The organism is Amycolatopsis sp. 505 (assembly GCF_031625235.1).
Lineage (GTDB): Bacteria > Actinomycetota > Actinomycetes > Mycobacteriales > Pseudonocardiaceae > Amycolatopsis.
On the sequence record NZ_JACKQP010000007.1, the window covers coordinates 229305 to 285667 of the forward strand.

Annotated in this window: 53 protein-coding genes (2 of these 53 cut by a window edge); 26 read left to right on the forward strand and 27 right to left on the reverse strand. The window is 72.4% G+C overall.

Annotated elements, in window-relative coordinates; genetic code table 11:
* A protein-coding gene (locus H5965_RS25965) for a ketoacyl-ACP synthase III (RefSeq protein ID WP_310972858.1) crosses the window boundary here: on the forward strand, positions 1 to 901 show its 3' portion. Its footprint begins 50 nt before the window's first position; 901 of the gene's 951 nt are visible here — the last part of the coding sequence; its start codon lies off the left edge, out of view; the stop codon is at positions 899 to 901.
* A 39-nt stretch (positions 902 to 940) separates the two neighbouring features.
* Here the strand turns inward: H5965_RS25965 and H5965_RS25970 are convergent, their stop codons facing one another.
* Positions 941 to 1489 (reverse strand): dihydrofolate reductase family protein, encoded by a 549-nt coding sequence (locus H5965_RS25970; RefSeq protein WP_310972859.1) that lies wholly within the window; start codon positions 1487 to 1489, stop codon positions 941 to 943.
* Between the two features lie 77 nt (positions 1490 to 1566).
* Complete coding sequence (gene ptsP / locus H5965_RS25975) at positions 1567 to 3138, reverse strand: phosphoenolpyruvate--protein phosphotransferase (RefSeq protein WP_310972860.1); 1572 nt, start codon at positions 3136 to 3138, stop codon at positions 1567 to 1569.
* A 103-nt stretch (positions 3139 to 3241) separates the two neighbouring features.
* Here ptsP and H5965_RS25980 point away from each other — a divergent pair, with 103 nt between their 5' ends.
* From H5965_RS25980 to H5965_RS26000, 5 genes are read left to right on the forward strand one after another with little or no spacing between them, the layout of a single operon-like run.
* Positions 3242 to 4003, forward strand: coding sequence for a DeoR/GlpR family DNA-binding transcription regulator (locus tag H5965_RS25980; protein ID WP_310972861.1), 762 nt, complete (start codon positions 3242 to 3244; stop codon positions 4001 to 4003).
* A complete protein-coding gene (gene pfkB / locus H5965_RS25985) occupies positions 4000 to 4944 on the forward strand; it encodes a 1-phosphofructokinase (RefSeq protein WP_310972862.1) in 945 nt (314 codons plus the stop codon). The genes H5965_RS25980 and pfkB overlap by 4 nt, the downstream gene beginning before the upstream one ends.
* On the forward strand, positions 4941 to 5399 hold the full coding sequence (locus H5965_RS25990) for a fructose PTS transporter subunit IIA (protein ID WP_310972863.1): 459 nt from the start codon (positions 4941 to 4943) through the stop codon (positions 5397 to 5399). Before pfkB ends, H5965_RS25990 begins: the two co-directional genes overlap by 4 nt.
* Positions 5396 to 6847 carry a fructose-specific PTS transporter subunit EIIC gene (locus H5965_RS25995; protein WP_310972864.1) on the forward strand — a complete coding sequence of 484 codons (1452 nt, stop codon included), beginning with the start codon at positions 5396 to 5398 and terminating at the stop codon, positions 6845 to 6847. Before H5965_RS25990 ends, H5965_RS25995 begins: the two co-directional genes overlap by 4 nt.
* An 11-nt stretch (positions 6848 to 6858) precedes the next feature.
* A complete protein-coding gene (locus H5965_RS26000; protein ID WP_310972865.1) occupies positions 6859 to 7137 on the forward strand; it encodes an HPr family phosphocarrier protein in 279 nt (92 codons plus the stop codon).
* 47 nt (positions 7138 to 7184) lie between these two features.
* Here H5965_RS26000 and H5965_RS26005 read toward each other — a convergent pair whose 3' ends face one another.
* Complete coding sequence (locus tag H5965_RS26005; protein WP_310972866.1) at positions 7185 to 7739, reverse strand: helix-turn-helix domain-containing protein; 555 nt, start codon at positions 7737 to 7739, stop codon at positions 7185 to 7187.
* Between the two features lie 79 nt (positions 7740 to 7818).
* Here H5965_RS26005 and H5965_RS26010 point away from each other — a divergent pair, with 79 nt between their 5' ends.
* From H5965_RS26010 to H5965_RS26020, 3 genes are all read left to right on the forward strand, one after another.
* On the forward strand, positions 7819 to 8688 hold the full coding sequence (locus H5965_RS26010; RefSeq protein WP_310972867.1) for an NAD(P)H-binding protein: 870 nt from the start codon (positions 7819 to 7821) through the stop codon (positions 8686 to 8688).
* A gap of 108 nt (positions 8689 to 8796) precedes the next feature.
* Entirely contained in the window at positions 8797 to 9168 is a 372-nt protein-coding gene (locus H5965_RS26015; RefSeq protein ID WP_310972868.1) for an effector-associated constant component EACC1, read from the forward strand.
* A 1-nt stretch (position 9169) separates the two neighbouring features.
* Entirely contained in the window at positions 9170 to 11710 is a 2541-nt protein-coding gene (locus tag H5965_RS26020) for a caspase, EACC1-associated type (protein WP_310972869.1), read from the forward strand.
* 9 nt (positions 11711 to 11719) lie between these two features.
* Here the strand turns inward: H5965_RS26020 and H5965_RS26025 are convergent, their stop codons facing one another.
* Together H5965_RS26025 and H5965_RS26030 are read right to left on the reverse strand one after the other, a co-directional pair.
* On the reverse strand, positions 11720 to 12232 hold the full coding sequence (locus tag H5965_RS26025; protein ID WP_310972870.1) for a VOC family protein: 513 nt from the start codon (positions 12230 to 12232) through the stop codon (positions 11720 to 11722).
* 240 nt (positions 12233 to 12472) lie between these two features.
* Positions 12473 to 12895 carry a MarR family transcriptional regulator gene (locus tag H5965_RS26030; RefSeq protein ID WP_310972871.1) on the reverse strand — a complete coding sequence of 141 codons (423 nt, stop codon included), beginning with the start codon at positions 12893 to 12895 and terminating at the stop codon, positions 12473 to 12475.
* Between the two features lie 87 nt (positions 12896 to 12982).
* Between H5965_RS26030 and H5965_RS26035 the strand changes: the two genes are divergently transcribed.
* The 4 genes from H5965_RS26035 (at position 12983) to H5965_RS26050 (ending at position 16264) form a co-directional block, all read left to right on the forward strand.
* Positions 12983 to 13771, forward strand: coding sequence for an alpha/beta hydrolase (locus H5965_RS26035; RefSeq protein WP_310972872.1), 789 nt, complete (start codon positions 12983 to 12985; stop codon positions 13769 to 13771).
* 428 nt (positions 13772 to 14199) lie between these two features.
* Positions 14200 to 14877, forward strand: a complete 678-nt coding sequence (locus H5965_RS26040; protein WP_310972873.1) for a sensor histidine kinase — start codon at positions 14200 to 14202, stop codon at positions 14875 to 14877.
* A 3-nt stretch (positions 14878 to 14880) separates the two neighbouring features.
* Positions 14881 to 15531 (forward strand): response regulator transcription factor, encoded by a 651-nt coding sequence (locus H5965_RS26045; RefSeq protein WP_310972874.1) that lies wholly within the window; start codon positions 14881 to 14883, stop codon positions 15529 to 15531.
* A gap of 106 nt (positions 15532 to 15637) precedes the next feature.
* On the forward strand, positions 15638 to 16264 hold the full coding sequence (locus tag H5965_RS26050; RefSeq protein ID WP_310972875.1) for a response regulator transcription factor: 627 nt from the start codon (positions 15638 to 15640) through the stop codon (positions 16262 to 16264).
* Between the two features lie 63 nt (positions 16265 to 16327).
* Here H5965_RS26050 and H5965_RS26055 read toward each other — a convergent pair whose 3' ends face one another.
* The 11 genes from H5965_RS26055 to H5965_RS26105 form a co-directional block, all read right to left on the reverse strand.
* Positions 16328 to 17656, reverse strand: a complete 1329-nt coding sequence (locus H5965_RS26055) for a hypothetical protein (protein WP_310972876.1) — start codon at positions 17654 to 17656, stop codon at positions 16328 to 16330.
* 101 nt (positions 17657 to 17757) lie between these two features.
* Complete coding sequence (locus H5965_RS26060) at positions 17758 to 21828, reverse strand: VWA domain-containing protein (protein WP_310972877.1); 4071 nt, start codon at positions 21826 to 21828, stop codon at positions 17758 to 17760.
* A gap of 30 nt (positions 21829 to 21858) precedes the next feature.
* Complete coding sequence (locus H5965_RS26065) at positions 21859 to 22836, reverse strand: zinc ribbon domain-containing protein (RefSeq protein WP_310972878.1); 978 nt, start codon at positions 22834 to 22836, stop codon at positions 21859 to 21861.
* 5 nt (positions 22837 to 22841) lie between these two features.
* The gene (locus H5965_RS26070; protein ID WP_310972879.1) at positions 22842 to 23381 is read right to left on the reverse strand and encodes a phage tail protein; all 540 of its coding nucleotides are present in this window, start codon (positions 23379 to 23381) and stop codon (positions 22842 to 22844) included.
* A gap of 484 nt (positions 23382 to 23865) precedes the next feature.
* A complete protein-coding gene (locus H5965_RS26075; protein WP_310972880.1) occupies positions 23866 to 25827 on the reverse strand; it encodes a putative baseplate assembly protein in 1962 nt (653 codons plus the stop codon).
* On the reverse strand, positions 25827 to 26237 hold the full coding sequence (locus tag H5965_RS26080; RefSeq protein WP_310972881.1) for a GPW/gp25 family protein: 411 nt from the start codon (positions 26235 to 26237) through the stop codon (positions 25827 to 25829). Before H5965_RS26080 ends, H5965_RS26075 begins: the two co-directional genes overlap by 1 nt.
* 1 nt (position 26238) lies before the next feature.
* The gene (locus H5965_RS26085) at positions 26239 to 26520 is read right to left on the reverse strand and encodes a PAAR domain-containing protein (protein ID WP_310972882.1); all 282 of its coding nucleotides are present in this window, start codon (positions 26518 to 26520) and stop codon (positions 26239 to 26241) included.
* Between the two features lie 13 nt (positions 26521 to 26533).
* A complete protein-coding gene (locus H5965_RS26090; RefSeq protein WP_310972883.1) occupies positions 26534 to 28357 on the reverse strand; it encodes a VgrG-related protein in 1824 nt (607 codons plus the stop codon).
* Entirely contained in the window at positions 28350 to 29117 is a 768-nt protein-coding gene (locus H5965_RS26095; protein WP_043785963.1) for a LysM peptidoglycan-binding domain-containing protein, read from the reverse strand. Before H5965_RS26095 ends, H5965_RS26090 begins: the two co-directional genes overlap by 8 nt.
* Positions 29118 to 29120: 3 nt before the next feature.
* Positions 29121 to 29567 (reverse strand): phage tail protein, encoded by a 447-nt coding sequence (locus tag H5965_RS26100; RefSeq protein ID WP_003098522.1) that lies wholly within the window; start codon positions 29565 to 29567, stop codon positions 29121 to 29123.
* Positions 29568 to 29580: 13 nt separating this feature from the next.
* Positions 29581 to 30702, reverse strand: coding sequence for a hypothetical protein (locus H5965_RS26105; protein WP_310972884.1), 1122 nt, complete (start codon positions 30700 to 30702; stop codon positions 29581 to 29583).
* A 1069-nt stretch (positions 30703 to 31771) separates the two neighbouring features.
* On the opposite strand from H5965_RS26105, the gene H5965_RS26110 reads away from it, so the two are divergent.
* Positions 31772 to 32401 carry a hypothetical protein gene (locus tag H5965_RS26110; protein ID WP_310972885.1) on the forward strand — a complete coding sequence of 210 codons (630 nt, stop codon included), beginning with the start codon at positions 31772 to 31774 and terminating at the stop codon, positions 32399 to 32401.
* Positions 32402 to 32575: 174 nt separating this feature from the next.
* On the opposite strand, the gene H5965_RS26115 is transcribed toward H5965_RS26110, so the two are convergent.
* From H5965_RS26115 to H5965_RS26130, 4 genes are read right to left on the reverse strand one after another with little or no spacing between them, the layout of a single operon-like run.
* Complete coding sequence (locus H5965_RS26115; RefSeq protein ID WP_003098516.1) at positions 32576 to 32734, reverse strand: DUF6760 family protein; 159 nt, start codon at positions 32732 to 32734, stop codon at positions 32576 to 32578.
* Positions 32731 to 33171 carry a hypothetical protein gene (locus tag H5965_RS26120; protein WP_310972886.1) on the reverse strand — a complete coding sequence of 147 codons (441 nt, stop codon included), beginning with the start codon at positions 33169 to 33171 and terminating at the stop codon, positions 32731 to 32733. Before H5965_RS26120 ends, H5965_RS26115 begins: the two co-directional genes overlap by 4 nt.
* A gap of 4 nt (positions 33172 to 33175) precedes the next feature.
* Positions 33176 to 33619, reverse strand: a complete 444-nt coding sequence (locus H5965_RS26125) for a phage tail protein (protein ID WP_043785975.1) — start codon at positions 33617 to 33619, stop codon at positions 33176 to 33178.
* A gap of 15 nt (positions 33620 to 33634) precedes the next feature.
* Positions 33635 to 35188 carry a phage tail sheath subtilisin-like domain-containing protein gene (locus H5965_RS26130; RefSeq protein ID WP_310972887.1) on the reverse strand — a complete coding sequence of 518 codons (1554 nt, stop codon included), beginning with the start codon at positions 35186 to 35188 and terminating at the stop codon, positions 33635 to 33637.
* Positions 35189 to 35379: 191 nt separating this feature from the next.
* Between H5965_RS26130 and H5965_RS26135 the strand changes: the two genes are divergently transcribed.
* Positions 35380 to 38805: a hypothetical protein gene (locus H5965_RS26135; RefSeq protein WP_310972888.1), complete on the forward strand. Its 3426-nt coding sequence runs from the start codon at positions 35380 to 35382 to the stop codon at positions 38803 to 38805.
* Positions 38806 to 38974: 169 nt separating this feature from the next.
* Here H5965_RS26135 and H5965_RS26140 read toward each other — a convergent pair whose 3' ends face one another.
* From H5965_RS26140 to H5965_RS26150, 3 genes are all read right to left on the reverse strand, one after another.
* On the reverse strand, positions 38975 to 39664 hold the full coding sequence (locus H5965_RS26140) for a DUF4157 domain-containing protein (RefSeq protein WP_310972889.1): 690 nt from the start codon (positions 39662 to 39664) through the stop codon (positions 38975 to 38977).
* Positions 39665 to 39764: 100 nt separating this feature from the next.
* The gene (locus H5965_RS26145) at positions 39765 to 41753 is read right to left on the reverse strand and encodes an ATP-binding protein (RefSeq protein WP_310972890.1); all 1989 of its coding nucleotides are present in this window, start codon (positions 41751 to 41753) and stop codon (positions 39765 to 39767) included.
* Positions 41750 to 42409 carry a DUF4255 domain-containing protein gene (locus H5965_RS26150; protein WP_310972891.1) on the reverse strand — a complete coding sequence of 220 codons (660 nt, stop codon included), beginning with the start codon at positions 42407 to 42409 and terminating at the stop codon, positions 41750 to 41752. The genes H5965_RS26145 and H5965_RS26150 overlap by 4 nt, the downstream gene beginning before the upstream one ends.
* 118 nt (positions 42410 to 42527) lie before the next feature.
* On the opposite strand from H5965_RS26150, the gene H5965_RS26155 reads away from it, so the two are divergent.
* The 3 genes from H5965_RS26155 (at position 42528) to H5965_RS26165 (ending at position 44434) form a co-directional block, all read left to right on the forward strand.
* Positions 42528 to 42875 carry a GNAT family N-acetyltransferase gene (locus tag H5965_RS26155; RefSeq protein ID WP_310972892.1) on the forward strand — a complete coding sequence of 116 codons (348 nt, stop codon included), beginning with the start codon at positions 42528 to 42530 and terminating at the stop codon, positions 42873 to 42875.
* A gap of 75 nt (positions 42876 to 42950) precedes the next feature.
* Positions 42951 to 43511, forward strand: a complete 561-nt coding sequence (locus H5965_RS26160) for a hypothetical protein (RefSeq protein ID WP_310972893.1) — start codon at positions 42951 to 42953, stop codon at positions 43509 to 43511.
* A gap of 8 nt (positions 43512 to 43519) precedes the next feature.
* Positions 43520 to 44434, forward strand: a complete 915-nt coding sequence (locus H5965_RS26165; RefSeq protein WP_310972894.1) for a hypothetical protein — start codon at positions 43520 to 43522, stop codon at positions 44432 to 44434.
* A gap of 60 nt (positions 44435 to 44494) precedes the next feature.
* Here the strand turns inward: H5965_RS26165 and H5965_RS26170 are convergent, their stop codons facing one another.
* Positions 44495 to 45337 carry a hypothetical protein gene (locus H5965_RS26170; RefSeq protein ID WP_310972895.1) on the reverse strand — a complete coding sequence of 281 codons (843 nt, stop codon included), beginning with the start codon at positions 45335 to 45337 and terminating at the stop codon, positions 44495 to 44497.
* A 593-nt stretch (positions 45338 to 45930) separates the two neighbouring features.
* On the opposite strand from H5965_RS26170, the gene H5965_RS26175 reads away from it, so the two are divergent.
* Positions 45931 to 47418, forward strand: coding sequence for a right-handed parallel beta-helix repeat-containing protein (locus tag H5965_RS26175; protein WP_310972896.1), 1488 nt, complete (start codon positions 45931 to 45933; stop codon positions 47416 to 47418).
* A 7-nt stretch (positions 47419 to 47425) separates the two neighbouring features.
* Here the strand turns inward: H5965_RS26175 and H5965_RS26180 are convergent, their stop codons facing one another.
* Together H5965_RS26180 and H5965_RS26185 are read right to left on the reverse strand one after the other, a co-directional pair.
* Entirely contained in the window at positions 47426 to 47920 is a 495-nt protein-coding gene (locus tag H5965_RS26180; protein WP_310972897.1) for a hypothetical protein, read from the reverse strand.
* A gap of 16 nt (positions 47921 to 47936) precedes the next feature.
* Positions 47937 to 49352 (reverse strand): amidohydrolase family protein, encoded by a 1416-nt coding sequence (locus tag H5965_RS26185; RefSeq protein ID WP_310972898.1) that lies wholly within the window; start codon positions 49350 to 49352, stop codon positions 47937 to 47939.
* A gap of 130 nt (positions 49353 to 49482) precedes the next feature.
* Between H5965_RS26185 and H5965_RS26190 the strand changes: the two genes are divergently transcribed.
* The 5 genes from H5965_RS26190 to H5965_RS26210 all read left to right on the forward strand — a co-directional run bounded on the left by H5965_RS26190 (position 49483) and on the right by H5965_RS26210 (position 54119).
* Entirely contained in the window at positions 49483 to 50289 is an 807-nt protein-coding gene (locus H5965_RS26190) for an IclR family transcriptional regulator C-terminal domain-containing protein (RefSeq protein WP_310972899.1), read from the forward strand.
* A 70-nt stretch (positions 50290 to 50359) separates the two neighbouring features.
* Positions 50360 to 51517, forward strand: coding sequence for a CaiB/BaiF CoA-transferase family protein (locus H5965_RS26195; protein ID WP_310972900.1), 1158 nt, complete (start codon positions 50360 to 50362; stop codon positions 51515 to 51517).
* The gene (locus tag H5965_RS26200; RefSeq protein WP_310972901.1) at positions 51510 to 52304 is read left to right on the forward strand and encodes a citryl-CoA lyase; all 795 of its coding nucleotides are present in this window, start codon (positions 51510 to 51512) and stop codon (positions 52302 to 52304) included. Before H5965_RS26195 ends, H5965_RS26200 begins: the two co-directional genes overlap by 8 nt.
* A gap of 11 nt (positions 52305 to 52315) precedes the next feature.
* On the forward strand, positions 52316 to 53176 hold the full coding sequence (locus tag H5965_RS26205) for a dioxygenase (RefSeq protein WP_310972902.1): 861 nt from the start codon (positions 52316 to 52318) through the stop codon (positions 53174 to 53176).
* Between the two features lie 7 nt (positions 53177 to 53183).
* Positions 53184 to 54119 (forward strand): zinc-binding dehydrogenase, encoded by a 936-nt coding sequence (locus H5965_RS26210; protein WP_310972903.1) that lies wholly within the window; start codon positions 53184 to 53186, stop codon positions 54117 to 54119.
* A gap of 28 nt (positions 54120 to 54147) precedes the next feature.
* Here H5965_RS26210 and H5965_RS26215 read toward each other — a convergent pair whose 3' ends face one another.
* Positions 54148 to 54303, reverse strand: coding sequence for a hypothetical protein (locus H5965_RS26215; protein ID WP_310972904.1), 156 nt, complete (start codon positions 54301 to 54303; stop codon positions 54148 to 54150).
* Between the two features lie 174 nt (positions 54304 to 54477).
* Between H5965_RS26215 and H5965_RS26220 the strand changes: the two genes are divergently transcribed.
* Both H5965_RS26220 and H5965_RS26225 read left to right on the forward strand, forming a co-directional pair.
* Positions 54478 to 55623 carry a hypothetical protein gene (locus H5965_RS26220; RefSeq protein ID WP_310972905.1) on the forward strand — a complete coding sequence of 382 codons (1146 nt, stop codon included), beginning with the start codon at positions 54478 to 54480 and terminating at the stop codon, positions 55621 to 55623.
* Positions 55620 to 56363, forward strand: partial view of a substrate-binding domain-containing protein gene (locus H5965_RS26225; protein WP_310972906.1) — the 5' portion only. Its footprint extends 687 nt past the window's final position; 744 of the gene's 1431 nt are visible here — the first part of the coding sequence; it begins with the start codon at positions 55620 to 55622; its stop codon lies beyond the right edge, outside the window. The genes H5965_RS26220 and H5965_RS26225 overlap by 4 nt, the downstream gene beginning before the upstream one ends.

Consider the following 56363-nt stretch of genomic DNA (forward strand, 5'->3'; position numbering starts at 1 on the left):
GCCGCCGGAGATCGTCACCAACGCCGAACTGACGGCGACGCTGGACACCTCGGACGAGTGGATCGTCGGCCGCACCGGGATCCGGACCCGCCGCCGCCTGGCCGCGGACCGCACGACCTCGGACATGTGCGCGGCCGCCGCCCGCCCGGCGCTCATGGCGGCCGGCGTCTCCGCCCGCGACGTCGATGCGGTCATCGTCGGGACGTACACCTCCGACCAGCCGTTGCCCTCGACGGCGCTCATCGTCAAGGAGCTGCTGGGCGCCGACCGGGCCCTCGCCCTCGACGTCACCCAGGCGGCGTGCGCCAACGGGGTCCAGGCCCTGTTCCTGGCCGCGCACCTGCTGCAGACCTCGGCGGCCCGCACGGTCCTGGTGGTGGCGGCGGACTGCGCGTCCCGCGTGACGGACCCGGCGGACCGCACGACGAGGGTGTTCTTCGGCGACGCGGCGGGAGCGGCGGTCCTCACCCGGGCCGCCCCGGGCGCCGGCCTGCTGGGCTGGGACTTCGGCGCGGAACTGTCCTACGACGTGGAGATCCCGGCGCCCGGCGCCTACCTGAAGATGAACGGCCGGGCGGTGTGGGACACGGCGACGCGCTGCCTGCCGGACAGCATCCTGCGCGCGCTGGACGACGCGCACGTGCCGGTGGACGAGGTCACGCACTTCTTCCTGCACCAGGCGAACCTGAACATCCTGAAGGCGGCGCTGGACAAGCTGGGCGTGTCCCGGTCCCGTGCCCCGATCACGGTGGACAGCCTGGGCAACACGGGATCGGCGGGGGTGTTCACGGCCCTGCACGCCCGGTTCGCCACGGGCGAGGTGCGTCCGGGCGACACGTACGTGGTGTCGTCCATCGGCGCCGGCTTCCAGTGGGGCACGTTGTGCTTCCGCCACGGCTGAGCTGAGGGTGGCTCCGGCTCCGCGCCGGAGCCACCCGCGTCACCGGACCCGGTAGCGCAGGTGGAGCACATCCTGGTCTTCGAGGCGCCGGACGAGCTCGAGTTCCGCCTTGGTGCCGTCGAACAACCGCCGTCCCTCGCCGAGGAGCACCGGGACGACGTGGAGTTCCAGCTCGTCCAGCAAACCCGCGGCCAGCAACGCCTGCGCGGCCCCCGCGCCGTGCACCATCACCGCGCGATCGCCCGCCGCGGTGCGGGCTTCCTCCGCCGCGGCGGTGACGTCGGTGAAGAACCGCGCGCTGCCCGGTGGGGTGTCGGCGGGATCGATGTGGTGGGTCAGCACGTGGATCGGCACCCCGTCGTGGTGGTCGCCGCCCCACCGGCCGGCCAGCTCGAAGGTCCGGCGGCCGGAGATGAGCGCGCCGGTCGCCAGGGCCTCCCGGTAGATCTGCGCGCTGGCGCCGTCCCCGTGCCGGTGGTCCAGCCAGTCGAACAGCCGGCCACCACCGCGCCCCAGCTCCTGACCGGGCCGATCATCCGGCCCGGCCACGAAGCCGTCGAGGGACATGGTCATGTAGAGGCGGATCATCGGGAACTCCTCGGGTCGGTTGCACTACCGACGCGTCGAACGAGCCCCGTCCGGATCGACAGCCCTCCGACCTTGAGCTAAACCGCCGCAGCTTCGGCCCGGCAAGTCTCGAGGTCCACCTCGCGCAACGCCGCGCCCACGCCCGCCAGGGCCACCGCGTTCATCGACAGCGACGTCACGCCCAGCCCCACCAGTACCGGCGCCAGCGTCGGGTCCGCCGCCGCTTCGCCGCACACCCCGACCGGTTTGCCCGCCTCCGCTCCGGCCCGCGCGACCATTCCCACCAGGCGCAGCAACGCCGGCTGGTGCGGGTCGTTCAACGCCGCCACCGCGCCCAGCTGGCGGTCCGCCGCGAACACGTACTGGGCCAGGTCGTTCGTTCCCAGCGAGACGAAGTCGACCTCCGCGAGAATCTCCTGCGCGCACAACGCCGCCGCCGGGATCTCGATCATCACGCCCACCCGGGTGATCCCCGCCGCGCGGGCGCGCGTGGCGAACCACGCCGCCTCCGCCGCCGTGGCCACCATCGGGGCCATCACCGACAGTTCCACCCCTGTGTCCCCGGCCGCCGCCGCGATCGCTGACAGCTGGCGGTCCAGCAGGTCCGGGCGGTCGAAGGCCACGCGCAGGCCGCGGACACCCAATGCCGGGTTGGGTTCCTCGCCCATCGGCAGGAACGCCAGCGGCTTGTCGGACCCCGCGTCCAGCGTGCGGACGACGACCGGCTGGCCCGCGAACGGGGCCAGCACCGCCGCGTACGCCGCCCGCTGCTCGGCCTCCGTCGGCTCGGAAGCCGCGGTGAGGTAACAGAATTCGGTGCGGAACAGCCCGACACCCTCGGCGCCGGCCGCGGCCGCAGCCGAGGCGTCCGCCGCCGAGCCCACGTTGGCCAGCAGCTTGACGCGGTGGCCGTCGGCGAGGCGGCCGATGCCGTCCCACTCCGGGCGGGACGTCCGGGCCGGCGCCCGGACCGTGCCGTCCGACGGCGTCACCGTGCCCGCCGTCCCGTCGACCGCGAGGCCCGGACTGTCCAGCTCCAGCACTCCGGCGCACGCCACCACGGCGGGAATGCCCAGCGCCCGGGCCAGGATCGCGGTGTGGCTCGTCGGGCCGCCTTCCGCCGTCACCAGCGCCAGGACCAGGTCCGGGTCGAGGCCGGCCGTGTCGGCCGGGGCGAGGTCGCGGGCCACCAGGACGCTCGGCGACGTCAGGTCGGGCACGCCGGGCGGGGCCACGCCGAGCAGGGCCGCGATGATCCGGTCTCGGACGTCGGCGACGTCCCGGGCGCGTTCGGCCAGGTAGCCGCCCGCGGCCTGCAGCGCCGTCATGAACTCCCCCGCCGCTTCCCACACGGCCCGCGTCGCCGGAAGTGAGCGTGTGCGGACGAGCTTCTCGGCGGACGCGGTCAACGCCGGGTCGGCGGCCATCGCGGCCGTCGTTTCCAGCACCGATCGGGCATCTCCGGACACGGAACGGGCACGATCGGACAACGCGGCCGCCACCGAAGCCGCTGCCTGCCCGATCTTGCCCGCTTCGGCTTCGAGATCCGCCGGAGCGGGTGTGGAAGCGGGTTCGGGCAGGTCAGCGGCCACGAGGACGCGCGGGCCGTCGACCCGGCCAGGGCTCACTCCGACTCCGGACAGCGGCATTGCAGGACCTCCAGAAGCAAAGGATTTCGTAACTGGGGATTGACAGTACGGTAACAACGGGCACAATCAAACGGTAACGGGCAAACATCGGAGAGGAACGGGCATGTACGCCGCCGAACGGCATCAGCTCCTGGCGCAACGCGCACGACGTGACGGCCGCGTCGACGTCGGTGACGTCGCCGCCGAACTCGGTGTCGCCCCCGAGACCATCCGCCGCGACCTCGGCGTCCTCGAACGCCAGGGCGTGGTCCGCCGCGTCTACGGCGGCGCGGTCGCGGTCGAGCGGCTCGACTTCGAACCCGAGGTCGCGCAGCGGGACCAGACCAACGCCGCGGAAAAGGACGCGATCGCCCGGGCCGCACTCGACCTGGTGCCCGACCGCGGCTCCATCCTGCTCGACGCGGGCACCACCACCAGCAGGCTCGCGACGCTGCTGCCGGCCGACCGCGAGCTGACGGTGATCACCAACTCGATCCCGGTCGCCTCGATCCTCGCCACCCGCCCGGGCATCACGCTGCACATCCTGGGCGGCCGGGTCCGCGGGACCACGCTCGCGGCGGTCGAAGCCTGGACGCTGCGCGCGCTCGAAGGCCTGCTCGTCGACGTCGCTTTCCTCGGCGCCAACGGCTTTTCCGCCGAGCACGGCTGCACGACGCCGGACATGGCCGAGTCCGCCGTGAAGGCCGCCGTCGTCGCCGCGGCACGCAAGCGGGTGCTGCTGGCCGACCACAGCAAGTACGGCACCGACCAGCTCAGCCGGTTCGCGCGGCTGGCCGAGATCGACGTGCTGGTCACCGACAGCGGCATCGACGCCGGCGCGGTGGCCGAACTCGAAGAAGCGGGCCCGGAGGTGGTGCTGGCGTGATCGTCACCGTCACCCCCAACCCCAGCCTCGACCGGACGTTGCGGCTGACCGGCCTGCACCGCGGCGAAGTCAACCGGGCCGAAGCCGTCCGGCTCGACCCCGGCGGCAAAGGCGTGAACGTCGCCCGCGCGCTGGCCGCCGCCGGGACCCCGACCGTCGCGCTGCTGCCCGCCGGCGGCCCGGTCGGCGAGCGGCTGTCCGACCTGCTCGCCCCCGAAGGCGTCCCGGTCGTCGCCGTGCCGATCGCCGGGTCGACCCGGAGCAACATCACGCTCGTCGAGGCCGACGGGACCACGACCAAGATCAACGAGCCGGGCCCGGAGTTCTCCCCCGCCGAGCTCGCCACCCTCGAACGCCGCGCCGTCGAGCTGGCCGCGCGCGGCGAATGGCTGGTCTGCTGCGGAAGCCTCCCGGCCGGTGTGCCCGACGACTTGTACGCGCGGCTGACGAAGCTCGCCCGCGAAGCCGGGGCGAAGGTCGCCGTCGACTCCTCCGGCGCGTCACTCGCCGCCGCCTGCGCGAGCGGCCCGGACCTGCTCAAGCCGAACCTCGACGAGCTGATCGAGCTCGCCGGCCGCCCGCTGCCGCTGCTCGGCGACGTCGTCACCTTCTGCCGGGAGCTGATCTCCGGCGGCGTCGGCCGCGTGCTGGTCAGCCTGGGCGCGCGCGGCGCGGTGCTCGTCGAGGAGTCCGCGACGCACCACGCGCTCGGCCCGCTGGTGGCCGTGCGCAGCACCGTCGGCGCCGGAGACGCCGCACTCGCCGGGTTCCTCCACGCGGGAGGAACCGGCCCCCAAGCCCTGCGGACCGCGGTCGCCTACGGCACCGCCGCGGTCACGCAGGAGGGCAGCCGCATGCCCACGCCGGAGGACGTGCACCCCGATCTGGTGCGCGTGCTCGACGCCGATCCCACCTTCACCCTCAGCGGAGCCGCCGCATGACCACCCCAGACCTGATCACCGCCGACCTGGTCGACCTCGGCCTGGCCGCGACCGACTCCCACGGAGCCGTCCGCGCGCTCGCCGAGCGGCTCGTCTCCGCCGGGCGGGTGACCGACCTCGACCTGTTCCTCGAGGACGTCGCCGCCCGCGAGGCGCAGATGGCCACCGGGCTCGAAGGCGGCATCGGCATCCCGCACTGCCGCTCGACCGCGGTCACCGCGCCGACGCTCGGTTTCGGCCGCAGCGACGCGGGCATCGACTTCGGCGCGCCGGACGGCCCGGCGAAGCTGATCTTCCTCATCGCCGCGCCGGAAGGCGGCGGCAGCGACCACCTCAAGGTCCTGGCCGCCCTCGCCCGGCGGCTCGTCCGGGCGGAGTTCAAGCAGCACCTGCTGGACGCCACCGACGCCGCGGCCGTCGCCGGCTACATCCGCCAGGAGGTGTCCCCCTCGTGAAGTTCGTCGCCATCACCGCCTGTCCCACCGGGATCGCCCACACCTACATGGCGGCCGAGTCCCTGGAGCAGACCGCCAAGGCCAACGGCGACGAGATCGTCGTCGAGACGCAGGGTTCGGCCGGGTCCGAGCCGTTGTCCGCCGAAGACATCGCGAGCGCGGACGCCGTCATCTTCGCCGCGGACCTCGCGGTGCAGGGCCGGGACCGGTTCGCCGGGAAGCCGATCGTCGAGGCGCCGGTCAAGGCCGCGATCAACGACGCGGCCGGGCTGTTCGAGCGCGCCAAGGCCGCGGCCCGGGAGCCCGCGCCCGCCACGCCGGCCGCCCCGGAACTGACCTCGAAGGTCGGCGCGAACGACAAGGCCGGGACCAAGGTCCGGCAGTGGCTGATGACCGGTGTCAGCTACCTGATCCCGTTCGTCGCCGCGGGTGGCCTGCTGATCGCGCTGAGCTTCGCCCTGGGTGGCTACAAGATCGTCGACGCGCCGAAGGTCACCGAGCACTTCGACGCGGGGTCGGTGGCCGGCTGGGCCGCGCTGATGTTCCAGATCGGCAGTGCCGCGTTCGACTTCCTGGTGCCGGTGCTGGCCGGGTTCATCGCGTTCGCGATGGCCGACCGCCCGGCGATCGCCCCCGGTTTCGTGGGCGGCGCGATCGCCGTCACCGTGGGTGCCGGGTTTCTCGGCGGCCTGGTCGCCGGTCTGCTGGCCGGCGGTGTGGTGCTGGCGCTGAAGAAGATCCAGGTGCCGAAGGCGATGCGCGGGATCATGCCGGTGGTCGTCTACCCGCTGCTCGGGTCCATTGTGGTCGGTGTGCTGATGTACGTCGTGGTCGGCAAGCCGATGGCGGCCGCGACGAGCGGGCTGACGAACTGGCTCAACAGCCTCAGCGGGGCCAGCGCCCTGCTGCTGGGCGCGCTGCTGGGCCTGATGATGGCGTTCGACATGGGCGGCCCGGTCAACAAGGCGGCGTACACCTTCGCCGTCGGCGGCCTGACCACCGGTGCCACGGGCTCGTTGCAGATCATGGCCGCGGTGATGGCGGCCGGCATGGTGCCGCCGCTGGCGCTCGCACTGGCCTCGACGGTCCGCAAGAAGCTGTTCACCGAGGCCGAACGCGAGAACGGCCGCGCGGCCTGGCTGCTCGGGGCGTCGTTCATCACCGAGGGCGCGATCCCGTTCGCCGCGGCGGACCCGTTCCGCGTGATCCCCTCGATCATGCTCGGTTCGGCGGTCACGGGTTCGCTGTCGATGGCCTTCGGAGCGACGCTGCGCGCCCCGCACGGCGGGATCTTCGTGCTCCCGCTGATCGGCAACCCGCTGCTGTTCCTGGTGGCGCTGATCGCCGGGACGCTGGTCGCGGCGGGGTCGGTGATCGCGCTGAAGCAGGTCCGATTCCGTGCTGTGGAACGTTCCGCCGCTGTGTCCGGTCAGCCCGTCAACGCGTGAAGGAGTCCACTGTGTACCAACGCCGTACGCTCGTCGCCAGCAGCGTCGGGCTCCACGCCCGGCCCGCGGGCCTGGTCGCCCGGACCGCGGCCGACCAGCCCGTGAAGGTCCGGATCGCGAAGGTCAGTGACGGGGTCGTGGGTGACGCCGTCGACGCCGCGAGTGTCCTGGGCCTCATGACACTGGGCGCGGGTTTCGGGGACGAGGTGGAGCTGAGCGCCGAGGGCGACCAGGCCCGGACGTCGGTGGATGCGCTGGCCGAGCTGATCGCCCGGGACCTGGACGCGTAACACACCACGAGGGCGCGGCACGCGGGTGCCGCGCCCTCGCCGCGTGTTCAGGCGCGGATCCCCTCCAGCTGGAGGTCGAGCAGCCGGCGCCACCGGCCGTCGCCCGCCATGTTGGCCATGGCCGCGCGGGTGATGAGGACGAAGTCCCCGGGGCCGAAGTCGGCGCGCAGCCGGCCGGCTTCGACCGCGCGTCGCACGATGCGGCCGACGATCGCCGAGAACACCGCCTTCTGTTCCTCGATGTCGGCCCAGCTCGGTTCGTCCGGGCCGAGGATGGCGAACCGGAACGCGGCGTCGGGCTCGGCCGCTTCCAGGTAGCCGTAGAGCAGCGCCTCGAACGCCGCCCAGGGGTCCGGCGCGGCTTCGGCGGCCTCGGCGAGGAAGGTCATCTCCTCGAACCGGCGGCCGATGATCGCCGCACGCAGGGCTTGCTTGTCGGCGAAGTGCCGGTAAAGGGTGCCGACGCCCAGCCCGGCGCGCTCGGCGATCTCCTCCATCTGGACGGCGTCGCCGCGCTGGGCGAACAGCTCGCCGGCGGCGTCGAGGATGGCGTCGCGGTTGCGCCGGGCGTCGGCGCGCAGCACACGTCGGGAAGCGGTCATGGTCGCCTCAGCGTACTTGACGACGCCGGCTTCCGGGCTATATTCGGAACCGGAATTCACCTTCAATTTAGGAGCCTCCATGATCGTCGTGACCACCCCGACCGGCAAGGTCGGCCGCCGGCTCGTCCGGCACCTGCTCGCCGGGGGCAGCAAGGTCGAGGTCGTCGTCCGGAACGCCGCCCGCCTGGACGACGACGTCCGCGAGCAGGTCGACGTGGTCGAGGGGGCCCACGACGACCCGGCCGTGCTCGACGCGGCACTGTCCGGCGCCGACGCGCTGTTCTGGCTGGTGCCGCCGGATCCCGCCGCGGCGAGCGCGGAAGACCACTACCTCGCCTTCGCCCGGGCCGGCGCCGCGGCGGTCCGCCGCCACGACGTCAGGCACGTCGTCGCGGTCAGCAGCGCCGGACACGGCTGGCCCAAGCCGGCGGGCGTCCTTTCCGCGGCCTTCGCCATGGACGCCGAGCTCCGGAGCTCGGGCGCGGCCTACCGGGCCGTGTCCCCGCCCTTCTACCTGGAGAACCTGCTCGGGCAGCTCGCCGCGATCCGCGAACGCGGCACGTTCGCCCTGACCTGCGCGGGCGACCAGCCGCTCGCCACGATCGCGACCCGCGACATCGCCGCCACCGCCGCCGGCCTGCTGACGGACCTCTCCTGGACCGGGCAGGCCGACGTTCCGCTGTTCGGCCCGGACCGGCTCAGCCCCGACGGCATGGCCGGGGTGCTGAGCGAGGAGCTCGGCCGGCCGGTCGCCTACCAGCGCCTCACCCTGGCCGAGTTCGCCGCCCTGCGCCGCACCCAGGGCGCGAGCGAGCGGGTGGTCGCGGACGCGGTCGAAATGTTCGCGGCCCAGGACGAGGGCATCTACGACGCCGACTGGGCCACGGCGGCGATCGCGCCGACGAGCTTCCGGACCTGGTGCCGGGAGGTGCTGGTGCCCGCGCTCTGAGCGGCTCGGCCGAGGTCCGGACAGCAACGGCACCGCTGCGGCGTAACGCCCCCGGGACACGGCCGACTTCACCGTCGAGCGGATCCTCGCGGAACGTAGGGAGCAGCCGTGGCACAGCACGAGATCGAACTGGTCGTCGGTGGGTGGGACGGCGACCTCGCGGAGATCTCGGACGCGAGTGACCGTCTCCAGGACGAACTGGGCCTGCTCGACTTCGACCGGCTCGGCCGGCCCGGCACGGCGGCCGAGCCCGGCACGCGCAGCGGTACCGCTGCCGCCGTCGGGACGCTCGTCGGGCTCGTTTCTTCGCCCGTGGTGCTCCGCGCGGTCGTCGATGTCGTCAAGAGCTGGCTGGAACGACAGAAGCGCGGCTCGGTGACCATCAAGTGCGGCGAGGACAGCATCGAACTCACCGCGGCGAGCCGCGCGCAGCAGGACGCGCTCGTGCGGGCGTTCCTGGATCGGCACACCGAGAGCTGACATGGCCCGCCGCTGCCTGATCGTCGCCAACCAGCACTACCAGGACCCGCTGTTCGCCGAGCTGCCCGGGGCGGCCGAGGACGCCACCGCGCTGTCCGACGTCCTCACGCAGCCCGGGATCGGCGGTTTCGAGGTCACCGTCCTGCGCGACGCCGGCGGCACCGCGTTCCGGCGCGCGATCGAGGCCTTCTTCCAGCAGGCCGAGCGTGAAGACCTGCTCTGGCTGCACCTGTCCTGCCACGGCATGAAGAACCGGGACAACCGGCTGTTCCTCGTCGGGTCCGACACCGAACGCGAGTACCTGGCCTCGACCGGCGTCGACTGCACCTTCGTCAGCGATCAGGTCGAGAGCTGCCGGTCCGGTCAGGTGGTCGTCTTCCTGGACTGCTGCTACAGCGGCGCCTACAGCCGCGGCCTGCGCACGCGCGCGGGTGACGACTCGGTCGACGTGGCCGAGGCGTTCGGCGGCAAGGGCCGGGTGGTGATCACCGCCGCCAACGCCCTGCAGTTCAGCCACGAATCGATGGCGACGAGCCGGGACACGGCCGAGCCGTCGATCTTCACCCGCGCGATCGTGGACGGCCTGGCCACCGGGGACGCCGACCTCGACCGCGACGGCCGGATCAGCGTCGACGAGCTCTACGACTACGTCTACCGCGAAGTCCGCGCGCGGCAGCCGAACCAGACGCCCACCCGCAGCGTGTCCAGTGCCGAAGGCACGATCATGCTGGCCCACAACGCTCGCGTCGCCGGGGCCCGGCTGCCCGCCGAGCTCGTGCAGGCGAGTCTCAGCCCGCTGCCCTGGCAGCGGATCGGGGTCGTCCACGAACTGGAGAACCTGCTCGCCAGCCGGCGGGAGGAAGTCCGCTCCGCCGCCGAAGAGCTGCTCGCCCGGCTCGCGACCGATCCCGATCCGGGGGTCGCCGGGCAGGCCCGGACGATGTGGTTCGAGCGCGGGCTCGGCGAGCTGCGGCTGCCGTCGGTGCCGGAGACCTGGACCGAGCACTACCGCGCGGTCGGCATCGACTTCGGCACCACCAACTCGTCGGTCGCCGTGTTCACCGACGGCGAATGCCGGATCGTGCCGAACGAATTCGGCCACCGGACGACCCCGAGCGTCGCGGCGCTGACCGCGGGCGGCGAGTGGCTGGTCGGCGAGCGCGCGAAGAACCAGGCCGTGACGAACCCCGCGCGGACGTTCTCGTCGATCAAGCTCCGGCTCGGCACCGGCTGGTCCACCGAGGTCGACGGCCGCCGGCTCACCGCCGAGGACATCGCCGGCGTCATCCTCGCCCACCTCAAACAGGACGCCGAGCGCGTGCTGCGCGGCACCATCGACGAGGTCGCCCTCACCGTGCCCGCCCACTTCGGGCTCCTCGAACGGCGGGCGCTCGTGGACGCGGCGCGGACGGCCGGGCTGACCGTGCGGCGGGTCCTGAACGAGCCGAACGCGGCGGCACTGGCGTACGGCCTGGACAAGGACGTCACCAGCCAGACCGTCCTGGTCGTCGACCTCGGCGGCGGGACCTTCGACGTCTCGGTGCTGAGCGTCGAATTCGTCCCGCCCGACAAATGGTCCCCGGACAGCACGGTCATCGCCGACGTGGCGGCCGGCAGCGGCGACGACCGGCTGGGCGGCGACGATTGGGACGCCCGGATCACCGACTGGCTGGCCGCCCGCTTCCGGACCGCGCACGGCATCGACCCGGCTTCCGACGAAGCGGCGATGCGGCGCCTGCGCGAGGCCGCCGAGCGAGCGAAGATCGAGCTGTCCGCCGCGCGGGTCACCACGATCAGCGTGCCCTACCTGGCCGGCGGTCTCTCGCTGGAGGAACAGCTGACGCGCGCGCACTTCGAGCAGCTGACCGGTGATCTGCTCGCCCGCGTCAAGCAGCCCATCGAGACGGCGCTGCGCGACGCCGAAGTCCGGATCTCGGAGCTCGACCAGGTTTTGCTGGTCGGCGGCGCCAGCCGGATGCCCGCGATCGGGACCCTCGTCGCCGAGCTGACCGGCACCGTGCCGCGCCGCGGCCTGATCCCGGACGGCGTCGCCCTCGGCGCGGCGATCCAGGCCGCGATCGTCCGCGGCGAGACCCGGGACACGTTGCTGGTCGACGCCACTTCGTGGTCACTCGCCATCGAAACGACCGACGGCGAGCTCACCACCCTCATCGAGCGGAACACCACCGTCCCGGCCAAACGCTCGGAGATCTTCACGACGACGCACGACAACCAGTCCGAAGTGCAGATCCACCTGCACGAAGGCGACGGGAAGGCGGCGGCCCGCACCCGGAAGCTGGCCACCTTCACGCTGGGCGGACTCGTCCCCGCCGCACGCGGAGTGCCCCGGATCGAGGTGACCATCGACGTCGAGGTCGACGACAGCGTCCGGGTCGCGGCCAAGGAGCTCGATTCCGGCCGGGAAGCGCACATCGTCGTGGACGGGCAGGCGGCCCGCTCGGTGGCCCGGTCGGATCCGCGGCTGGCACTGGCCCGGGTCAAGGTGGCCGCGCCGCCGTTCCCGCCGCCCAGCCCACGCTGAGGCGGGCCGTTACCGGAGCACCGCGCTGGCCCGTCCCCGCGCCCGGCCGCTGAGCTCGGCGTCGAGAGTTTCCTGGGCGAACCGCATCTGGTCCTGGTACCGGGGTTCCTCCAGCCGGCGCATGCCTTCTTCCGGGGCGACGGTTTCGACGGCCGCGGTGATCCACCAGATGTTGCCGAACGGGTCGCGGATCCGGCCGCCGCGCTGGCCGAAGGCGTTGTCCGACAACGCGGTCACCTCCCGACCGCCCGCCTTCAGCGCGGCCGTGAACGCAACGTCGGCATCGGGCACGAAGACGCGCAGCAGCGACGGCAGGTCCGGCCAGTCGTCGTGCTGGTCGAACGCGAGCACGACGGTGTCGCCGATCCGGATTTCGGCGTGCCCGATGCTGCCGTCCTCCAGCGGCACCCGGCCCAGTTCGACGCCGTCGAAGGCCGCGGTGACGAAGTCCAGCAGCGCACCGGTGTCCTTGGTGACGATCCAGGGGGCGACCGAGGTGTAGCCGTCGGGGGTGGCAGTCATCGTGGGTCCCTTTCGCGAGTCGGTGACGTCACGCTAACCGCGATATAGGCCAGGACTTGTCCGCAAGGCGACGCTTCTTCAGCCGCCGGTCCGCATGGGCAGGAGCGGGCCCGCGACCGTGCCGATCGCGAGGCAGCCCATGCTGGTCCGCGCGTGGACGAGCAGCCGGTCGATGAGGACCGGGCGCCCGCTTCGCCTTCCACCGCGCACAACCGCCGGCGAAACTGGGCCGCTTTCGCCCTAGGCGGTCGGATCGGGTCCCAGCGCGCGGTCCAATAGCTCGCCCAGCTGATCGACCTGGGCCTCCGACAGGTCGCGGAACGACGACTCGACGACGCCGTCGACGAGGTCCTGGCCCTCGGCCCGCAGGCGGGCGCCCTCGTCGGTCAGCCGGTGCCGCACGGCCCGCCCCGGTCCGGGGACGCGTTCGATCAGCCCGCGCTCCGCCATCCGGGTCGCGAGCGAGCCGAAGGACTGGTCGGTCTGGAAGGTGAGCACCGCCAGTTCGTGCAGGGAGGCGTCCGGCTTGCGGTGCAGGTGGCGCAGGGTGTCCCACTGCACGAGCGAAAGGCCCAGTGGCGCCAGCGCCCGGGTGAGCGCCCGGTGGTGGCGGTACTGCAGGCGCTTCACGGCCAAGGAGACGTCGCCGGGGCGGTACTTCATGCCGTCACCCTAACCCATCGAAGTCAGGTTGCTTATCTAAGGACCCTTATATAAGGTTCCTTAGATAGTCGAGACCGAGAAGGAACCATGACGACCCTCCCCGCCGCCGGCTCGCTCCGGCCCACCCGCACCGAAACCCACTCCCTCGGCGCCGCCGAGGTGACCGTCGCCGACCGCGACCGCACCCGCACTTTCCTGCTCCTGCACGGAGGTGGCGGCGTCGCGACCATGGCCGGGTTCGCCGACCTGCTCGCCGAACGCACCCAGTCCCGGGTCCTGCTGCCCACCCACCCGGGCTTCGCCGGCACCCCGAAGGCCGACACGCTCACCGGCGTGACCGCACTGGGCCGGCTGTACGTCGAACTGCTGGACCAGCTCGGCCTCGTGGACGTCACGGTGGTCGGCAACTCCTTCGGCGGCTGGCTGGCCGCCGAAATCGCCCTGCTCAAGAGCCCGCGCGTCAGCGGCGCGGTGATCGTCGACGGGATCGGCATCGAGGTCGAAGGGCACCCGATCACCGACATCAGCGGCATGTCCCTCCCCGAGATCCGGGCTTTGTCCTTCCACGACCCCGGCCAGGCCCCGGTCCCGCCGGCCGGCGGGGGCACCGGGCCGAGCCCGGACGTGCGCGCCCTGATCGGCTACACCGGCCCTGCGATGGCCGACCCGGCGCTCGCCGGGCGGCTCGGCGAGATCGGGATCCCGGTGCACGTGATCTGGGGCGAGAGCGACGGCATCGCCGGCCCGGAGTACGGGAAGGCCTACGCCGCCGCGATCCCGTGCTCGACCTTCACCCTGCTCCCCCGGACCGGCCACCTGCCGCAGGTCGAAACGCCCGAAGAACTGCTCGGCGCCCTGCTCGACCTGGGCCTCTGAGCCACGCCGGCACTCCCCGCGACAGGCTCAACCACGACGACAGCGAATGGCGCTGTTGCCATTCCGCCAATTGTCATCGCCCTTTTGCGCCATCCGCCGTGCGACTTCCCGAAAGTGCAGCGTCTCGGCTCTGTCGAATTTCCACCGGTTCACCGCGCAGTTCATGAATCGTTGTTCCCGAGCCGGACCTGCTGAGCCGAACGGATCATCCCCGCGACCAGCGCCGTTACGAGCGTTTCCGCATCGGGACCATACCGTTACCTGACGCGGGGGTCCCCGCTGAAACACCGGGGCCGGATGCGGCGATTAGTACAGCGGGTGACCATCCCGCTACACGAAACGGAGCAGCCGGCTGGGCTACCCGCACGAGAACTGGTTCCCCCGGTTCACCAGGGGGTTCCGGACCATTTCTGGCGGACGGGGAGAAAATGCGCCGGACATTCGTGGTCGCCGACTTCGGTCGTCCCGCGGGGTACGAAGACCGGCTGAAACGGGTGCTCCACGATCTGCACGACGGGCTCGGGCCGACGCTCACCGCCGCCGTGCTCGGCCTGCGCGCCGCCCGGGACCTGATCGCGCGGGACCGGGCGGGCACCGAGCACCTGCTGGCCCGGCTCGAAGACGAGCTCTACGGCGCGATCACGGACCTGCGGCGGATCGTGGCCGACGCGCGGCCGCCCGCGCTCGACGAGGCCGGGCTGGTGCTGGCCGTGCGCCGGTACGCCGCCACGCTCACCGGGCGCGTGCCCGCCGAGCACGGGCCGCTGCGCGTGACCGTCGAGGTGCGCGGCGAGCTGCCGCCCCTGTCGGCCGAGGTCGAGGTGACCGCCTACCGGATCATCCGCGAGGCACTGGTGAACGTCGCCCGCCACTCCGGGGCCCGCGAGTGCACCGTGCACCTCTGGCCGCGGGACGGCGACCTGCACGTGGAGATCGTCGACGACGGTGTCGGCACCGACGGTGAAGCCCTGCCCGCGGTGGGCGGGACCGGGCTGCGGTCGATGCGCGAACGCGCCGGCGACCTCGGCGGCGGCTGCCGGGTCGAGCCGGTTTCCTCCGGGGGCACGCGGATCGCCGCCTGGCTCCCGCTCGCCGCGGGGAAGTGAGCCGTGTTCGGGTCCGTGCGCGTCCTCGTGGTGGACGACCACCCCGTCTTCCGGGCGGCGCTGTGCGCGATGATCGACGCCACCGATGGGCTGGAGGTCGCCGGTGAAGCGGCCGACGGCCTGACCGCGGTCGCCGACGCGGGCCGGCTGGAGCCCGACGTCATCCTGATGGACCTCAACCTGCCCGACCTCGACGGCGTCGAGGCGACGCGGCGGATCGTGAGCGCGAGCCCGCACACCGGCGTCCTCATGCTGACCATGTTCGAGAACGAGGCCGCGGTGTTCGCCGCCATGCGCGCGGGCGCCCGCGGCTACCTGCTCAAGGGCGCGCGCAACGAGCAGATCATCCGCGCGGTCCGGGTGATCGGCGACGGCGAGGCCATCTTCAGCCCGGCGATCGCCACCCGGGTGCTGTCGCTGCTCGGGACGGCGACCCCGCGTGACGAGTCGTTCCCGCGGCTGACGTTGCGGGAGAAGGAGATCCTGCGGCTGGTCGCCCAGGGCATGGGCAACGCCTCGATCGCCGAAGAGCTGGTGCTGAGCCAGAAGACCGTGCGCAACCACGTGTCCCACATCTTCCGCAAGCTCCGGGTCACCGACCGCACCCAGGCCATCGCCAAGGCCAAAGAGGCCGGCATTGCCCGATCGGAGTAACGAAAAGCGGGACGAATCGGGACTCCGTGTCCCTGTTCGGCGAGCGTCCGCACCCCGATCCTTGGGGGTGGAGCGATCCGACGTCGTTCGAGGGAGGGCCACACCCATGATCACCGACCAGGTTCCGGTACTGCTGCACGCCACCGACACCATCACCCACGCGGGCGTCACGGCCGCGCTGCGGTCACGTCCCGAAATCCGGTTCGCCGACGAAGAGTCCGGCGAGCCCGCGGTGGTGCTGGTCATCGTGGAGCGGCTCAACGAAGAGGCCCGGCAGCTCCTGCGCAGCCTCCAGTGCGCCGGCCACGCGGGTGTCGTCCTGGTCGCCGGCGAGGTGGAGGACTCGGAACTGCTGGACGTCGTCGGCAACGGCGTCTCGGCGATCATCCGCCGCGCCGACGCCACCCCGGACACCTTGGTGCGGCTGGTGAAGGCCGCGGCCGTCGGCGAAGGTGCGCTGCCGCCCGACCTGCTCGGCCGCCTGCTGTCGCGGGTGTCCCGGCTGCAGCGGGACGTGCTGCGCCCGAACGGGTGGGACCTCGCCGGGATGTCCCAGCGGGAGACCCGAGTGCTGCGGCTGGTCGCCGACGGCTTCGAGACCAAGGAGATCGCCGACCAGCTGAGCTACTCGGAGCGGACGGTGAAGTCGATCCTGCACGACATCACCAACCGCTTCCAGCTCCGCAACCGCGCCCACGCGGTGGCGTTCGCCATGCGCGAAGGGCTCATCTAGTGCCGCGTGGCCGAACCGCGTCGACCGCGGCCCGGCCAGGTGGTCTGCCGCGGCCGGCACGGTCTACTCGACCCGGCCGGAGAAGGAGACCGACGGGGTGCAGCGGCCGCGGTCCGGCGGGTTCTGGCAGCTGACCGCGAGCACGATCTTCTCCCCCGGCTGGAACCGCCAGGCCTGCAGCCAGTGGTGGTCGAGGTCGCGGAAGTTCGAGAGGCCGACCTCCAGCAGGACCGTCTTGGTGCCACCGGCGTCCCGCAGCAGGCGCAGGGTTCCGGTGTCACCACGCGGGTTCTGCAGGATCAGGTCGGTGACCACCAGCGTCTTGTCCGGGTCCGGCAGCGTGTAGGGGAACTCGGCGAACCGGTTGACGTTCGAGTCGATCTTCGCGTCCGCGGCCACCCGGAAGTCCGTCGGCGTGCCGTCGGCGGCGGCGTTCGAGACGCGGGTCGGCGGCGTGCCGCCCGGGCCCGAGCCCGGCGGCGCGGGGTTGTCGCCCGGCGGGGTGAGGCCGACGGCCTTCATCGCCTGCTCGGAGTTCTGCTTGGCCTGATCGGCGTTCTTCTTCGCCTGGTCGGCCCCGGCGCCGGCGTCCTGCGCCGCCTTCACGATCTCCTGGTTCTGTTCCTGCGCGGCCTCGCGGGCGGCCGACTTCACGGCGGGCCGCAACACGGTGAACCACAGCGTCACCAGGGCCAGCAGGAGGACGAGCAGCGCGGCGAGCGCGGGCAGCAGCCACTTCGGCAGCAGCTGCCGCTGCACCATGGTGCCTTCGGTCTTGAGCGGCTCGGCCCCCTCGGCGGTGACGAACACCTGGAAGCGGTGCCGGACGGACTGCCCGCGCAGGAAGCGCTTCCGCGGCTTGGCCCGCATCCGGATGAACGCGGCGGTGCCCGGCGCCAGCTCGGCCCGGTCACGCTCGAGCCGGAAGTCCAGCTCGTCCTCCGGGTCCAGCGGGCTCAGCTCGACGGCCACCGGCCGGTTGCCGCGGTTGTCGACGGCGACCTCGAAGTCGGCCTTGGAGCCGCCCTCGACCTTGGCCGGCACGATCTCGGCGGTCACCTCGGTGAAGGCGCCCAGCTCGACGGTGCCTTCCTCGACGACCGAGCCGGCCGGGTCCTCGCTCGAGAACACCCGCACCCCGAAGGGAATCGTCCCGGCGGGCACGTCGGAGGACCGCGGCGGCGCGAACCGCACGGTGACCGTCCCGGTCTCCCCCGGCATGAGGTTGACCGTCGCCGGTTCCGCGGTGGCCCAGCCACTCGCGTCGCCGACGACGTCGATCGCGAACTGGTCGACGACCTGCCCGGCGTTCCGGATGGTCACCGTGCAGCTCGTCTCCTGGCCGGGCTCCGCGACCAGGCCGGCCTCGGACAGCGTCGCCGTTGCTCCCATGCGCGGAAGTCTCCCTTTCGTGTCGCGGATCCGGCACCAGCGGACGGGTGTGCGCTCGTGCGCCGGTGGTTGCCCCTACGGGCAGCGGGTCGCCGCGCGGCTCAGCCGCGCGAGATGAACGGTGGTTGTTCCGTGCGCAGCACCACCAGGATCGGATTCGACTGCGCCGTCCCGAACTTCGGGCCGCTCACCGAGGTGACCGACAGCGTGCGCGGACCGATCAGGTCGTGGTGGAAGACCAGGAACTGCGCCTCGAACCGCCCGTCGACGCCCACGGTGGCCAGGCCCGGCGTCTCGGAGATCCCGTCCGACCAGGCCAGCCGGACCGTCGCGCCCGGTGGGAAGTCCGTGCCCGTCACCCGCGGGACCGAGCCCAGCGGGGCGATGCCCGGATCGACGGCGACCACCGGCTGGCGGAACACCACCCGCCCACTGGCCGTGTTGTCCCCGGGGTTGTTGTCCGGCCCGCTGGTGCCGACCGTGCCGGACACCGGTGCGTCGGCCGCGGCCTTGGCCGCCAGGGAGATCCGGATCTCGACGGTCTGGCCGGGGGCCAGCGTCCCGAGCGCACAGCTGCCGCCGCCCGGCGTGCACCCGGTCGCCACCGACGTGGCCGGCAGCTGCGGCGGTAGCTGGGTGACCAGGCGGACGTCCGGCATCGGTGCCCCGGATCCGTTGTGCACCAGGAAGGTCAGCACGACGTCGTCGCCGCCGACGAACAGCGGGACGGCCGACACCGCCAGGCCCACCGACAGCGAGCCCGGCGTGACCGGGGGCACCGGCTTCGGGCCGACGGTGACCACAGCCGTGGCGGAGTCGTCCTGCGCGCCGGCGTCCTGGCCGGCCGTGGTGACCGTGCCGGTGGCGGCCTGGGCCCCCGGTTCGGTGCCGGTGGCGCTGAACCGCACCCGCGCGCTCGCGCCCGGGGCGAGCGCGCCGAAGCTGCAGACGAGGTCCGGCGTGCAGGTGCCGGCGCTGGTGATCGGTGCCTGCGGCCGCAGGCCGGCGGTCAGCCGGACGAACAGCCCGACACCGGGCGAAGCGGCGACGCCGTGGTTGGTGACCACGAACTCGAACGTCGTCAGCCCGGAGAACGGGATGGTGGCCGGGACGGCGGTGGCGGTCACCCCGACGTCGGCGATCCGCTGGAACGCCGGCTGCGACGCGCCACCCGGCCCGGCGATCAGGACCGTCGACGCACCGCCGGCCGACGGCACGGTCCGGACGCTCGGCCGGGACTCCGGCGGCGCGCTGTCGAAGGCGACGAGCGTGCCGTCCGGCGACCAGGCCGGGTCGTCCACGGTTCCGGTGTCCTGCACCAGAACCCGCCCGGGCCCGCCGCCGGCGGGGGCCACGCAGAGCCGGCGGCGGTCGTTGTGGAACACCAGCGCGGCGCCGTCCGGCGAGACGTCCGCCGAGCCCTGCCGCCCGGTGCCGCACGGCTCCCCGAACGACGGCGAGAGGTCCCGCTGGGTGCCGGCGACGACGCTGTCCGAGCCGGCGGTCAGCGACACCTGCCACAGCTCCTGCCGGTCCCCGCCGGGGTCGACGGACATCACGGCGGTCTCGGTCGCGGTGCCGCCGCGTCCGGTCGCCGTGCACGTCACCGTGGTGGCGCCGACCGGGAAGAGGCTCCCGGACGACGGCGTGCAGAACGGCGTGAGCGGTGTTTCGCGATCGGCGTCGATCGCGGTCGCCGGGTACTCGATGACCGTGGGCGCGGTCCCGGTGACGGTCCGGTCGTGCACGGTGATCAGCGGCAGCCGCGGATCCTTGACGCGCACGGTGACCTCTTCGGTGTAGCCGGGCCGGACGGCGGACTCGCCGTTCAGCCGGAACTCGACCCGGCAGTGCAGGAAAGCGCCGATCGGCGCGGTCGGCGAAACCGTGGCGGTCTCGACGAAGTGCGCGTCCGTGCCGCCGGGCACCTGCGGCGTCCCGTCGGGGTCGAACGTGAGCGTCAGGCCCGGGTCGCAGAACGGCACCGGCTGCACCTTCACCTGGAGATCGGTGATCCCCTTGACGATCGCGGTGCTGATCTGGCCGACGTCGGTGCTCTCGGTCAGGACGCCGTCGGTGGCCTTGGTGATCGCGCTCGCCTGGCCGCGGCCGTCGAGGGCTCCGTCGTTCTCTCCGGCGAGGCTGCCTTCCGAGCCGCCGCTGCTCGTCACGGCCGGGACCGCGACCACCCGGATCTTCGCGGCCTTCAGCGCGTCGACGACGGCCGCGGTCGTCGGGAACGTACCCCGCTCGTTGTCGGCGGGCGACTCGTGGCTGGCGGCGTCGCCGACCAGCACCACGATCCGGTTGCTGGTGTCGCGGAAATCGATCGCGCCCGTCGAGACCTTCTCCAGGGCGTCGTACCAGTCTTCGGCGGTGTCGTCGCCGCCGGTGGCGGTGATCCGGCCGAAGGCGTCGGTGAGCAGCTTGCGCTGCTCGTCGGTGTCGGCCGGGGTCAGCGGCTGCTGGACGTGGAACGACCGCGGCGGGTTCGGCGGCGGGCCTTCGACCGGGTGGTCGTCCACGCGGTCGCCGTACGCGGCCACCGCGAAGTGCGCCGACGGCTGCACCTTCTGCACTTCCTCGACGACCTTGCCGAGGTTCGTCTTGACGTTCTCGATGACCCCGCTCATCGACCCCGTCTGGTCCATCAGCAGCACGATGTCCGGCTGCGCCGGGACCTTGTCCGTCGGGACCGTCTTGGGCACCGAGCCGGAACTGCCCTGCCCGACCGGCATGTCCACCACCGTCGGCTGCACCCGCCCCGGTGGCGGCGGCGCGATCCGCGAAGCCGCGCGCGTCAGGGTGATCTTCGTGCCGTCGGCCGACCACACCGGCTGCGTGTCGCGGCCGGTCAGGTACGGCGGAATCGGGATCTCGCCGAGGATCCGGCCGTCCGCCACGCGGGCGATCCGCACGGTGTCGGAGCGGGTTTCGCCGCGGATGGCGGTGGTGGTGAACGCGATCATCGTGGCGTCCGGCGACCAGGCCGGGTGCTGTTCGCGTTCGGTCCCGTCCCGCGGCCCGGTCAGCGCGCGGGGTGCGCTGCCGTCGGCGTTCGCCACGACGACCTCGGTCTGCACGGACTCACCCGGATCGGCCTGGGTGTAGGCCAGCTGGGAGCCGTCGGCGGAGAACGCGGGGTCGAATTCGTCGGCGCCGGGACGGTTCGTGATGTCCCGGCGGTCGCCGCCGGTGGCGTCCGCGCTCCAGATGTCCGAGGTGCTGCCCGTGCGCAGCTCGGTGAACACCGGACGGCCGTCGGGGCGGAACGCCGGCTCGGTCTCGCCGGTGTCCGGCAGCGCCGAGATGATCGAGATCCGGCCGCCCGCGATCTCCTTGACGTCGCCGAGCGGGTCCTGCGCGCGGGTCGTGAAGGCCAGCCGGGCGCCGTCGCGCGACCACGCCGGCTCCGCCGAGTCCCCGGGGTCGGGGACCGCGCGGGTGACCGCGCCGCCGGTTTCGGCGACCAGCGCCACGTCGCCGGCCGGGTGGAAGCGGGTGGTGGTGAACGCGATCCGCGCCGGGCCCCACGCGGGCTGGGTGTCGGCGGCGGGGTCGGCGGTCAGGCGTGTCGGCGTCCCGCCGGCGGCCGGGACGGTGTAGATGTCCCCGGCCGGGTCGTCGCGGGTGCTGCTGAAGGCCAGGCGGGTGCCGTCGGGCGACCAGCTCGGGGAGTCGTCGGCGGCCGGGCCGGACGTCACCTGGCGGAGGCCGCGGCCGTCCACGCCGATCACGAAGAGCTTCCGGCTGCCGGTGCGTTCGGAGGCGAACGCGACCGTGCGGCCGTCCGGGGACAGCGCCGGGTGCAGGTCGACGGCGTCGTCGTTCGTCAGCGGCACGGCCGTCCGGGCGCCGTCGGGGAGGTAGTACAGCTCGCCGTCCCGCTCGGCACCCCCGGCGGCGGCGCGGTGGCTCACCCACACGAGGCCGCCGGTGCTCGCGGACGCGTCGGAATCGACGCTGCCGGCACCGGCCGGCAACGCGGGCGCCGCGCCTTCACCCGTGGCCTGGTAGAGGCCGGTGGTGGCGTCGCTGACGTACCCGACGCGGTACGGCGCGGCCACCGGCGCCGGTGCCTGTGCTTCGGTCGGCGAGAGCGCTCCGCTGATCGCCCAGCCGCCGAGCACCGCGACGACCGCGATGCCCGCCACCGCTCGGTTCGCGCGCATGGTCGGTCCTCCCCAAAAGACTTCGAGTGCTCAGCCGGCTTCGAACAGCTCGATCTCGGAGATCGCGACGTCCGTGCCGTCGAGCGAGCGGTACAGCCCGGTCACGTGCAGCTCGACGCTCGTGGCGCCTTCGCTGTTCTCGATCGGGACTTCCTGGGAGTCCGGCGTGTCGGCCAGCACCATGTCGTAGGTCTTGCCGGTGGAGAACACCAGGTGCAGCTTCTCCGGCCGGTGCGCGGCCGGGAAGTTCGCCGCGTCGCCGGAGTACACGATCGCCTTCCGCAGGTCCGCCGGGTGGTCGAAGGTGAACACCAGCACCTGTTCCTTGTCGCCCGGGGCTGCCCAGAACGTGTTCTTGGCGTTGTCGGCGACCAGCGGGGCCGCGTGGCCGTTCGCCTGCGCGGTCGCGGTCACCTTGATCGGGTGGACCGGGTTCAGCTTGGCCTCGAAGATGCCGGTCACCTGGCTCCACAGGCCCACCGCCGCGGTGTTGATCGCGCTGCGGAACGGCTGGTAGAGCGCGTAGATCAGCGCCGAGAAGATGAGCGCCACCGCGACGGCCCGGCGGATCACCTTGCCGACCGTCCGGCGCGCGGCCCCGGCCCGGCCGGTCCGGCGGCGGACCCCGTCCTTGCCCGGCCGCGCCCCCGCCTTGTGCTCCTTCGGCTTGCGGCCGAACAGCCGCCGCCACCACGACGTCTTGACGACCTCGGACTCGGCCAGCGACGCGCCGCAGCGGTTGCAGAAGTTGCGGGTCGGCGCGTTGCCCTTGCCGCACCGGCCGCAGATCAGGTCGCCCGGGTTGAGGACCTGTTCCGCCACGGTCTGCTGCACCGGCTGGCGGACCGGGGCGATCGGCTCCGCGGGCTGCACGACCTGCTGCTGCACCACCGGCTGGGCCTTGACCGCGACCGGGCCGTCGTCGTCCCACTTCAGGTAGCGGCCGCATTCGCCGCAGAACTCGACGTCGGCGGGCCCCTGGTGCCCGCACTCCGCGTAGATGACCATCTCCGTCAGCCCTCCAGCACTTCCACCGTGACCCGCACGTGGGCGGGCACCGCATCCACGACCATCGCCGTCAGCCGGCGCACGTCGACCCGCGCCGGATCGGGCACCCGCACGAGCACCCGCACCCACGGCGGCCCCGGGTCCGGCAGGGGTGCGCCCGGCTGCGGGTCGGCGACCACCCCGCCGCTGTCGGTCACCTCGACCACGCCACCGGTCAGCAGCCGCACGTGTTCGGTGAGGCCGCGCCGCGTGCCGCGCCACCGGTGCAGGTCGACCGACCGCGTCACGAGCTGCCGCAGCTGTTCCGGGCTCCAGCTCTCGTCGACGCGCAACGCGACCCAGTGGGCCAGCCAGCCGACGAAGTCGGCGGGCGCCACCCCCGGGTCGAGGTAGCCCGAGAAGTTGTCCAAAGTGGAGATGACCGGCGCGAGCACTTCGTCGAGTGCACCGGTGAACCCCTGCACGAACCGGTCCTCGGCGTACACCGAGGGCAGCTGCTCGCCGATCGGGTGCGGGGTCGGCAGCCCGGGGATGCCCGTCCTCATGCGCCCGCCTCCCGCACCAGGGGTCCGGCAAAGTCGCAGTGGCACGTCCGGGCGTCGACCGGTCGGCGTCGCGCCGCCGCTGTCTGTCGAGTGCGGCAGCCGCATCGGAACGTCGCGAATGAGTCATCCGGGACGTCTGAAGTCTCGAATGACTCATTCGGGACACGAACCGCGCCGCCATCGGACGCGCCACCGCGACTTTGCCGAAACCCTCCCGGGGAAGGGCGAGGGAGCTTCCGGGGTCGGGCCTCGCTGCTTTCTAGGCGGTGATGCCGCGAGTGTCGACCCGGTGCGGGTGCGCGGTGAGAGGTCTCGAATGACTCATTCGCGACGTCGTAGGTCCCGAATGAGTCATTCGCGACGTCGGAGGTCCCGAATGAGTCATTCGCGACACCAGCGCCCGCGACCTGCGAAAGCCACTGCCCGATCGAGGGCAGCTGCTCGCCGATCGGGTGCGGGGTCGGCAGCCCGGGGATGCCCGTCCTCATGCGCCCGCCTCCCGCACCCGCACCTGGTGCCCGAACGAGAACGCCAGCGCGTTCGGCGGCAGGTCCAGCCGGTCCACCTGCTCACCGCGTTCCCGCGTGATCGGGTTGGCCGCGAACAGCCGCACGTCCTCCACCAGCTCGACGCCGGGAAGCCGTTGCAGCACCGCGAACACCTCGCCCGACTGGACCGGGCGGCCGAAGGGCCAGCCGTCGCCGTCGGGGCCGCCGCTGATCGGGTTGAAGTAGTCGTAGAGGGCCTGGCTCGCCCGGGCGCCCAGCGTGCCCGCCGTAGTCCGGCGCCGGGCGCGCAGCCGCGCCACCACCGTCACCCCCTGGTAGAACGGCGGTTCCACGGACACGAGCGCGCCCACGCAGCGGCGTTCGCCGAGGTGGCGCTCGATCCGGGCGCGCATGCCGGCTTCGAGCATCAAGGTCGCGAAGGCGAGCTCGCCGGTGTCGGGCACGGCGGGCACGACGAGCACCCGGATCGCGCCGGTCTCGCGGCCGTCGGGCCCGTGCGCCGGGATGCAGCGCACCCGGGCCGCTTCCGGTGCCGCCTCGCGGGCGAGCTGCTCGTAGTCCTCGGCGGTCACCGCGCGGTCGCGGGTGCGCAGCAGCAGCGGGCCGCGGACCGCCGCGTCCCGGACCGATTCGCCGTCGACCCCGCCGATGGCCGGGCGGCGGTTCACCACGCTGCTGACGAACGGGATGGGGTCGCGCTGCACCTCGAGGACCTCGCGGGCGACGTTGCCGCGCCGCCCGCCGCCGGAGCGGTACTCGGGCACGCGGATCGCGGCGGACTTGGCCGGGACCGCCCCGTAGTACCGGAGGCCGCCCTCGGGCTGGCGCACCGCGGGCCCGAACTCGACCTGCCCGCCGACCCGGTCGAGCAGGACGTGCCGGTCGTCCGGGCCGGAGTCGGCGAAGGAGCGGACCTCGGTCCACGGCTGCCAGCCGTCCGGGCCCGAGACCTCGACGACCAGTTCGCCCTCCCCGACGACCACCGGGGGCCGGCCGAGCGGGAACCGCTGGCCCGGCGAGCCGTCCGACGTCCCGACGACCTCGTTGCGGATGATCTCGGCGTGCACGGCCCCGACCGTGCCGCCGATGGTGGAGGCCTCGACCGCGTGCAGCCGCGGCGGGCGCTGGTAGAACGGCTGGTTCTGCTTGGCCTCGACCAGCCGGCACCGCAGCCAGCCGGCCCGCTGCCGCGCGAGCACCGACATCGCGTGCCCGTCCGGGACGTGCACCACGATGTCGCCGGCCCGGTTGAACGCGCCGGTGCTGTCGCGGTCGACCTCGCACGCCGCCCAGCCGGTGCCGTCCCAGGCCTCCCACAGCCACGGCGGGTCGCGCGGGTCGACACCCTGGCCCTCGACCTCGCAGTTCATCCGCAGCAGCACCGCGCAGCCGGGCACGGCGTCCGACAGTCCGAAGAGGACCGCGTCGCCGGGGGCCGGGGTTTCGGAGAAGGCCGCGGGGCCGCCGCCGACGAGCAGGTCGTCGGTGCGGTCGACCGGCGGCAGGCCGGTGTCGGCGGTGCTGGTCGCCAGGTGCGCGAGCGAGCACGGCACGATGTTCAGCGTCCGCTCCACGGTGAAGACCACCGGGTCCTCGACCTCGTTGCGCACGCTCGCGACCTGCTTGCCGCTCGCGACGACCACCGGGACGTCGCGGGCCGCGGAGAGCCAGAACGTCACGTCGGCCCGCGCCGCGGCCGGCGGGAACAGCCGGACCCCGATCAGGTCGAGGAACCGCAGGTAGTGCCGGTCGGGCACCCGGTTGAGCCGGTAGAGCAGCTGGTCGACCATCTGCGCGAACGTCTCGATCAGCGTGACGCCGGGGTCGGAGACGTTGTGGTCGGTCCACTCCGGGCAGTTGCGCTGGACCAGGTACTTGGCTTCGTCGACCAGGTCCTGGAACCGGCGGTCGTCGAGGTTGGGCATCGGCAGGGACATCACGCACCGTCCTCTACGGACTCGTGCGGCGGGATGACGTAGAAGGGGAAGACGAGGTTGCGCGGGTCGTTGGTGCCGCGCAACCGGTACCGGATGTCGATCAGCAGCGTGCCCCGGTCGGCCTCGTCGAAGCTGACGACGACGTCGTCGAGGGTGATCCGCGGCTCCCAGCGCTCCAGCGCGACCCGGACCTCGTAGGCGATCTGCCCGGCCGTCGCCGCGTCGGCGGGCGCGAACACGAGGTCGTGCACCGCGCAGCCGAACTCCGGGCGCATCGGGCGTTCGCCGGGCGACGTCGCCAGGATCAGCCGGATGCTCTCGACGACCTCGCGCTCGCCGCCGACCAGCGCGATCGAGCCGGTCGCGTCGGTGTGCAGCGGGAACGCCAGTCCCCGGCCCAGGAAGTCCACGTCAGCCTCCGATCAGGACGGTCGGGCAGCCCATGACGATCGGCGCGCCGCAGGCGGCCATGTCGCCCATCCGGGCCGCGGGCAGGCCGCCGATGAGCACCGTCGGGCAGCCCGGCGGCGCGATCGGCGTCGGCGGGTGTACCGCGGGCGGCGGGAACGAGCACGTGTGCAGCGTCCCGACGTTCGCGGCGGGCATCCCGCCGATCAGCACGGTCGGCACCCCCGGGCCGGCGATGACGCCGGGGTGCCCGGTCGGGTCGCCGACCCTCGCGGCTGGTGGCATGCGCACTCCCCCGTCAGTTGATCTTGACCACGCTGCCGCGCACGGTGACGACACCGCTCGCGGTCAGCTCCGTCTGGCCCTGGCCCGCGACCGAAACGGTGGCGCCCTCGACCTTCACCCCGGCCGTCCCGGCGAGCTTCAGCTGGCTGGTCGCCTCGATGCTGGCGTCGGTCTGGGACTTCACGGACACCTTCTGGCCCTTGAGCTCCAGCGGCCCGGTGCCGGCGTCGATGCTCACGCCGTTCTGCGCCTTGACTGTGACGCTCTTGCCGCTGGTCACCTCGATGACCTGGTTCTTCTGGTCGATCTTGACCACGAACTTCGCGTCCCCCGACGACAGGATGATGCCGTCGTCCTCGGCGAACTCGAGCTTGTGGCCCTTCCGCGAGACGAACCCGCGCAGGGCCACCTCCCCGCTGTTGCCGTCGACGATCGCCTTGGTGAACTTCGACGGCGCCGCGTCCTTGGTGTTGTAGAGGCCACCGAGCACGTAGGGGGCTTCGAAGTCGCCGTGTTCGAAGCCCACCAGGACCTCGTCGCCGACCTCCGGCAGGACCACCGCGCCGCGGTCCTTGCCCGCCCCGGGCTGGACCGTGCGCGCCCAGGTGCTCGTGAAGTCCTTGTCCAGCCACGGGAACGTGAGCTTGACGCGGCCGAGCTTCGCCGGGTCCTTGAGGTCGGTCACCTGCGCGGGGACGACCCCGGGCCACGCCGAGGTCTTCGCCCCGCCCGCGACCAGGCCGTAGAGCGAGCGCTCCTGGCGGCCGGACACGGCGAACTCGGTGGTGTAGCCGACCTCGTCGTTGAACAGGTGGCGCGTGCTGGTCAGCGTGTACTTGCCCGAGAAGGGCCGGCCGACGCCGGTGAGCGTGACGGCGGTGCCCGCACGCAGCTTCGGGTTGCCCTTGGCGACGCCGTCGAGTTCGGTGCAGGCGCTGCCGAACCGGTCGGCGAGTGCCTTCGCGGTCGCGTCCGCCTCGCCCTGGGCGCGCCGGGGCGCGGCGGCGTCGAGGAAGGGCGGGCTGGCGAACTTGCCCGCCAGCGCCACCGGGTCCACCCCGGGGACGTCGGTGCCCGCGTTCTTCGGGGTGGCGGTGGCGCTGATCGGCTGCTTGTTCTCGTAGTCCCAGCCGGTGACCCGCACTTCCGGGACCTGCTCGGCCGCGGTGACGCTGGCGCGCAGGTTGAGCAGCGTGCCGTGGGCCTCGAGGACGAGCGGGTCCGCGGTGGCCTTGGTGGTGGTCGAGGGGGCGCCGGACGGCTGCTCCGGCAGTTCGAAGTTCAGCTTCCCGTCCCGGACGGCGATCTGCGCGCCCACCGCGTCGGCCAGCCGGGACAGGAACTCCCAGTCGCTGACGTTGTCCTGGGACAGCTGGGTGTTCGGCCGGCCGCCGAAGCCCTTGACGTTGTCGATCTTGCCGACCGGGATGTTCGCGCGCTGGGCGACCTTGCGCACGACGTCGGCGATGGTCATGTTCGGGTACGCGGTGACCCGGCGGCCGCGGAACAGCCGGTGCGCGTGGTCGTACCCGCGGACCTCGGTGAAGGTGCCGTGGCTGTCGAGGTCGATCGCGACCGCGGTGACCTCGCCGGAGAGCAGGTCCTGCGGGCCTTCCGGGTCCGACGTCTGGACCTTGAGCCGGATCTTGGCCCCGACCTTGAACTTGCCCTTCTCCAGCACGACGGTCCCGGGGTCGCGAAAGCGCAGCACGAAGGTGTCCGGCAGGTTCCGGCTGTCGTCGACGTAGGCGTAGCTGAGCATCACCTTGACGTCGTCGGGCAGCGCGGTGCCCTCGACCTCGACCAGGAGGGTGTTCGTGAAGGTCTCGTTAGCCATCGAGCTCCTCCAGCGCGGGCACCAGGAGCCGGGTGCCGGGCCGCAGCCGCATCGGGTCGTCGATGTCGTTGGCGTCGGCGATCTCGCGCCACTTCCCGGCGTCGCCGTAGGCGCGGAACGCGACCGAGGGCAGCGAGTCCCCGGCGACGAGCACGTGCGTGTCCCGCGCGGCGAGCGCGCCGGAGGTGGGGTTCTGGCCGCCCAGCTCGCCGGAGATCTCCTCCAGGTTGACCGTGCAGACCGCGCGCACCGGCGTCCCCGACGGCGTGAACAGCGTGTACTTCGCGGTGACGGAGGCGACGTAGGCGGGGAAGCCGGTCATCCCGCCCCACTTGAAGATCACCCACGGCGGCGAGGGCTTCTTGTGCTGGCGGCTGTCCTCGGTGGCCACGCAGCAGGTGAACAGCTGCTCGACTTTCTTGACGACGGCGTCGTCCATCTTGTCGGTGGCGTCGAGGAACATTTCAAGCGCCAGCTTGGCCGGATCGGACCCCTTGAACTGCGGCGGCGCGCTCTTCTTGGCGTTCGGCTGCGCGTCCCGGCCCCACTTGGCGTTCTTGCTGACCGACAGTTCCTTGGGGTTGAACTGGAACTTGATGTCGAACATCTTGTCCCCGGGCGGCTGCCCGGTCCCCCCGGACTGCGGCGGCTTCCGCACTTCGAGCAGGGCGCGCTGCAGGTTGCTGGGCGCCGGTTCCCCGGACCCGTAGGCGGCGGGCGGCTGGGAGCCGGCGGAGGTGAAGGTGACGGGCGAGGACATCGGTCAGCCCTTCTTCGCCGGGCTGAGGAAGCCGTGGTGGGCCAGTTCGAGGGTCTCGGTGGCGACTTTGGGTGAGTCGGGCGAGAGCTGCGGCCCGCTCCACCGCACCGGGACGACGCCTTCGAGCGCCCAGCTGGCGATGACCTTCCCTTCCAGGGTGCGCGCCTCGATGGTGGCGGTCTTGCGTTCGATCCCGCTCGCCAGGCTGGCGAACCACTTGGTGATCTGCGAGCTGGCTTCGGTGACGGGGCGCGAGAGCTTGATGTTCGAGTACTTGATCCGGGTCGGCAGCTGCCAGACCATGCCGTTGTTGCCGCCTTCTTCCCGCTGTTCCATGACGAATTCGCAGCCGAGGCCGTCGCAGCTGGAGAAGGCGCCGAGGTTGCCGAGGTTCTTGTCGTCCAGCTTGACGACATAGCAGACGGCAACGGCCTCTTCGGTGTCCGGCATCGCGGCTCCTCCTTCAGTGCGGGCGGTCGGTGAGCGCACCCCGGCGCTCACGGTCGAGGCGAAGTTCGGTCTTGAGGCGGCGCAGGAGCGGGTCGAAGAGCTTCTTGACGAGCTCTTCGGTTTCCGGCTGCGGTGGCGGTTGCGGTGTGGCGGGAGCTGGGGTGGGGTCCCGCTGGATGACTGTGGTGACGGTGGGGGCGGGTGCGGGTGCCGGCGCGGGTGGTGGGTCCGGTGTGGACGGTGGGCTCGGTTCGGCGATCCTGGCGACGGGCAGGTCGGCGGCGGTCTGGGGCCGCGCTTCGGGGGCGTTGTGTGGTGAGACGTCGATCGCGCGGGCGACGGGAAGCGACGGGGTGGTCTCTTCCGTCGTTGTGACCTGGGTGGCTTCGGGGGTGTCGATCGCTCGGGTGACCAGGAGTGGTGGCAGTGTGGTCCCCGCGGTGGGCGCAGGGGTTGAGGTGTCGAGGGAACGCGCCACCGGGAGCCCGTCGGTTGCCAGCGGAGTGGCTCCGCCTGCGAGAGTTCGCGTCGGCACGGCGTTGGTCCCCTGGGTGGCCGGGCGTGACGGCAGCCCCGCTGGCGTTTCGAGCGGCACCACGGAACCACCGATCTCGCGCAGCGGCAGCGCGGATCCCGCTACGGGAGCCGCGACGTCGGCCTCGCGAGCCACGGTGAGCGGCAGCCCGGTTCTGGTCGAAGGCCCCGCGCCGTCGACCTCGCGAGCGACGGTGAGCGGCAACGCGGCCCCGGAGCCATCGATCTCACGCAGCGGCGATGTGGCTCCTGTCACGTCGGTCTCGCGAGCCACCGTGAGGGGCAGCCCGGCGCTCGTCAAAGGCCCCGAGCCGTCGACCTCGCGAGCGACGGTGAGCGGCAACGCGCCTCCCGCGACGGGCGCCGAACCACCAGCGTCGCGCCGCGGCAGTCCGGTTTCCGCCGCGGTTGTCGAGGCATCGAGGGACCGTGCCACCGGAAGTGTCGGCAGGGCGGCTCCCGTCCCGTGGGTGGCCGAGCCGCCCGCCGCAGGGTGCGACGAGGTCTCGATCGCCCGCGCCACCGGTAGTGCGACTCCGGTTCCCTGGGCGGCCGAGCCGCCCGCCGCAGGGAGCGACGGGGTTTCGATCGCCCGCGCCACCGGCAGCGCGGCTCCCGTCCCCTGGATTGCCGAGCCGCCCGCCGCGGGGAGCGACGGGGTTTCAATCGTCCGCGCCAACGGTAGTGCGGCTCCGGTTCCCTGGGCGGCCGAGCCGCCCGCCGCGGGGAGCGAGGGGGGCTCGATCGCCCGCGCCACCGGAAGTGTCGGCAGCGCAGCTCCCGTCCCGTGGGTGGCCGAGCCGCCAGCCGCGAGGTGCGCCGAGGTCTCGACGGACCGTGCCACCGGGAGCGCCGGCAGCGCGCCTCCCGTCCCCTGGGCCGCCGAGCCGCCCGCCGCGGGGAGCGAGGGGGTCTCGATCGCCCGCGCCACCGGTAGTGCGGCTCCGGTCCCCTGGGCGGCCGATCCACCCGCCCCGGAGTGCGCCGAGGTCTCGACGAACCCTGCCACCGGGAGCACCGGCAGCGCAGCTCCCGTCCCCTGGGTCGCCGAGCCGCCCGCCCCGGAGTGCGCCGAGGTCTCGATCGCCCGCGCCACCGGGAGCGTGGAGGCTGCCGCCGCCGGGCCAGCAAGGGGTTGAACCACCGGAAGCGCCGGGGTCGCTCCCGTCGCCGAGCCATCAACAGGGAGCCCCGGGGGCTCGAGCACCGTGGCCACCGGCAGCGTGCCTGCTCCGCTCGTCGGCGCGGCGGAGTCATCGCCCGAGCGAGCCGCGGAAAGTCCCGAGGTTTCGATCGCCCTGGCCACCGGGAGTGTCCCCGCTCCGGCCGAGTCATCGGCCGCGGGCGGTTCGGAGTTGCCCACCGGGGACGAGCCTTCGTCCACCCGAGCGACCGGAAGCGGCGGTCCCTCGCCGGGCAGATTCGCCGAGAGAGTTGCTTCCGTCGGAGTCTCCGTCGCTCGCGCCACCGGAACCGGCGGCTCCTGCCCCACCGGACCGGCCGACGGGGACCTCTGCGCCACCGGGAGCTCGGAAGCTTGGGTCTCGGCTGCCGGCTGTGAGGGCGTTTGCGCCAACGGCCCCTGCGCTACCGGCAACGCCGAGGCCTCGTGCAACGTGGACCTCTGCACCACTGCCCCACCAGAGGATCCCGGTGTCTCGGCCGCCGACGTGGGACCTTGCGCCAAGATCGAAGGCTCGCCCGCCCCCAGCGAGGTCTCCGCCGCAACCACCAGCTCCGGAGACCCACCCACCGGCTCGGAAACGCTCGTCGAGCCGCCCGGTGTCCCAGGCGGCTCCAGCGGGCGGAAGCTGTTCACCGGCGGTGATCCGGTTGCCCGCGCCTCCCGAGGCGGCGACCCCGGAGCGACCGGCAGCATCGGCGCACCGAGTCCCAGCCGCCGGGGTGTCGCCTGCTCCGTCCGCTGGACCAGCGGCAGCTCCGGCTGCGGCGGCTGGACCGGCTCCGGTTCGGCCTCCACCGGCTCCGGCGTCGCCACGGGCACCACCGGGGCGTCCGAGGTGTCCGAGGGCGCCGGAGCGTCCACAGGGGACGGCTCCGCGATCGCCTGCAGCGTGCGCACCGGCGGGGTGTCCACTCTCCCCGCCGAGGTCAGCAGCTGCACCACCGGGCGCTTCGCCACGACCGGCAGCACCAGCGGCATCGAGGGCGGTTCCGCGGACCTCTGCACCGCCGGGGCCACGACCCGCTGCACCGACGCCCCGACCGGCCGGACCAGGTCGCCGATGACGCCCGCCGGCTCCGCCGGGCCCACCCGGTGCCCCAGGGGCTCCAGGTAGCCCGGGCTCCGCCACGACGTCAGCGTCGCGCTGAACCGCTGCACCGGGTTCACCAGCGGGTGCTCGGCCAGCACCCGCTGGATCGGCGGCACACTCCGCCACTCCCCCCGCGTCACGGGCAACGAAACAGGCGAAGGCGTAGCAGGCGCCTTCCTGCGGAACCACATTCCAGCGTCACCGTCCCTGGCTCATCCGGGTGTTGATCCGGGCGATCTCGGCGACGTAGGTCAACCGGTCGGGGTGTTCGAGGTCGAGGATGTCGTCGAGGGACCAGTGCAGGTGGTAGGCGACGTACGCGACTTCCTCGTGCAGCCGGTCGGCCGCGTACGTCACGATTCCCCCAGGCGGCCACCGGCGACGTCGACGACGAAGCCGTGGCCGCACTCGGGGCACGCCACGCCCGCCCTGGTGTGGCCCTCGCTGTTGACCCGGCGGTACATGTCCTGCAGGAACGCCAGGTCGGAGGCGAACAGGTTCTCGATGATCCCCGCGTGCACGTCGGTGATGTCGCCGATCCGGGTGACCACCCGGGCCAGCAGCACCACCGTGAGGAACGCCGAGTTCTCGCGCACCCGGTCGTCCCGCAGCGGGATCAGCTCGTCGCGGGCGGTGGCCAGGCGCATCACCCCGGAGTGGTGCACCTTGCCCTCGTCGTCGACGTACCCGCGCGGGAGCTCGAACGCGAACTCCGTCCGCAGCTTCGGCCGCTCGGTGCGCGGCTCGTCCGAAGCGACGGGAGCCTCCGGCGCCGAGGCCATCACCCTGCGCATCGGCTCACTCGACTTCCATCTGCTCGTAGGTGATGACGAGCTTCTCGGTGAGCACGCTCGTGTCGCCGGCCTTCAGCGAGCCGATCTCCAGGCTCTTCGGCCAGGCGTTGGTCAGCTTGTAGCGTTTGATCGCGGCGCCTTCGTAGTCGTAGACGATGATCGCGCCGCCCTTGCGGGCCGTGGTCATCTTGCCGAAGTGGGCGTCCTTGACCCACTTCTCGAAGCTGTTGTCCTCGGTGAGGCCGCGGGTGAGCGTGACCTCGCCCGCCTTGGGGCGGCCGGGCAGCTTCTTGATGACGTACTTGCCGTCGACGGTGTTCTGCTTGAGCTCGATGACGTCCTGCTCCATCTTGAGGCCGGAGACCTCGGAGATCTGCTTGATCTGGACGCCGTCGATCTCGAGCCCGAAGGAGTGGCCGACAGCCTTGTCGAGATCGGGAAGTGCCATGTCAGAACCCCTTCATCACTCGTTGACGAGGCTGGTGCCGCCGGACATCTGGGCCAGCCGGAAGATCACGAACTCCGCCGGTTTCACCGGGGCGATGCCGACTTCGCAGATCACCTGGCCGAGGTCGATGCCCTCGGCGGGGTTGGTTTCGCGGTCGCACTTGACGAAGAAGGCCTCGTCCGGGGTCAGCCCGAACAGCGCGCCCTTGCGCCACTCCATCACCAGGAACGCGCTGATCGTGCGCCGGATCCGGGCCCACAGCGCGTCGTCGTTCGGCTCGAACACGACCCACTGGGTGCCGCCGAGGATCGACTCCTCGAGGTAGTTGAACAGCCGCCGGACGTTCAGGTAGCGCCACGCCGGGTCGCTCGACAGCGTCCGCGCGCCCCAGACCCGGATGCCCTTGCCGGAGAACGACCGCACGCAGTTGACGCCGATCGGGTTGAGCAGTTCCTGCTCCGCCTTGGTCAGGTGCGTTTCGAGGGCGAGGGCGCCGCGGACGACCTCGTTGGCCGGGGCCTTGTGGACGCCGCGGGTGGCGTCGGTGCGAGCCCACACGCCGGCCATGTGCCCGCTCGGCGGGATGAACGTGTTCGTGCCCGACGCGGGGTCGAGGACCTGGACCCAGGGGTAGTACAGCGCGGCGTACTTCGAGTCGTAGCCGGCCGCGTCCATCCGCCAGCTGCGGACTTCCTGGGGGTTGAGCGCGGGCGGCGGGTCGATGATCGCCATCCGGTCGCCCATCAGCTCGCAGTGCGCGATCATCGCCAGCTGCACGGCCTTGACCGTGTCGAGGTCGATCAGGTCGCGCTGGTAGGCGGCCATCAGGTCCGGCGCCGCGACCATGGTGATCTCGTCGATCGCCTCCAGGCCGCCGAAGCCGGTCCGGTCCGCGACGTCGCCGACGTAGTCGTTCGCCGCGACCCGGCCGGGGACCGGCGGGGCGCCGTCCTCCTTCGGCGGCGCCGAGAGCACCGCGGTGCCCTTGTCCGGCTTGGTGACCGCGCCGCCGGTGGCGACCTCTTCGATGGTGATGAGGCTGGACTTCTCCCGGACCGCGGTGACGACGTTCTCCTTGGTGCGCTTGGTCGTCACGTTGTGGGTCTCGACGACCTTGCCGTCCTGCTTCACCAGCACGGTGAACCGGTCCTCGGCGGGGTTCTCGCCCGTCGGGTCGGCCACCTCGACGGTGATCTCGCCGGCCGGCTTGCCCTCCGGCAGCTCCTTCGCGACGAAGCGGTAGCCGCCGAGCACGGCCTGGCGGGCCGCGATCTGCTTCGGCGCGGCGCCGTTGTCCTTGGCGCGCGATCCGCCGATCCGGACGATGTAGCAGTTGGTGCCGCCGTTGAGGAAGTAGCCGTAGACCGACTGGGCCAGGTAGCAGCCCTCGATGAAGTCGCCGAAGGTCTGGGTGAACTGGCCCCAGTTGGACACCAGCGTCGGGGTGTTGAAGGGACCGTCCGCCGCGAAGCCGACGAAGGCGGCCACTGCGGTGCCCACGCCCTCGATCGGCCGTGCGCCGGCTTCGATCTCCTCGACGTACACCCCCGGCGTGAGATAGGTGGGCATGCGTGCCTCCCTTGTCGACGCACAAGTCTTGTCATCGGCGATGCTGCTGCCGGCGCGTTCTCCGCGGAACGACCGTGCGGCTAGGCCCGCGGGAACCGATCTCTGCCCTTAAAGGCAACTGCCCGTCCGGGCAGCCGTGCCTGCCCGTCCGGTCGTTGGCAACCGGCCCGGGGGGACCGACAGTTGAACCCATGCCAACGGGGCGGGACCACGCGCCACGCGAGCTGTCCGGGCAGCCTCCGCGGCCGGCCCGTCCGGCGCGCCGCGCGACCACGCCCGCGCTGCTGCGCCTGCAGGCTTCGGCGGGCAACGCGGCGGTGTCGCGGCTGATCGCGCTGCAGCGGCAGAGCTCTCCCGCTCCCCCGGTCGCGCCGCCCGGCGTGACACCGGCGACCGACCCGAAGTTCCAGTCGTTCGAGAAGGACGTCGGCGCCAAAGCCAAGGCGGCGAAGGCGCACCCGCCGGCGGGCGCCGAGGTCAAGAAGGCGCAGGACGCCGCGGTGGCGCCCGCCGACGACAAGGAAGCGCAGGCCAAGGCCGCCCAGGCGGACAAGATGGCGGCGGCGAAGCCGGCCGGCTTCGACAAGGCGGCCTTCATCGCCGCGGTGAACGCCGCGGTCGCCAAGCAGGCACCCAAGAACCTCGACGACGCCGACAAGTTCGCCACTTCCGGCAAGGCCGACCAGGTCAAGGCCGAGGTGCTCGGCAAGGTCACCAGCGGCAAGGACGCCTCGGCCAAGGACGTCACCGATCGCACGAAGGAGCCGCCGGACCCCGGCCGGGCCGTGGAAAAGCCGGTGACGCCGCTGCCGGAAACCCCGGCCCCGCCCGCACTCGCGCCGCCGGACGCGCGCAAGGCGACCCCGGACAAGGCACCGCCCGAACAGACCGATCTGCGGGCCGACCAGTGCGAAACCCAGGACGCGATGGCCGCGGCGGGCGTCACCGACCAGCAGCTGGCCGAGTCCAACGAGCCGGAGTTCACCGGCGCGCTGGCCGCGAAGCAGGCCGGTGAGCAGCACACGGCTTCGGCGCCGGCGGCGGTCCGCGAGTCCGAGGCCGGGCAGCTGGCCGCGGTCACCGGCGCCGCGCAGGCGTCCGGCCAGGCCGCGATGGCGGGCATGACGGGCGCGCGGTCGTCGGCCGCGCAGAAGGGCCAGGCGGCCAAGTCGGCCACCAAGACCAAGGACGAGCAGGACCGCGCGCGGATCACCGGCGAGATCAAAGCGATCTTCGACGAGACCAAGACGAAGGTCGAAGGCGTGCTGGGCGCGCTCGACGACCAGGTGGCGAAGAAGTTCGAGGCGGGCGAGGCGCAGGCCAAGGCCGCGTTCACCGCCGACCACCAGGCGCGGATGAAGCGCTACAAGGACGACCGCTACGACGGCATCACCGGCGCGGCGCGCTGGGCGTACGACCTCTTCGCCGACCTGCCGGCCGAAGCGAACAACCTGTTCCTGGAAGCCAAGAAGGTCTACGAGACGAAGATGCAGGCCGTCATCGGCGAGATCGCGGACTTCGTCGGCCAGAAACTGGGCGAGGCGAAGCAGCTGATCGCGGACGGCCGCACCCGCGTGCAGCAGAAGGTGGCGTCCCAGTCGCCCGCGTTGCGCAAGATCGCGGGCGAGGCGGCGAAGGAGTTCGGCGGCCAGTTCGACGACCTCGAGAAGTCCGTCGACGAGAAGCAGGACGCGCTGGTCGAGGACCTGGCCCAGAAGTACACCGAGGCCCGCACCGCCGTCGACGAGGAGATCAAGGCGCTGCAGGCGGAGAACAAGGGCCTGTGGAGCAAGGCGAAGGAGGCCGTCGGCGGCGCGATCGAGACGATCTTGAAGCTGAAGGACATGCTGCTCGGCGTGCTGGCGCGGGCCGCGAACGCGGTCGGGCTGATCATCGCCAAGCCGATCGAGTTCCTCGGCAACCTGGTCAACGCGGTCAAGACCGGCGTCATGAACTTCGGCGCCAACATCGTCCAGCACCTCAAGGACGGCCTGAAGGGGTGGCTGCTGGGCAACCTGGCGAGCGCGGGCATCGAGATCCCGGAGGCGCTGGACGCCAAGGGCATCCTGAAGATGGTGCTGTCGCTGCTGGGCCTCACCTGGGCGAGCGTCCGCGCGCGGATCCTGCGGTTCATCCCGGAACCGGTGCTGGCGAAACTGGAGCAGACCCTCGACGTCGTCAAGGTCCTGATCGCCGAGGGCGTGCCGGGCCTGTGGCGGTGGATCGTGCGGAAGCTGGGCGACCTGAAGGAGATGGTGCTCGGCCGGATCAAGGAATTCGTGATCGAGAAGATCGTCAAGGCGGGCATCACCTGGATCATTTCGATGCTCAACCCGGCGGCGGCGTTCATCAAGGCCTGCAAGGCGATCTACGACATCGTGCTGTTCTTCGTGGACAAGGCCGCGCAGATCAAGGAGTTCGTGGATTCGGTCCTGGACTCGGTCGAGTCGATCGCCCGTGGCGGGGCCGGGGCGGTCGCGGGGTTGATCGAGCGGACGCTGGCGAAGGCGTTGCCGATGGTGCTCGGGTTCCTGGCGAGCCTGCTCGGGCTGGGCGGGATCTCGGAGAAGATCAAGTCGGTGCTGGAGAAGGTCCAGGCGCCGGTGGGCAGGGTGATCGACTCGGTCGTGGGGACGATCGTCAAGGCGGGCAAGAAGATCTGGTCGAAGTTCACGGGCAAGAAGGGCAGCGGGGTCCCGGACCCGCGCAGCGCCGGCCAGAAGCAGCAGGCGCTGGCCCAGGCGAAGCAGGCGGCCGACGCGGAGATGCGCAAGCCGGACGCCACCCAGCACACCGTCGAAGCGGCGCTGCCGAGGATCAAGGACACCTACCGGCTCACGACCATCGCCCTGGTGCCCACGGGCAACGGCAAGTTCAAGACCCACCTGGAGATCAACCCGACCGACGACACCGGCGAACTCCCGCTCGGCCCGATGGCACCGGTCGACGAGGCGAAGGTCTACCTCGGCAAGCGGTTCGTCGTGAAGTCCACCAACCGGGTCGCCAAGGTCACCGACGTCCGCCCCGACGGCTGGGTGACGCTCCGGTACGAGCTGGAACGCACCGTCGGCCGGAATTCGGAGGGGCGCCCGACCTTTCCGGTGCTCAAGTTCCTGGCCAACACCCCGAACGGCGGCCCCGAACTCGCCCCGGCCGAGGGCGGCGCGGACCAGACGCAGTACACGATCGACGGCAAGACCCTGCGGCCGGAATACCACGACGTCCGCGCGGTCTTCTACGGCGGTTCCCACAAGTACAGCGGCCACGACGCGGCCAAGATCGCCGCGGTGCTGCGGCCGGACGGCGTGACGTTCACCTGCCCGGGGGTCCCGTTCCTGGGCATCGCCCCGCACGTCGCGGCCCGCGTCAAGCCGAACAACGCCGACAACTACGCGCTGGACCACCGGAAGTCGGTCGCCGGGCACTGGAACGCCCAGGGCCGGGCGAAGGGCCAGAGCGATCGTTCGCAGTTCTACGCGGACCCGGGCAATCTCGAGGTCCTGTGCGCCTCCTGCAACAGCAAGAAGGGCTCCAAGGACGCCGACACGGGCGCCGCCGAGCGGTACCGCAAGGACGTGGAGATCCCGGGCTTCACCGGCCCGGACGGGAAGGCGTGACGAACCTCCGGGGGTCACCTCAGCGGATCGGTGACCGGTTCACTCGTGCAGACCGGTTCCCTCCACGGGGGGACGGCCAGTACGGCGTCGAGCTCCTCGCGGCCGAGGAGCCAGAGGTCCGCAACCGGGCCCTGACCTACACCCGCTGATCGAGCGCTGCGGGATCGGACTAAGCCTCTTCCTCGACCTCTTCCTCACGCTGCACGAAGGTCTGCGCCATCGTCTCCTCTTCGCCTTCGGCGGCCTCGGGCGCTTCCTCCCGCTGCACCGCCGCAGCCGGAGCAGGCGCCGACATCAGCCGATCGGCGTTCGCCACCGCCTCGCGCTCGAACCGGTCCGACGGATCCGACACCTTCACGCCGCCGCCGGCGTCGGTCCCGTCCACCGGGCCGCTGCGCTGCTGCACGACGTGCGTGAGCTCGTGCGCCAGCATGTGCTTGCCCGCATCCGAAGCCGGGTCGAACTTGTCCCGCTGGAACACGATGTTCGAACCCACCGTGTACGCCTGGGCGTTCACCGACTTCGCCGAGTCGTGCGCGGCGCTGTCGGTGTGGACGCGGACGTCGGAGAAGTCCGTGCCGAAGCGGGTCTCCATGTCCTCGCGGGTCGCCTTGTCCAGTGGGGCGCCGCCGCCCGAACCGACGACGTCGTGGACCGGGGAGCGGTCCTCCTCCACCAGTGACGACGTCCCCGCGTTGCCCACCGCGCGCTGGAGGCCCAGGAAGCCCGCCGGGCCCAGGACGTCGGTGCGGCCGGCCGCGGCCGCGCGGCCCAGGAGGTCGTGGTCGTCCCGCTCGAGGCGGTCGCCCTTCGGCCGCAGGGTCAGGTCGAGGTCGTTGTCGTGACTGTGCCCGCGCATGTTTGCTCCCTCCGCCCGTAAAGCTTGCCCCGCCGGCGGGGCCGAGCGCCAGACTGCGCCGCCGTCCGGACGGGCAGCGAAACCTGCCCCTGCGGGCAGCTCAGCCGTCCGTCACCATCGCCAGGTACGGGCCGAACTCCCGGTCGAGGCAGAGCCGGCCCAGCTTGCGGTACTCCCGGGCCACCGCGCCGACCAGGTCGCTCATCCCCACCGGACGGCCCGCCTCCGCCGCCAGGTACGCGCCGGTGACCGCGGCCGAGCGGATGTGACCGCCGGCCAGCTCGAACGCCTCGGCGAGGAAGCCCAGGTCCAGGTCCGCTCCCCGCGGCATCCGGGTGCCGAGGCAGCGGTCCCAGAGCCGGTGCCGGAGTTCGACGTCCGGCAGCGGGAAGTCGACGATCACGTCGAGCCTGCGCGTGAAGGCTTCGTCGAGGTTCGCCCGCAGGTTGGTGGCCAGCACCGCGATCCCGTCGAACGTCTCCATCCGCTGCAGAAGGTACGCGCTCTCGATGTTGGCGTACCGGTCGTGCGCGTCGCGGACCTCGGACCGCTTGCCGAAGATCGCGTCCGCCTCGTCGAACAGCAGGACGCCGTTGACCCCGGACGCCTCGGTGAAGATCCGCTCGAGGTTCTTCTCCGTCTCGCCGACGTACTTGTCGACCACGGTCGCCAGGTTCACGGTGTAGAGGTCCAGCCCGAGCGAGGCGGCGATGACCTCGGCGGACATCGTCTTGCCGGTCCCCGAATCCCCCGCGAAGAGCCCGGTGACGCCCCGGCCGCGGCCGCCGCCCGGGCGCATCCGCCACTCGTCGAGCACCTGGTCGCGGTAGCGCGCCCGCGCCGCCAGTTCGTCCAAAAGGGACAGTACGCCGGCCGGCAGGACCAGGTCGGCCCAGCCGACGACCGGTTCGATCCGCCGCGCGAGCCGTTGCAGCCCGGCGGCGTTCTGGCTGCGTGCGCCGGCCCGGACGTGCGCGGTGCGGACCAGCCCGTCGTCGTCGGCCAGCGCGGTGACCGACGCGGCCTTCGCCGCACGCGCGATCTGCCCGGGCCCGAGGACGAAGTGGGCGGTCGCCTCGCCCGGGTCGACGCCCGGGGCGAGCCGGCCGTCGAGACGGCTGCGCCAGAGTTCCGCGCGGGCCGCACCGGACAGCGGCACGGCGTCGAGCTGCAACGGCGGTGTCGCGCTCCAGCGCGGGTCCCAGGCGCCGGTGCCGTGCACCACCAGCGGGATCGCCGGGTGCGCCAGCTCCTCCAGCCGCGGGTCCTCCACCGGGCCGAGCACGATCCCGGCGCCGCGCAGCAGCGCCTCCCGCCGCAGCGACGCGGTCAGCTCGGCGTGGCCGGGCTCGGCCTGCCAGCGCGGCGCGTCCACCACCAGCGCCGGGTACCCGGCCGCGGCCAGCGCGCCGACGCCGAGCTCCTCGGCCCCGCCGCCGGGCAGTTCCTTCAGGTAGACGAGCCCGGCCCGGCCGCGGATGGCGCGGGCGAGCCGGTCGGTGCCCGGGACGTCGACGAGCTCGGTCCCCAGGCGCGCGCAGCCGGCGAGCTCGGGCGCGAGCCGGTCGTCGCCGAGCAGGTGGTTCACCACCCGGTCCGGGACGCGCAGCGTGCGCGAGAGGAACGGCCGTTCCTCCTCCCCCACGGCGAGCAGGCCGCAGGTGACCAGCGGGGAGTCGGCGTCGAGCCGGGCCCGGCCGGCGGCCGACGCCTCGGGGATCCCGCACAGGCGCAGCGCGAGGCCGGCGCTGGCGCGGCGGCGGGTGACGTCGTCGTTGAGGTAGCCGTAGAACTGCTCGAACCGGCTGTCCAGGTCGGGGGCCAGCGCGACCAGCAGCAGTTCGACGTCGACGCCGGTGAGCCCGGCGCGGTCGGCGAGGGGGCGCAGCCGGCCGTCCGGGGCGGAGTCGGTGAACGGGGTGAACGGCTCGCGCAGCCCTTCCAGCAGGGCGTCGATGGTCTCGTTGGACAGGTACAGGCCGCGGAACGGGTCGTCGGGATTCGGGTCGGCCGCGCGACGGCTGTCGACGGCGTCGCGGATCCGCTGTTCGAGCCGGGCCAGCCGCTCGAACAGGTACTCCAGGCTCACCGGGGCTTCCGGTGGGTGCGCGCCATCGCGACCCGGCGCTGCCCCTCGACAGCGCCGGTCGCGGACACGTGGTGCCCGACGAGCTCGCCGTCGCCGGTGTCGATCTTGAGGCCTTCCTTGGCGGGCGGCCCGGCCGGGTAGACGCGGCCACTGTGGATCGGCGCGGAGACGACGACGTCCAGCGACGGCTTGAGTTCGCCGCCCAGGGCCGTCCACACGTCGGCGAAGGCGCGGTCCTCCGGCGGCGGCAGCGCGACGGTCATCGGCACCGGCAGCCCGGTTTCGGCCAGCGACCCGGTGAGCACCTCGGCCGGCACGGCTTCGTAGCGCAGCAGGCCGAGCAGCAGGTCGGACAGGACGCGGTGCTCGTCCTCGGGCCGCTGGGTCCACGCGGTGACCAGGTAGGACAGCTTGACGTGCTTGGGCGGCAGGTGCCGCGCGGCGACCTCGCCGCGCTGGTCGTACTCGTTGAGCAGCCCCCGCGACCGGCGCCGCATGTCCTCCCGCACGTCGTAGAGGTAGATGTTCACCGTCGGTGCGTTGCGCCGGGCGGCCCAGTCCTTGGTGGGCGCGTCGAAGGCGACGTCGACTTCGCTGCCCCGCAGCGCCTCGTCCTTCACCAGCCGGCGCAGCGCCTCGTCGACCTCGTGGATCACCGGCGGACCTCCTCGCACTGGCGGTCCCTCCACGATGATCGCGCGCCGCGGGCCGGGCCAGCCACGCAACGGCAAACCTTCGGGTACGCCCGGCTGCCCGTAAGGGCAAAGTGGGACCGTGACGATCACGACCCGGCCCGCCGCCGAAGCCGATTTGCCGGCCCTGCTCGCCCTGTTCCGGGAGCTGCACCCGGACGACCCCGCCCCGCCTCCGCAGGCCGCGGCGGCGGCCTGGCGGGCCATCGAGCGCCAGGCCGGACGCACGATCCTGGTCGCGGAGTCCGCCGGCGTGGTCATCGGAACGGTCGATTGCACCACGCTGCCGAACCTCACCCGGGGAGCGCGGCCGTTCATGCTCGTCGAAAACGTCGTGGTGGTGGCGGCGGAACACCGCCGGTCGGGCGTGGGCGCCACCCGGCTGGGCTTCCGCGCCGCGGCCCAGGGCTACCGCCGCTACCTTGACTGAACCGGAACGATCTTGTAACCGGCTCCGGACCCCCGGCGACTACTGCTTCGGGGAGTGGGAGAACGCGAGGCACCCATGCGACGGATCGCCGGCCCGATCGGGACGGCCCTGGCCCTGCTGCTGGCCGGCTGCGGCACCCCGGAACCACCGGGGACGCCGGGGACGCCAGGCCCGCCGCCGTCCGTTTCCACGGACGCCGCGACCACGGCCTCCACCGGCGAGCCACCCACCGGCTCGGGCCCGCCGACCACGGCCGGCGGACCAACGACTCCGCCGTCCCGGACCACCGGCTCCTCTCCCGCGAAGACGTCGGCCAGGAAGCCGCCGACGCCTCCGAAGGTCACGACGGCGAAACCGCCGGCGAAGGGGTCGCCTGTGCGGACCGCGCCCATCGACATCATCGGCACGTCCTACGCCGCCCTGGGCCCGGTGACGGAGGCGCAGCTCGCGGACGAGTGCGGCGGCACCCTCTGCGTCACGCTCCGGACGACCGTCGAAGGACCGCCGGACCCGCAGCTGGACTGCAAGGTCACGCGGATCATCCAGTCGGTGCCGATCTTCCGCGGCGACACGATCACCTTCGTGCTCGCCGATCCGTGCGGGGACTTCACCGAACCGCCCCAGCCCACCGAATAGCGGCGGCCATGGCGAAACGGCTCCGCTCGCTGCGGCTCGCGCCCCCTCCGGCGGCGCCGCCCGAAAGCCCGTCGAAGGCGCTGCGCGTGCTCGGCTCGGTGATCGCGCCGACGACCGTGCTCACCGGGTTGCTGTTCTTCTTCGGCAGGCAGCACGCCAATTGGCTGCTCGACTACTTCGGCGTCCCGCTGTCGACGATGGGGCTGACCGCGCAGGACTACCTGGTCCGCAGCGCCGACGGCCTCTTCGCCCCGATCGCCGTCGTGCTGGCGGCGGTGCTGGCGCTGCTGTGGCTGTACCGGTTCCTGCGCGCCCGGCTCGGCGACGCGGCTTGGCAGCGGCTGCTCCGGCTCGCGACCCCGGTCGCCGTCGGGTGCGGGGTGGCCGGGCTCGCCGTGGCGGCCGTCGGCGTGGTGCGTCCCGAAGCGTTCGCCTCGTCGTACGCGGTGCCCGGCGCCGGGCTCTCCTTCGGCGTGCTGTTCCTCGTGTCCGCCTCGCGCCTGCTCGCGGCCCGGTCCGGCCGGGTGCTGCCCGCGGCGGTGGCGACCGCCGAGTGGGTGGCGGCATTCGTGCTGGTCAGCGTGGGATTGTTCTGGGCCGTGGCCGACTACTCCGCCTCGGTCGGCATCGGCCGGGCCCTCCAGATCGAGGCCGGGCTCGCCGCGCCGCCGGAGACCGTCCTCTACAGCGCCAAGAGCCTGAACCTCACCGGGCCGGGGGTGCGCGAAACGCAGTGCCGCAACGCCGACACCGCCTACCACTACCGGTACACCGGGCTGAAGCTGATCCTGCACTCCGGCGGCCAGTACTTCCTGCTGCCCGTGCAGTGGCACAAGGCCGACGGGACCGCCCTCGTGCTGCCGCGGACCGATGCGCTGCGGCTGGAGTTCACCCCGGCCGCGGACCCGGACGCACCGTGCTGAGCGAGCCGGGTCCGCGCGGTGCGGACCCGGCTCGCTCAGCCCTGGCTTCGACCGTGGAGGTCAGTCCTGGTCGTAGTCGGATTCGTCGTCCGCGTCGTGGTCGACGACCCAGTCGTCGTCGTCCGCCGCCGTGGCGTCGGCCACCGCGGTGACCGAGTGCGCGGCCGCGCCGCCCACGCCGGCCGTGGTGTACCAGGCGTGGTAGCCCGCGTAGTCCGGCACCGCCACCGCGTGCGCACCCTCCGACGATGCGCCGTACGGGCCGGCCGTCAGCTTCTCCGCCTCGTACGTGGCGTGGTGCTCGCCCGCGTGGCTCACCACGTGCGCCGAGGTCGCGCCGTCCACACCGGCCGAGTGCTGCTCGGCGTAGTAGCCCACGTCGCCGGCGTCGTCATCGTCGTCGTCGGCGTCGTACACCGGGTGGACGACGTAGCCGGCCGGTTCCTGGTCAACCGGGTCGGGGTGGCTCACGGCGTGGTGCACGACGTAGTCGTCGTCGTCATCGTCGTAATCGCCGGTGACGTAGTGGTGGTCGTCGCCGTCGTAGTCGCCGTCGTAGTCGTCGCAGTCGCCGTCGTCGCCGCCGTACCAGCCGTCGTGGGCCGGGTGGTGCCAGGCGTGGTTCCAGCCGTCGTCGCCGGACTCGCCGCTGTGCGTCACGGAGGCGCCGCCGATGCCGGCCACCGCGGAGTCCGTCTCCGACCAGTGGTGTCCCCACCAGGTCGAGCCTTCGTCGGTGTCGGTGGTGCCCGCGCCGCCGATGCCGGCCCAGGTGCTGGAGCTCTCGGCGCTCCAGGAGTCGTGCGGCCAGTCGAGCGGGTGCGCCGTCGCCGGAGCGGCGATGACGAGGGAAAGCGGCAGCGCGAAAGCGCCGGCGACAGCCAGTCGTCGCAATGTGGACATGATTTCTCGGGGTTCCCTTCCTGAGTGCGGCGGCCGGGTTTGATTCGGGGCCCGGGCACCGGGGCAGCAGTTCTGTCCGTTAGGTGACGTTACCGCCCCGATGGGTCGTCCACAGGGCGTTGACCTGCGCAAATACCCGATCGGTGCGCGGGAACCGCCGAGTGGAGGACAGATCCGGAATGGGGTTGAACCAGCCTAGTTCGCCACCGCGGGAGTGGCCGTAATGAATGGCGTGAAATCACTCGCTCAGGTAGTTCTCCGTTTAACGGATAAAACCCGGGTCCGAGCCGGCGCCACCGGAGCGGCCCGGTCGCCGTCCGCCGGACGACCGCGGCGGCGCTCGGCCGCCCGGCCGACCGGACCGCGGCAGGTGGCCCACCCGAGCTGCGCCGCTCCGAGCCCGCTCCCGCGTGGAATTCCGGCCGCGAGGCGACGCCCGACCACGATAACAGAACCTTCCACCTATTGTTCCCACGGTATTCACAGTCGTGGAGTAATCACTGTTTTTTTCGTTACCTGGTACACCCGAAAAGCACAGGAATGGACTCGATCGGACCAAGCCGCTGGGCGGTCAATTGCGTAGGTTTCCCACCATGTCGCCGATGAGATCCATTCTGGCTGTCGTTCTGCTGGCCGCGTTCGTCGTGCCGCCCGGGCCGGCGGCCGCGGCCGCGGTGACGCCCGGGCCGGTGTGCGATCACCAGCCATTGGTCAACACCACGGCGCCCGCGGGTGCGGTCACCGTCGACGCCGCGGTACCCGGTGACCTCTACCGCAAGTCGCAGGATTCGCCGCCGGGCACCACGTTCTGGCTCCCCCCGGGCACGCACCTGCTGGCGGCGGACCCGTTCGGGCAGGTCATCCCCAAGGACGGCGACGTCTACCTCGGCGCGCCCGGCGCGGTGCTGGACGGGCAGGGCATCAACCGCGCCGCCTTCACCCAGCAGGCGAAGAACGTCGTCATCCGCGGGCTCACCATCCAGAACTTCGTCGCCCCGCAGGACCAGGGCGTGGTGAACCACGATTCCGGCGAGCATTGGATCATCGAAAACACGACCGTGCAGAACAACAAAGGCGCGGGAATCATGGCCGGTGCGCGCCAGGAGGTGCGGCACAGCTGCCTGCGCAACAACGGACAGTACGGCATGAACGCCTACCGGTCGGACAGCACGATCACCGCGTTGATCATCGAGGGCAACGAGATCGCCGGAAACAACACCGACGACTGGGAAACGCGCAGCCCCGGCTGCGGGTGCAGCGGCGGAATCAAGTTCTGGGTGGTCGACAAGGCCGACGTCCGCGGGAACTGGATCCACCACAACCACGGCGCCGGGCTCTGGGCCGACACCGACAACAACGACTTCCTGATCGAGAACAACCTCATCGAGGACAACGACGCCGAGGCGCTGTTCTACGAGATCAGCTACAACCTGGTCTTCCGCGACAACGTCCTGCGCCGCAACAGCCTGGTCGCGGGCAAGCGCCGGGCCGACAAGGGCGACAACTTCCCGGTGGCGAGCGTCTACCTCTCCGAGTCGGGCGGCGAACCGCGGGTGCCGGCCCGCACGCACCTGATCGACATCTACGACAACACCTTCGAGGACAATTGGTCCGGTGTCACCGCCTGGGAGAACGCCGACCGGTTCTGCAACAGCCCGGCCAACACCTCGATCAACACCTGTACCAAGCTCGTCACCGACCGCACGCGGTGCTCGGCGCCCGGGATCGCGTCGGCGCCGCTGTACGACGACTGCCGGTGGAAGACCCAGCTGGTCGAGGTGCACGACAACACGTTCCGCTTCGACCCGGCCCGCGTCGGCTGCACGAACGGCTCCTGCGGCAAGATGGCGCTGCTGTCCAACTGGGGGACGTACCCGTCCTGGTCGCCGTACCAGGGCAAGGTCATCCAGGACGCCATCACCCACGACCAGGGCAACTACTGGTTCAGCAACGCCTACTACGGGCCCTGGAAGTTCGTCGCGGGCGACACGTCCCGGATCCTGACGGCCGAGCAGTGGCAGACGACCCCGTGGGACCAGGACGACTGCGCGTCCTTCGACGGGGTGATGCCCCACTGCTGAGCGCGCCTCAGTGTGCGGCGAGCAGTCCCAGCACCGCGGCGGACTTCGCGGCGTCGAGGAACCGCAGGCCCATGAAGTTGTCGCCGGGGTTGAAGCCGGGCAGCGCCCAGACCGCTTCGTACGGCAGTCCGAGACGCCGATAGCGGCGCAGGCTGTAGACGTTGCTGAACAGGCACTTCCCCGGGTCCGGGCGCCACAGCCGGCGCGCGAAGGCCGGGTTGCGGAACCCGTGCCCGACCTCGGCCGTGGCCTGGACACGCTTGCCGCCGGTGAAGAGCACGACGTCGCCGGTGGTCACGGTGTCCATCCGGCGGTCGTACTTGTCCTTGGCGCCCCAGAACCGGGCGCGCCCGCCCGGGTGCAGCGCGTCGAGGCGGGCGAGGTCCGCGGGGTCGAGCAGGTCGGCGAGCTCGCGGAAGGCGACGGTCTTGTCCAGGGACTCGGCGCCGTAGCGGCGGGCATCCGCGGTGCCGTAGGCGGGCTGGACGAAAACCTGGACCACGGAGGGGAACGGTAGCTCAGCCGCCGTGGGTGCGGTCACTCTGGTAGTCGGTGTAGGTGTACGGGTTGTCGAGGATCTTGGTCTCCGGCACGTCGGGGTTCATCCCCTGCCGCCACGCCTCCTCCCCCAGCTGCGCCCGCAGGTACTCCACCGTGCCCTCGACCCGCCGCCGGACCGCGGGGAGATCGACGTCGACCAGGCGGCCGTCGCGCTTGACCACCCGGCCGCCGACCAGCACCGTGTGGACGTCGGCGCGCTGGGCCTGGAACGCCACGTGGCCGTACGGGTTGAGCAGCGGGAACGACACCGGGGAGTGGTCGTTCTTCAGCAGCACGACGTCGGCCTTCTTGCCGACCTCCAGGCTGCCCAGGTCCGAGCGGCCCAGCGCCGCGGCGCCGCCCCGGGTCGCCCACTCCACGACCTGTTCCGCACGCAGGGCCGCGTGCGTCACCGTCTCGCCCTTCGCGTGGGCCTCCAGGTGCTCCCGGGACCGGTCGGCGCCGAGGGTGGCGCGCATGGCCGAGAACAGGTCGCCGCTCCACCACACCGAGGTGTCCATCGACAGCGACACCGGGATGCCGTACTTGCGCAGCGCCCAGGTGGGCGGGTAGCCCTGGCCGGCGCTCTGCTCGCTTTCGGTGGAGACCGACACCGACCCGCCGGTGGCGGCGATGCGGTGGTAGGAGTCGGCCGACAGCGACGCGCTGTGGACGTAGACCGTCTCCGGGGTCATGAACCCGTGGTCGTACATCAGGCGGATGCCGTCGTCGCCGGTCGCGCCCCAGACGCCGGCGTGGGTGGTCACCGGCACACCGAGCTCGCGGGCCACCTCGAAGGCCGGCTTCTCGGGGAAGGCGGGGTCGCCGGTGACGTCGAAGGCGAGCTGGAAGCCGAGCTCGCCACCGGTGCGCCGGGCGGCGAAGTCGCGGAACTCCGGCGTGGCCGTCCAGTTCGCCGGGGCGTCCTGGATGTTGCCGTAGGCCAGCACGAACCGGCCGGGGACGGCTTCGAGCGCGTCGGCCGCCGCGTCGGCGTGCTGCGTGGTCCGCAGGCCGTGGGACCAGTCGACCGTGGTGGTGACGCCGGCCTCCAGGGCCTCCCACGCGCCGAGCAGGTTGCCCGCATAGATGTCTTCGGGGCGGAACACCTTGCCCCACTCGAGGTAGTACCAGACGAAGTACTGGGTGAGCGTCCAGTCGGCGCCGTAACCGCGCATGGCGGTCTGCCACAGGTGGCGGTGCGTGTCGATCATCCCCGGCATGACGATGCCGCCGGAGGCGTCGATCTCGGTCGTGCCCGCCGGGACCTCCAGGGCCGGGCCGATCGCGGCGATGCGGTCGCCGTCGACCAGGACGTCTTCGCCGGGCAGGACGCGGCGCGCGTCGTCGAGGGTCAGCACCGTGCCACCCCGCAGGACGATCGATCCGGACATCACTGGCCTCCGTTGCGTACACTTGTCCGCTCCGCGGACACTCGGCGGGTGCCGCCACTTTCGTCCAGTGCCGCGCCGGTGTCAATCCCCGCGGCTACGCTGCGGACAGGACTGCAGAGGGAGGTCGCGCATGCCACGCGAGGGAACGGGTCCCGACTTCATCGAGGCACTGGCGCGCGGGCTCGAGGTGATCACCGCGTTCCGGCCGGGCCGGCCGGCGATGACGCTGGCCGAGGTCGCCACCGCCACCGGGCTGGCCCGCCCGACCGCCCGCCGGATCCTGCTGACCCTCGAAGAGCTCGGCTACGTCCGCACGGACGGTCGCGGCTACTCGCTGACGCCGCGGGTGCTCGACCTCGGCGTCGCCTACGTGCATTCCACGGGCCTGTGGGAGGTCGCCCGACCGCACCTGGAACGCCTGGTCGCGCGCACGAACGAGTCGTGCTCGATCGCCCAGCTCGACGGCTCCGACATCGTCTACGTCGCCCGGGTGGCGGTGCCGAAGATCGTGGGCCTGAGCGTCCAGATCGGCACCCGCTTCCCGGCCCTGCCGACGTCGCTGGGCAAGGTCCAGCTCGCGGCACTGCCGCCGGACGAGCTGGAGGCGGTGCTGGCCGAGCCGACCCGCTCGGGCCTGGTCCCCCGCTGGCAGCCGGGCCGGGCCGAGCGCGACGCCGAGCTGCGCGAGGTCCGCGCCCGCGGCTGGGCGCTGACCGACGAGCAGCTCGCCCTGGGCATCCGCTCGGTGGCGGCGCCGCTGCGCGACGGGACGGGCCGGGTGATCGCCGGGGTCAACGTCAACTGCCACGCCGCGGAGACCCCGGTCGAGCGGCTGGTCGAGCACCACCTGCCGCTGCTGCTGCAGACGGCCGGGGAGATCAGCGCCGACTTCGCCCGCCTCGACGCCGTCCCCGCCGTGGTCGTGGGCGCTCCTTGACCGCGGACCGCCGCTGTCGCAGACTGGCGGACAAGAGTCCGTCTGACGGACAGAAGGCGAGGAGCTGGTCTTGACAACCCCCACCGGCCCGTTGTCCGGGCTGCTGGTCGCGGACTTCTCCCGGGTGCTGGCCGGCCCCTACGCCACGATGCTGCTGGCGGACCTGGGCGCCGACGTCGTCAAGGTCGAGGGCCCGCAGGGCGACGAGACGCGCACGTGGATGCCGCCGGTGCGCGGGGACGTCTCGACCTACTACCTCGGCGTCAACCGCGGGAAGCGGTCCATCGCGCTGGACCTGCGCGACGAGGCCGACGCCGTCGTCGCCCGCGAGCTCGCCGCCCGCGCGGACGTGCTGATCGAGAACTTCAAGCCCGGTGGGCTGGCCAAGTACGGCCTGGACTACGACGCCGTCCACCAGGTCAACCCCGGTAGCGTCTACGCCTCCATCAGCGGCTTCGGGGCGGGCGAAGGCGCGCACGTGCCCGGCTACGACCTGATGGTGCAGGCGATTTCGGGCCTGATGAGCCTGACCGGCGACCCGGACGGCCCGCCGTACCGGGCCGGGATCTCGGTGTTCGACGTCATGGCCGGCAACCACGCGGTGATCGGCATCCTGGCCGCGCTGCGCCACCGCGACGCAACCGGCGAGGGCCAGCACGTCGAGGTCAACCTGCTGTCCTCGGCGCTGACCGGGCTGGTCAACCACAGCTCGGCCTACGCCGCCGGCGGGGTGGTGCCCTACCGGATGGGCAACGCCCACCCCAGCGTCTTCCCCTACGAGCCGCTGCCGACGGCCGATGCCGACCTGATCGTCGCCGCGGCCAACGACGGGCAGTTCCGGCGGCTGTGCGAGGTCCTCGACCTGCCCGGCGTCCCGGACGACCCGCGGTTCGCCCGCAACGCCGACCGCACGAAGAACCGCGAAGAGCTGCGGCCGATCCTGGTCGAGCGGCTGGCGAAACGCGGTGCGGTGGACTGGTTCGACGCGCTGACGAAGGTCGGTGTCCCGTGTGGACCGATCAACACGATCGACGGCGGGTTCGCGATGGCCGCACGCTTCGGGCTGGACCCGATCGTCGAGGTCGGCGAGGGTGACCGCGCGGTCCCGACCACCCGCCACCCCATCCGGTTCTCCGCGACCCCGGCCGGTTACCGGCTGCCGCCGCCGGAGCTCGACGAGCACGGCGCCGAACTGCGGGCATGGCTGACGGAGGCCGCCGATGGCTGACCGGGTCTACGAAACCGCCCTCGGCGCGTCCACAAAGGACAAGATCACCCTGCTCGGGCACGACCTGGCCGAGGACGTCATGGGCACGGTCGGGTTCGGTGAGCTCGCCTTCTGGCTGGCCGCCCAGCGACGTCCGGCCGAAGGGGAAACCCGGGTCTTCGAAGCGGTGCTGGCCGCCTTGGCCGACCACGGCTTCACCCCGACCGCGATCGTCACGCGGCTGACGTACCTGTCCGCGCCGGACTCGGTCCAGGGCGCCCTCGCGGCCGGCCTGCTGGGCGGCGGGTCGCGCTTCCTCGGCGTCACCGAGGACTGCGGCCGGTTCCTGCACGATGTCTTGTCTACAGTGGACACACTGCCGGACGACGACGGCGGCTGGGACGCGCTCGCGCTCGAAACCGTCGAAAAGCGCCGCGCGGAAAAGAAGTTCGTCCCCGGGCTGGGCCATCACGTGCATAAGGACGGCGACCCGCGCACCGCGCGGCTGTTCGCCATCGCCGACGAGGAAGGCCTGCGCGGCCCGCACCTGGAGCTGTTCGCCGCGATCGGCCGGGTGCACCCGCGGGTGCTGGGCAAAACCCTGCCGCTCAACGGGGCCGGCGTCTGCGGGGCCGCGCTCGCCGACCTCGGGCTGCCCCTCGAGCTGCTGCGCGGGTTCGCGCTGCTGGCCCGGACCGCCGGGCTGATCGGCCAGCTCGCCGAGGAACTGCGCCACCCCGTCGCCGACGACATCTTCCGGTCCGTCGACTTGAACAACCGGTCGGTCCCGCCGGATCCGCACGCGTGAGAGGAACGCCGATGCAGCTGGTCACCGAGGACAACATCACCGAGCTCGCCGCGCAGCGCTGGGCGAGCGCGCACGACCCGCGGACGGCGGAGGTGATGGCGGCGCTCGTGCGCCACCTGCACGCCTTCGCCCGCGAAGTCCGGCTGAGCGAGCCCGAGTGGATGGCCGCGATGCGGTGGCTGACCGAGACCGGGCGGATCAGCGACGAGAAGCGGGAGGAGTTCATCCTCGCCTCCGACGTGCTCGGCCTGAGCATGCTGGTGGTCCAGATGAACCACGCCTTCGACGCGAAGGCGACCCCGGCCACCGTGCTCGGTCCGTTCCACATCGACGGCTCGCCCGAGAAGGACTTCGGCGGCGACATGTCCGACGGCGTAGGAGGCACGCCGCTCTACATCACCGGCGCGGTCCTCGACCTCGACGGCACGCCCGTCACCGGTGCGGTGCTCGACGTGTGGCAGGCCGACGAGGACGGCGCGTACGAGTCGCAGATCCCGGACATCGACGAAGCCCGGCTGCGCGCCAAGTACACCAGCCGCGCCGACGGGACCTACTGCGTGCGGACCATCGCGCCGAAGGGCTATTCGATCCCGATGGACGGCCCGGTCGGCGCGCTGATCCGCGGCACCGACATCAGTCACTTCCGGCCCGCGCACGTGCACTTCCTGATCAACGCCGCCGGGTACGAGCCGCTGATCACCCACCTGTTCCAGGAGGGCGCGCAGTACCTGGACAGCGACGTCGTGTTCGGCACCAAGCAGGAATTGGTGGTCGCCTTCGAGGAACGCGATCCCGGGCCGACGCCGGACGGCGGCGAATCGGCGCAGCCGTGGCTCGAGGCGCGCTACGACTTCGTCCTGCAGCCGGTGTGAGGCGCCGGTGCGCGCGGCGGAGATCCGGGCGGCCGGGCAGCCGCCGGTGGTGGCTGACCGGGCCGAGCCCTCTCCCGGGCCCGGTGAGGTCGCCGTCCGCGTGACGGCGGCGCCGATCACCCCGCTCGACCTGCTGTGCGCGTCCGGCACGTCCTACTTCGGCGTGCCGGCCACCCCGTATGTGCCCGGGGTGCAGGGCGTGGGCGAGCTGGCGGGGACGCCGGTCTGGTTCGCCACGGCGGCGGGCATGCGGCCCGGGGACGGGAGCATGGCCGAGTACGCCGTGGCCGCGTCCGGCGACGTGGTCATCCTGCCGGAGGGGGCCGATCCCGCGCTGGTCGCGGCGCTCGGGCTGTCCGCGGTCGCGGCGTGGCGGTGCCTGACGGCCACGGGCGGACTCGCCGCGGGCGAGACCGTGCTGGTGCTCGGCGCGGGCGGCGTGGTCGGGCAGTCGGCCGTCCAGCTGGCGCGAGTGGCCGGAGCCGGCCGGGTGGTGGCGTGCGCGCGGTCGGAGGCCGCGCTGGCGCGGGCCCGGCAGCTCGGTGCGGACGCCACGGTCCGGCTGGTGGACGGCGAAGACGCCGAAACACTGGCGCGGCGGCTCGGGGCGGTGGCCGGCCCGGTCGACCTGGTGGTCGATCCGGTGTGCGGGCTCCCGGCCGCGGCGGCGCTGCACACCCTGCGCCCGGGCGGGCGGCTGATCAACCTCGGCAGCGCGGCCGGCGAGGTGTGCCCGGTCCCCTCGGCGCTGCTGCGCAGCCGGTCACTGCGGATCCTCGGCTACACGAACAACGAGCTCACCGCCGGCGAGCGCCGCGAAGCGCTCCTGACGGTGGTGGCACAGACGGTGGCGGGGGCGCTCACGGCCGGGTACGAGCGCGTCCCGCTGCACGACGCGGCCCGGGCGTGGAACCGCCCGGGCCGCGTGGTGCTGGTGCCCTGACGCGGGCATCCGGCGGTGACCACGGTGGTCACCGGCCCCCAGGGCCGGGTTTCGGCACATCGCCGATGTAGGGACCGCTTCCCACCCCGCCGACCGGCGACGGGTCGTTCGTCGCGGACGCCGCGGGGGCGAGCACGGCGAGCGCGGCCGCGGCGAGCAAAGCGGCAGCTACAGCACGTTTCATCGATGAGCTCCTTCGCGTTCCCCGGCATTGTGCGGGATCCGGCTTCCAAACCGCTTCCGTTCCCGGAAAAACCGATGGTCCGTTCGGTCCTATTTCGGCGGATGCCGTGGCCGGTGCGGACGGCCTTCTCGTTCAATGACCCCGTACGGAGTCCGAGGGGCCGAGGGGGCCGGGGTGGACGAGCCGAAGTTCGACGTCGTCGACACGCGACGGCGGTTCCTGTCCTGGTTCGTGCCCCCGGCGGGGGTCTTCGTGCTCGGGTTCGTCGTGCTGCTGTTCGCCGGGCACGTCACCGGGCCGCTGAAGCACATCACCGTGGTGCGCGCGATGATCGCGTCCAAGCGGGACTTCTTCGAGGACGAGCAGGTCAAGCGGCTGCTGATGAGCCACGGCTACCAGGTGCAGGTGACCCCGGCCGGCTCGTTCGAGCTGGCCGAGACCGCCGACCTGGACGGCTACCAGTTCGTGTTCCCCTCCGGCCAGGCCGCGGCCGACCGCGTCTACGAGCGCCGCCAGAGCAAGCACGCGGTCGGGTACAAGCCGTTCTTCACGCCGCTCGTGCTGGCCACCTTCCGCGACTACGCCGAGGCGCTGGTCGCGGCGAAAGTGGCCGAGCGGCGGTCCACCGGGGACCCGCCGCTGTACTACAGCGTCGAGATGGACAAGCTGATGGCGCTCGTGGCCGGCCTGGGCCGCTGGCGGGACTACGGCCCCGGTCTCAGCGCGAACCGGCTGCTCATCCAGTCGCCTGACCCGTGCCGGAGCTACTCGGGCGCCGCCTACGTCGGCCTGGTCGCCTTCGCACGCTACGCGCAGCCGGCGGCGACGGAAGCCGAAGCCGTCGAGCAGGCCCGCGGGATCAAGCCGATGCTGGACGCCGAGGGCCAGCACAGCGACGACATGGCGCCGAAGTACTTCGTGCCGGAGGGCCGCAGCTTCGCGACGGTCGCGGTCATCTACGAGCACCAGTACCTCGCCTACCAGAACCGGCGGCTGGACAACGGCTCGGGCCTCGACGCCGACCGGGTCCTGATGTACCCCAGTGCCCAGCACCAGACCGCGCCCGACCTCATCTCGTTCAGCCCCGAGGGCGACGCGATCGGGGCGCTCCTGATGTCCGATCCGGCCCTGCGCCGGCGGGCCGTCGAACTCGGGTTCCACGTGTACTCGGCCGACACCGCGCAGTTCGACTTCGCCGGCTACCTCAAGGAGCGCCGCATCCCGGAACCCGCGGCCGCGATCGGGGACACCGAGACCTGGCTGCCCCGCGACGCCGAGTTCCGGCGGATGGTCGCCGAGATCGGGGGCTGCCGGTGGTGAGGGCCGCCCTGGTGCTGCTGCTCCTGCTCACCGCGTGCAGTCCCGGCGAGCCCGCCGACACGAAGCTCACCGTGCTGGCCACCAGCGAGCTCGCCGATCTGGGGCCTGTGCTGGCGGACCTGCGTCGCGACACCGGTGTCGAACTGGTCCTGGACTACCGCGGCACGGTGGCGGCGACCGCCGAGCTGAACCGCGGGTTCGACCTGGCCTGGCTCTCGACCGGCCGGTTCCTGCGGCTGCGCGGGGCCGAACCGGAGCTCGCGACGTCGATCATGCTCTCGCCGCTGGTGCTCGGCGTGAAGCCGGGCGAGGCGGCGAAGCTGGGTGCGCAGCCGACGTGGGCGGACATCGCCGATCGCGCGGCCGGCGGCGAGCTGCGGTTCGGCATGGCGGACCCGCACGTCTCCGGCAGCGGGCTGGCCGCCCTGATCGGCGTGGCCACCGCGGCGGCCGGGACGGGCGCGGCGCTGCGGCCGGAGGACGTCCGGTGCGACCGGATCCAGGGCTTCCTCGCGGGCCGGGCGTTCGACGCCGCCGACGTCGCCGAGGAGTACGTGCGCCGCGAGCGCGAGGCAGGCGGCATCGTCGCGCCCGAGTCGGCGATCCTGGCGCTCAACGCCTCGGGCCGGCTGCGCGAGCCCCTCGAAGTCGTCTACCCGCGGGACGGGATCGTGCTCGCGGACTACCCGCTGATGCTGCTGAACCCGGACAAGCGCGCGGCCTACGACCGGGTCGTGCAG

What these genes read in the sequence shown, in the direction of transcription:
- H5965_RS25970 (WP_310972859.1), bottom strand. Translation starts at nt 1,489, where the DNA reads ATGATCCGCCTCTACATGACCATGTCCCTCGACGGCTTCGTGGCCGGG.
- ptsP (WP_310972860.1), bottom strand. Translation starts at nt 3,138, where the DNA reads ATGCCGCTGTCCGGAGTCGGAGTGAGCCCTGGCCGGGTCGACGGCCCG.
- H5965_RS25980 (WP_310972861.1), top strand. Translation starts at nt 3,242, where the DNA reads ATGTACGCCGCCGAACGGCATCAGCTCCTGGCGCAACGCGCACGACGT.
- H5965_RS25990 (WP_310972863.1), top strand. Translation starts at nt 4,941, where the DNA reads ATGACCACCCCAGACCTGATCACCGCCGACCTGGTCGACCTCGGCCTG.
- H5965_RS26005 (WP_310972866.1), bottom strand. Translation starts at nt 7,739, where the DNA reads ATGACCGCTTCCCGACGTGTGCTGCGCGCCGACGCCCGGCGCAACCGC.
- H5965_RS26010 (WP_310972867.1), top strand. Translation starts at nt 7,819, where the DNA reads ATGATCGTCGTGACCACCCCGACCGGCAAGGTCGGCCGCCGGCTCGTC.
- H5965_RS26020 (WP_310972869.1), top strand. Translation starts at nt 9,170, where the DNA reads ATGGCCCGCCGCTGCCTGATCGTCGCCAACCAGCACTACCAGGACCCG.
- H5965_RS26025 (WP_310972870.1), bottom strand. Translation starts at nt 12,232, where the DNA reads ATGACTGCCACCCCCGACGGCTACACCTCGGTCGCCCCCTGGATCGTC.
- H5965_RS26030 (WP_310972871.1), bottom strand. Translation starts at nt 12,895, where the DNA reads ATGAAGTACCGCCCCGGCGACGTCTCCTTGGCCGTGAAGCGCCTGCAG.
- H5965_RS26035 (WP_310972872.1), top strand. Translation starts at nt 12,983, where the DNA reads ATGACGACCCTCCCCGCCGCCGGCTCGCTCCGGCCCACCCGCACCGAA.
- H5965_RS26040 (WP_310972873.1), top strand. Translation starts at nt 14,200, where the DNA reads ATGCGCCGGACATTCGTGGTCGCCGACTTCGGTCGTCCCGCGGGGTAC.
- H5965_RS26050 (WP_310972875.1), top strand. Translation starts at nt 15,638, where the DNA reads ATGATCACCGACCAGGTTCCGGTACTGCTGCACGCCACCGACACCATC.
- H5965_RS26055 (WP_310972876.1), bottom strand. Translation starts at nt 17,656, where the DNA reads ATGGGAGCAACGGCGACGCTGTCCGAGGCCGGCCTGGTCGCGGAGCCC.
- H5965_RS26060 (WP_310972877.1), bottom strand. Translation starts at nt 21,828, where the DNA reads ATGCGCGCGAACCGAGCGGTGGCGGGCATCGCGGTCGTCGCGGTGCTC.
- H5965_RS26065 (WP_310972878.1), bottom strand. Translation starts at nt 22,836, where the DNA reads ATGGTCATCTACGCGGAGTGCGGGCACCAGGGGCCCGCCGACGTCGAG.
- H5965_RS26070 (WP_310972879.1), bottom strand. Translation starts at nt 23,381, where the DNA reads ATGAGGACGGGCATCCCCGGGCTGCCGACCCCGCACCCGATCGGCGAG.
- H5965_RS26075 (WP_310972880.1), bottom strand. Translation starts at nt 25,827, where the DNA reads ATGTCCCTGCCGATGCCCAACCTCGACGACCGCCGGTTCCAGGACCTG.
- H5965_RS26085 (WP_310972882.1), bottom strand. Translation starts at nt 26,520, where the DNA reads ATGCCACCAGCCGCGAGGGTCGGCGACCCGACCGGGCACCCCGGCGTC.
- H5965_RS26090 (WP_310972883.1), bottom strand. Translation starts at nt 28,357, where the DNA reads ATGGCTAACGAGACCTTCACGAACACCCTCCTGGTCGAGGTCGAGGGC.
- H5965_RS26095 (WP_043785963.1), bottom strand. Translation starts at nt 29,117, where the DNA reads ATGTCCTCGCCCGTCACCTTCACCTCCGCCGGCTCCCAGCCGCCCGCC.
- H5965_RS26100 (WP_003098522.1), bottom strand. Translation starts at nt 29,567, where the DNA reads ATGCCGGACACCGAAGAGGCCGTTGCCGTCTGCTATGTCGTCAAGCTG.
- H5965_RS26120 (WP_310972886.1), bottom strand. Translation starts at nt 33,171, where the DNA reads ATGCGCAGGGTGATGGCCTCGGCGCCGGAGGCTCCCGTCGCTTCGGAC.
- H5965_RS26125 (WP_043785975.1), bottom strand. Translation starts at nt 33,619, where the DNA reads ATGGCACTTCCCGATCTCGACAAGGCTGTCGGCCACTCCTTCGGGCTC.
- H5965_RS26130 (WP_310972887.1), bottom strand. Translation starts at nt 35,188, where the DNA reads ATGCCCACCTATCTCACGCCGGGGGTGTACGTCGAGGAGATCGAAGCC.
- H5965_RS26135 (WP_310972888.1), top strand. Translation starts at nt 35,380, where the DNA reads ATGCCAACGGGGCGGGACCACGCGCCACGCGAGCTGTCCGGGCAGCCT.
- H5965_RS26140 (WP_310972889.1), bottom strand. Translation starts at nt 39,664, where the DNA reads ATGCGCGGGCACAGTCACGACAACGACCTCGACCTGACCCTGCGGCCG.
- H5965_RS26160 (WP_310972893.1), top strand. Translation starts at nt 42,951, where the DNA reads ATGCGACGGATCGCCGGCCCGATCGGGACGGCCCTGGCCCTGCTGCTG.
- H5965_RS26165 (WP_310972894.1), top strand. Translation starts at nt 43,520, where the DNA reads ATGGCGAAACGGCTCCGCTCGCTGCGGCTCGCGCCCCCTCCGGCGGCG.
- H5965_RS26170 (WP_310972895.1), bottom strand. Translation starts at nt 45,337, where the DNA reads ATGTCCACATTGCGACGACTGGCTGTCGCCGGCGCTTTCGCGCTGCCG.
- H5965_RS26175 (WP_310972896.1), top strand. Translation starts at nt 45,931, where the DNA reads ATGTCGCCGATGAGATCCATTCTGGCTGTCGTTCTGCTGGCCGCGTTC.
- H5965_RS26185 (WP_310972898.1), bottom strand. Translation starts at nt 49,352, where the DNA reads ATGTCCGGATCGATCGTCCTGCGGGGTGGCACGGTGCTGACCCTCGAC.
- H5965_RS26190 (WP_310972899.1), top strand. Translation starts at nt 49,483, where the DNA reads ATGCCACGCGAGGGAACGGGTCCCGACTTCATCGAGGCACTGGCGCGC.
- H5965_RS26200 (WP_310972901.1), top strand. Translation starts at nt 51,510, where the DNA reads ATGGCTGACCGGGTCTACGAAACCGCCCTCGGCGCGTCCACAAAGGAC.
- H5965_RS26205 (WP_310972902.1), top strand. Translation starts at nt 52,316, where the DNA reads ATGCAGCTGGTCACCGAGGACAACATCACCGAGCTCGCCGCGCAGCGC.
- H5965_RS26215 (WP_310972904.1), bottom strand. Translation starts at nt 54,303, where the DNA reads ATGAAACGTGCTGTAGCTGCCGCTTTGCTCGCCGCGGCCGCGCTCGCC.